At 60.0% G+C, this 57410-nt stretch carries 51 protein-coding genes and 2 pseudogenes (2 of these 53 only partly in view); 29 read left to right on the top strand and 24 right to left on the bottom strand.

The features are described 5' to 3' along the window. From trmD to ffh, 4 genes are all read right to left on the bottom strand, one after another. Positions 1-484, bottom strand: the 5' portion of a protein-coding gene (gene trmD / locus ACEN8Q_RS28635; RefSeq protein WP_057396740.1) for a tRNA (guanosine(37)-N1)-methyltransferase TrmD. The gene continues 269 nt to the left of window position 1, outside the view; only the first 484 of its 753 coding nucleotides appear in the window; its start codon is at positions 482-484; its stop codon lies beyond the left edge, outside the window. A 2-nt stretch (positions 485-486) separates the two neighbouring features. Beyond that, the gene (gene rimM / locus ACEN8Q_RS28630) at positions 487-1023 is read right to left on the bottom strand and encodes a ribosome maturation factor RimM (protein WP_413426069.1); all 537 of its coding nucleotides are present in this window, start codon (positions 1021-1023) and stop codon (positions 487-489) included. A 5-nt stretch (positions 1024-1028) separates the two neighbouring features. Then, positions 1029-1280: a 30S ribosomal protein S16 gene (rpsP, locus tag ACEN8Q_RS28625; RefSeq protein WP_007972721.1), complete on the bottom strand. Its 252-nt coding sequence runs from the start codon at positions 1278-1280 to the stop codon at positions 1029-1031. Positions 1281-1529: 249 nt separating this feature from the next. Then, positions 1530-2906 (bottom strand): signal recognition particle protein, encoded by a 1377-nt coding sequence (gene ffh, locus ACEN8Q_RS28620; RefSeq protein WP_413426067.1) that lies wholly within the window; start codon positions 2904-2906, stop codon positions 1530-1532. Between the two features lie 210 nt (positions 2907-3116). On the opposite strand from ffh, the gene ACEN8Q_RS28615 reads away from it, so the two are divergent. The 5 genes from ACEN8Q_RS28615 to rlmF all read left to right on the top strand — a co-directional run bounded on the left by ACEN8Q_RS28615 (position 3117) and on the right by rlmF (position 11017). Next, positions 3117-3929: an inner membrane protein YpjD gene (locus tag ACEN8Q_RS28615; protein ID WP_413426065.1), complete on the top strand. Its 813-nt coding sequence runs from the start codon at positions 3117-3119 to the stop codon at positions 3927-3929. Between the two features lie 12 nt (positions 3930-3941). After that, complete coding sequence (locus ACEN8Q_RS28610) at positions 3942-5174, top strand: transporter associated domain-containing protein (RefSeq protein ID WP_413426063.1); 1233 nt, start codon at positions 3942-3944, stop codon at positions 5172-5174. A 260-nt stretch (positions 5175-5434) separates the two neighbouring features. Beyond that, positions 5435-6751, top strand: coding sequence for an MFS transporter (locus tag ACEN8Q_RS28605; RefSeq protein ID WP_413704063.1), 1317 nt, complete (start codon positions 5435-5437; stop codon positions 6749-6751). A gap of 231 nt (positions 6752-6982) precedes the next feature. Then, positions 6983-9829, top strand: coding sequence for a valine--tRNA ligase (locus ACEN8Q_RS28600; protein ID WP_413704062.1), 2847 nt, complete (start codon positions 6983-6985; stop codon positions 9827-9829). A gap of 117 nt (positions 9830-9946) precedes the next feature. Further along, positions 9947-11017 (top strand): 23S rRNA (adenine(1618)-N(6))-methyltransferase RlmF, encoded by a 1071-nt coding sequence (gene rlmF, locus ACEN8Q_RS28595; RefSeq protein ID WP_413704061.1) that lies wholly within the window; start codon positions 9947-9949, stop codon positions 11015-11017. Between the two features lie 155 nt (positions 11018-11172). Here the strand turns inward: rlmF and ACEN8Q_RS28590 are convergent, their stop codons facing one another. Both ACEN8Q_RS28590 and ACEN8Q_RS28585 read right to left on the bottom strand, forming a co-directional pair. Next, positions 11173-11610, bottom strand: a complete 438-nt coding sequence (locus ACEN8Q_RS28590) for a DUF3757 domain-containing protein (RefSeq protein WP_413428698.1) — start codon at positions 11608-11610, stop codon at positions 11173-11175. A 305-nt stretch (positions 11611-11915) separates the two neighbouring features. Next, positions 11916-12197, bottom strand: a complete 282-nt coding sequence (locus ACEN8Q_RS28585; RefSeq protein WP_007905514.1) for an HU family DNA-binding protein — start codon at positions 12195-12197, stop codon at positions 11916-11918. A gap of 395 nt (positions 12198-12592) precedes the next feature. Here ACEN8Q_RS28585 and yejK point away from each other — a divergent pair, with 395 nt between their 5' ends. Continuing rightward, positions 12593-13597, top strand: coding sequence for a nucleoid-associated protein YejK (yejK, locus tag ACEN8Q_RS28580; RefSeq protein ID WP_057396732.1), 1005 nt, complete (start codon positions 12593-12595; stop codon positions 13595-13597). Beyond that, a complete protein-coding gene (locus ACEN8Q_RS28575) occupies positions 13597-13947 on the top strand; it encodes a glutaredoxin family protein (RefSeq protein ID WP_413428697.1) in 351 nt (116 codons plus the stop codon). Before yejK ends, ACEN8Q_RS28575 begins: the two co-directional genes overlap by 1 nt. 108 nt (positions 13948-14055) lie before the next feature. Here ACEN8Q_RS28575 and ACEN8Q_RS28570 read toward each other — a convergent pair whose 3' ends face one another. The 4 genes from ACEN8Q_RS28570 to ACEN8Q_RS28555 form a co-directional block, all read right to left on the bottom strand. Further along, positions 14056-14994: a glutathione S-transferase family protein gene (locus ACEN8Q_RS28570; protein ID WP_413704060.1), complete on the bottom strand. Its 939-nt coding sequence runs from the start codon at positions 14992-14994 to the stop codon at positions 14056-14058. Positions 14995-15082: 88 nt separating this feature from the next. After that, a complete protein-coding gene (locus ACEN8Q_RS28565) occupies positions 15083-15403 on the bottom strand; it encodes a GIY-YIG nuclease family protein (protein WP_413428695.1) in 321 nt (106 codons plus the stop codon). A 40-nt stretch (positions 15404-15443) separates the two neighbouring features. Then, positions 15444-15914 carry a nuclear transport factor 2 family protein gene (locus tag ACEN8Q_RS28560; RefSeq protein WP_413704059.1) on the bottom strand — a complete coding sequence of 157 codons (471 nt, stop codon included), beginning with the start codon at positions 15912-15914 and terminating at the stop codon, positions 15444-15446. A gap of 120 nt (positions 15915-16034) precedes the next feature. Beyond that, positions 16035-16661, bottom strand: coding sequence for a response regulator (locus ACEN8Q_RS28555; RefSeq protein WP_413428693.1), 627 nt, complete (start codon positions 16659-16661; stop codon positions 16035-16037). A gap of 476 nt (positions 16662-17137) precedes the next feature. On the opposite strand from ACEN8Q_RS28555, the gene ACEN8Q_RS28550 reads away from it, so the two are divergent. The 5 genes from ACEN8Q_RS28550 to ACEN8Q_RS28530 all read left to right on the top strand — a co-directional run bounded on the left by ACEN8Q_RS28550 (position 17138) and on the right by ACEN8Q_RS28530 (position 23061). Further along, positions 17138-17884, top strand: a complete 747-nt coding sequence (locus tag ACEN8Q_RS28550; protein WP_413428692.1) for a fimbria/pilus chaperone family protein — start codon at positions 17138-17140, stop codon at positions 17882-17884. A gap of 122 nt (positions 17885-18006) precedes the next feature. After that, positions 18007-20490, top strand: a complete 2484-nt coding sequence (locus ACEN8Q_RS28545; RefSeq protein WP_413704058.1) for a fimbria/pilus outer membrane usher protein — start codon at positions 18007-18009, stop codon at positions 20488-20490. Between the two features lie 10 nt (positions 20491-20500). Then, a complete protein-coding gene (locus tag ACEN8Q_RS28540; protein WP_413704057.1) occupies positions 20501-21643 on the top strand; it encodes a DUF1120 domain-containing protein in 1143 nt (380 codons plus the stop codon). A gap of 85 nt (positions 21644-21728) precedes the next feature. Continuing rightward, positions 21729-22343, top strand: a complete 615-nt coding sequence (locus tag ACEN8Q_RS28535) for a DUF1120 domain-containing protein (RefSeq protein WP_413704056.1) — start codon at positions 21729-21731, stop codon at positions 22341-22343. Positions 22344-22410: 67 nt separating this feature from the next. Next, entirely contained in the window at positions 22411-23061 is a 651-nt protein-coding gene (locus tag ACEN8Q_RS28530) for a DUF1120 domain-containing protein (RefSeq protein ID WP_413704055.1), read from the top strand. A gap of 124 nt (positions 23062-23185) precedes the next feature. Here the strand turns inward: ACEN8Q_RS28530 and ACEN8Q_RS28525 are convergent. Continuing rightward, positions 23186-23350 (bottom strand): annotated as a pseudogene (locus ACEN8Q_RS28525) (hypothetical protein); the annotation flags it as partial. A 58-nt stretch (positions 23351-23408) separates the two neighbouring features. Further along, positions 23409-24034: pseudogene (locus tag ACEN8Q_RS28520) on the bottom strand (response regulator). A gap of 377 nt (positions 24035-24411) precedes the next feature. Between ACEN8Q_RS28520 and ACEN8Q_RS28515 the strand changes: the two are divergent. From ACEN8Q_RS28515 to ACEN8Q_RS28495, 5 genes are all read left to right on the top strand, one after another. Then, complete coding sequence (locus ACEN8Q_RS28515) at positions 24412-25032, top strand: DUF1120 domain-containing protein (RefSeq protein ID WP_413704054.1); 621 nt, start codon at positions 24412-24414, stop codon at positions 25030-25032. Between the two features lie 182 nt (positions 25033-25214). Continuing rightward, a complete protein-coding gene (locus ACEN8Q_RS28510) occupies positions 25215-25928 on the top strand; it encodes a fimbria/pilus chaperone family protein (RefSeq protein ID WP_413704053.1) in 714 nt (237 codons plus the stop codon). Positions 25929-26060: 132 nt separating this feature from the next. Then, positions 26061-28538, top strand: coding sequence for a fimbria/pilus outer membrane usher protein (locus tag ACEN8Q_RS28505; protein ID WP_413425795.1), 2478 nt, complete (start codon positions 26061-26063; stop codon positions 28536-28538). A gap of 10 nt (positions 28539-28548) precedes the next feature. Further along, positions 28549-29691 (top strand): DUF1120 domain-containing protein, encoded by a 1143-nt coding sequence (locus ACEN8Q_RS28500; RefSeq protein ID WP_413704052.1) that lies wholly within the window; start codon positions 28549-28551, stop codon positions 29689-29691. Between the two features lie 73 nt (positions 29692-29764). Next, positions 29765-30385, top strand: a complete 621-nt coding sequence (locus ACEN8Q_RS28495) for a DUF1120 domain-containing protein (RefSeq protein ID WP_413704051.1) — start codon at positions 29765-29767, stop codon at positions 30383-30385. A gap of 110 nt (positions 30386-30495) precedes the next feature. Here ACEN8Q_RS28495 and ACEN8Q_RS28490 read toward each other — a convergent pair whose 3' ends face one another. The 6 genes from ACEN8Q_RS28490 to ACEN8Q_RS28465 all read right to left on the bottom strand — a co-directional run bounded on the left by ACEN8Q_RS28490 (position 30496) and on the right by ACEN8Q_RS28465 (position 36860). Beyond that, entirely contained in the window at positions 30496-31800 is a 1305-nt protein-coding gene (locus ACEN8Q_RS28490; protein WP_413704050.1) for a CynX/NimT family MFS transporter, read from the bottom strand. Then, positions 31790-32449: a FadR/GntR family transcriptional regulator gene (locus ACEN8Q_RS28485; RefSeq protein ID WP_413704049.1), complete on the bottom strand. Its 660-nt coding sequence runs from the start codon at positions 32447-32449 to the stop codon at positions 31790-31792. The genes ACEN8Q_RS28490 and ACEN8Q_RS28485 overlap by 11 nt, the downstream gene beginning before the upstream one ends. A gap of 229 nt (positions 32450-32678) precedes the next feature. Then, positions 32679-33443: an amino acid ABC transporter ATP-binding protein gene (locus ACEN8Q_RS28480; RefSeq protein WP_413704048.1), complete on the bottom strand. Its 765-nt coding sequence runs from the start codon at positions 33441-33443 to the stop codon at positions 32679-32681. Positions 33444-33473: 30 nt separating this feature from the next. Further along, positions 33474-34571 (bottom strand): amino acid ABC transporter permease, encoded by a 1098-nt coding sequence (locus ACEN8Q_RS28475; protein WP_413425805.1) that lies wholly within the window; start codon positions 34569-34571, stop codon positions 33474-33476. 10 nt (positions 34572-34581) lie between these two features. Next, positions 34582-35763, bottom strand: coding sequence for an amino acid ABC transporter permease (locus ACEN8Q_RS28470; RefSeq protein ID WP_413425807.1), 1182 nt, complete (start codon positions 35761-35763; stop codon positions 34582-34584). 65 nt (positions 35764-35828) lie between these two features. Beyond that, complete coding sequence (locus ACEN8Q_RS28465) at positions 35829-36860, bottom strand: amino acid ABC transporter substrate-binding protein (protein WP_085715874.1); 1032 nt, start codon at positions 36858-36860, stop codon at positions 35829-35831. Positions 36861-37327: 467 nt separating this feature from the next. Between ACEN8Q_RS28465 and ACEN8Q_RS28460 the strand changes: the two genes are divergently transcribed. From ACEN8Q_RS28460 to ACEN8Q_RS28440, 5 genes are all read left to right on the top strand, one after another. After that, entirely contained in the window at positions 37328-37984 is a 657-nt protein-coding gene (locus ACEN8Q_RS28460; protein WP_413425810.1) for an alpha/beta hydrolase, read from the top strand. Between the two features lie 98 nt (positions 37985-38082). Continuing rightward, positions 38083-39573 carry an ATP-dependent RNA helicase RhlB gene (rhlB, locus tag ACEN8Q_RS28455; protein WP_413425812.1) on the top strand — a complete coding sequence of 497 codons (1491 nt, stop codon included), beginning with the start codon at positions 38083-38085 and terminating at the stop codon, positions 39571-39573. Between the two features lie 136 nt (positions 39574-39709). Next, the gene (locus ACEN8Q_RS28450) at positions 39710-40654 is read left to right on the top strand and encodes an ornithine cyclodeaminase family protein (protein ID WP_413704047.1); all 945 of its coding nucleotides are present in this window, start codon (positions 39710-39712) and stop codon (positions 40652-40654) included. Positions 40655-40789: 135 nt separating this feature from the next. Further along, complete coding sequence (locus ACEN8Q_RS28445; protein ID WP_413425816.1) at positions 40790-41923, top strand: NAD(P)/FAD-dependent oxidoreductase; 1134 nt, start codon at positions 40790-40792, stop codon at positions 41921-41923. A gap of 83 nt (positions 41924-42006) precedes the next feature. Beyond that, positions 42007-42648 carry a transcriptional regulator gene (locus ACEN8Q_RS28440; RefSeq protein WP_413704046.1) on the top strand — a complete coding sequence of 214 codons (642 nt, stop codon included), beginning with the start codon at positions 42007-42009 and terminating at the stop codon, positions 42646-42648. Between the two features lie 106 nt (positions 42649-42754). Here ACEN8Q_RS28440 and ACEN8Q_RS28435 read toward each other — a convergent pair whose 3' ends face one another. The 6 genes from ACEN8Q_RS28435 to ACEN8Q_RS28410 all read right to left on the bottom strand — a co-directional run bounded on the left by ACEN8Q_RS28435 (position 42755) and on the right by ACEN8Q_RS28410 (position 48102). Next, positions 42755-43531, bottom strand: coding sequence for an ABC transporter substrate-binding protein (locus ACEN8Q_RS28435; RefSeq protein WP_413425820.1), 777 nt, complete (start codon positions 43529-43531; stop codon positions 42755-42757). A 310-nt stretch (positions 43532-43841) separates the two neighbouring features. Next, positions 43842-44294: a molybdopterin synthase catalytic subunit MoaE gene (gene moaE, locus ACEN8Q_RS28430; RefSeq protein ID WP_007989960.1), complete on the bottom strand. Its 453-nt coding sequence runs from the start codon at positions 44292-44294 to the stop codon at positions 43842-43844. Positions 44295-44297: 3 nt separating this feature from the next. Continuing rightward, positions 44298-44540, bottom strand: coding sequence for a molybdopterin converting factor subunit 1 (gene moaD, locus ACEN8Q_RS28425; RefSeq protein WP_008018597.1), 243 nt, complete (start codon positions 44538-44540; stop codon positions 44298-44300). Further along, positions 44537-45010 carry a cyclic pyranopterin monophosphate synthase MoaC gene (gene moaC, locus ACEN8Q_RS28420; RefSeq protein ID WP_007972660.1) on the bottom strand — a complete coding sequence of 158 codons (474 nt, stop codon included), beginning with the start codon at positions 45008-45010 and terminating at the stop codon, positions 44537-44539. The genes moaD and moaC overlap by 4 nt, the downstream gene beginning before the upstream one ends. Before the next feature lie 235 nt (positions 45011-45245). After that, entirely contained in the window at positions 45246-46640 is a 1395-nt protein-coding gene (locus tag ACEN8Q_RS28415) for a PhoH family protein (protein ID WP_322614769.1), read from the bottom strand. Between the two features lie 337 nt (positions 46641-46977). Next, positions 46978-48102 (bottom strand): polysaccharide deacetylase family protein, encoded by a 1125-nt coding sequence (locus ACEN8Q_RS28410; protein WP_413425823.1) that lies wholly within the window; start codon positions 48100-48102, stop codon positions 46978-46980. Between the two features lie 264 nt (positions 48103-48366). Here ACEN8Q_RS28410 and yaaA point away from each other — a divergent pair, with 264 nt between their 5' ends. The 7 genes from yaaA to algG form a co-directional block, all read left to right on the top strand. Continuing rightward, a complete protein-coding gene (gene yaaA, locus ACEN8Q_RS28405; RefSeq protein ID WP_413704045.1) occupies positions 48367-49146 on the top strand; it encodes a peroxide stress protein YaaA in 780 nt (259 codons plus the stop codon). Between the two features lie 810 nt (positions 49147-49956). Further along, positions 49957-51273: a nucleotide sugar dehydrogenase gene (locus ACEN8Q_RS28400; RefSeq protein WP_057395846.1), complete on the top strand. Its 1317-nt coding sequence runs from the start codon at positions 49957-49959 to the stop codon at positions 51271-51273. 95 nt (positions 51274-51368) lie between these two features. Next, complete coding sequence (gene alg8, locus ACEN8Q_RS28395) at positions 51369-52850, top strand: mannuronan synthase (RefSeq protein ID WP_413425827.1); 1482 nt, start codon at positions 51369-51371, stop codon at positions 52848-52850. 36 nt (positions 52851-52886) lie between these two features. Beyond that, the gene (locus ACEN8Q_RS28390) at positions 52887-54056 is read left to right on the top strand and encodes a PilZ domain-containing protein (RefSeq protein ID WP_413425829.1); all 1170 of its coding nucleotides are present in this window, start codon (positions 52887-52889) and stop codon (positions 54054-54056) included. Positions 54057-54065: 9 nt separating this feature from the next. Further along, positions 54066-55577, top strand: coding sequence for an alginate biosynthesis TPR repeat lipoprotein AlgK (algK, locus tag ACEN8Q_RS28385; RefSeq protein ID WP_413704044.1), 1512 nt, complete (start codon positions 54066-54068; stop codon positions 55575-55577). Next, positions 55574-57055 carry an alginate export family protein gene (locus ACEN8Q_RS28380; RefSeq protein ID WP_413704043.1) on the top strand — a complete coding sequence of 494 codons (1482 nt, stop codon included), beginning with the start codon at positions 55574-55576 and terminating at the stop codon, positions 57053-57055. Before algK ends, ACEN8Q_RS28380 begins: the two co-directional genes overlap by 4 nt. 26 nt (positions 57056-57081) lie before the next feature. Continuing rightward, positions 57082-57410 carry the 5' portion of a mannuronan 5-epimerase AlgG gene (gene algG / locus ACEN8Q_RS28375; RefSeq protein ID WP_413425835.1) on the top strand. The gene runs 1264 nt beyond the window's last position, so the window shows 329 of its 1593 coding nt (coding positions 1-329); its start codon is at positions 57082-57084; its stop codon lies beyond the right edge, outside the window.

Genomic DNA, 57410 nt, shown 5'->3' with positions numbered 1-57410 from the left:
CTCCAGGCAGCAGTCGTGTAACCGCATCGATCAGGACCATCGCCGGCAGCTCGCCGCCAGACAATACATAGTCGCCAATCGACCACTCTTCATCGACATGAGCATCAATAAAACGCTCGTCAATGCCTTCATAGCGGCCGGCAATCAGGATCAATGCATCCTCATTCGCCAACTCGCGTACCGCCGACTGAGTCAGTTGACGGCCTTGGGGGGACAGGTAAATTACCTTCGCCGCCTCCCCGGCTGCTGCCTTGGCCTGAACCAGAGCATCTTCCAGGGGCTTGATCTTCATCACCATGCCCGGACCACCGCCAAACGGGCGATCGTCCACAGTGTGATGTCGATCCGTCGTGTAGTCTCGCGGATTCCAACAGGTGAGCTGCAAGAGCCCCTGTTTCACCGCACGACTGGTGATGCCGTACTCGCTGATGGCAGAGAACATCTCGGGAAACAGACTGATCACTTCTACGCGCAAGTTAGCCACGCTTAGAAATCCGCGTCCCAATCCACCTTCATCTCGCCTGCGGCCAGGTCGACGGCCAACACGCATTGCTCCGTATAGGGCAACAGGCGTTCGCGATCATCCAGGCTGCCAGCGCAAGGCTTGACCACCATGACATCGTTCGAGCCGGTCTCCAGCAGGTGATCGATTTTCCCGAACAGTTGTCCGAGAGTGTCGATGACCTTGAGACCTTCCAGCTGGTACCAGTAGTACTCGCCGTCGGTCAGTTCAGGGAACAGGTTACGCGGCACGCAGATCTCATAACCGGCCAGAAGACGAGCTTCTTCGCGATCATCGAGACCCTTGAGCTTTGCGACCAGGAACTTGTCGTTCCCGCGTCCGCTGACCAGCTCTACCTGCCTTACATTGCCCTCACGCTTGAGCGTCCAGGTTTTGTAGTCCAGCAGGTTTTTAATCGGATCAGTAAAGGAGTACACCTTCACTTCGCCGCGAACGCCGTGAACAGAGTAAATCTTGCCGATAACGATCAAATCATCAGCAATGGCTGGCGTCGCGTTCATATTGCTCAGGCCGCAGCCTTAGCAGATTCCTTCAACAACTGAGCAACGCGCTCAGAAGGTTGTGCACCAACGCTCAGCCAGTAGGCTACGCGCTCTTGGTTCACGGACAGACGAACTTCCTGACCACGAGCAACAGGGTTGAAGTAGCCAACCTGTTCCTTGTGCGAACCGTCGCGCGGGTTGCGGCTGTCGGTTACGGTCAAGTGGTAAAACGGGCGCTTTTTGGAGCCGCCAAGGGCAAGACGGATTGTTAGCATGTGAACATCGTTCCTGTAGTCGGTGCTGCAAATCTAAATGCACAGCGGGCATGGGTGCCCGAAAGGCCGCATATTCTAAGGAATATCCGGACTTTTGCAAATGCCTTTTTCCGGCACCTGTCACCGTGCCATCCAGATTGGCTATAGAGCCGTCGTTGAAAACGGCCGATCAGCTCCCGCCAAGCGCGGGTTTGCTGGAGATCCCGCTTCCTTGCGGGACTGCGCCGGTACGACGACCGGCGAGTTCTTTCAGATCTTTGGCATGCCGCCGCCGGGCAACATTCCGCCCATGCCGCGCATCATCTTGGCCATTCCGCCTTTCGCAGAGAACTTCTTCATCATTTTCTGCATCTGCTTGTGCTGCTTGATCAAGCGGCCGATGTCCTGCACCTGGGTGCCGGAACCCATGGCGATCCGGCGCTTGCGCGAACCGCTGATCATCTCGGGGTCGCGGCGCTCGGCCGGGGTCATGGAGTTGATGATGGCTTCCATCTGCTTGAATTGCTTTTCTGCCGCGCCCTGGGCGTTGCCCATCTGCGCCAGATTCACGCCACCCATGTTCGGCAGCTTGTCCATGAGCCCGCCGAGGCCGCCCATGTTCTTCATTTGTTGCAGCTGATCGCGGAAGTCTTCGAGGTCGAAGCCCTTGCCCTTCTTCAACTTTTTAGCAAGCTTGTCGGCTTTGTCCTTGTCGAGCGTCGCTTCCGCCTGCTCGATCAGGCTGAGCACGTCACCCATGCCGAGGATGCGCGAGGCGATACGCTCAGGATGGAACGGATCGAGCGCTTCGCTCTTCTCGCCCATACCGATGAACTTGATCGGCTTGCCGGTGATGGCACGCACCGACAGAGCGGCACCGCCACGGGCGTCGCCGTCGACCTTGGTCAGGATCACACCGGTCAGCGGCAATGCATCGCCGAAGGCCTTGGCCGTGTTGGCGGCGTCCTGGCCGGTCATGGCGTCGACCACGAACAGGGTTTCGATCGGGTTGATCGCGGCATGCAGTGCCTTGATCTCGCCCATCATCTCTTCATCGATGTGCAGGCGACCGGCGGTATCGACGATGACCACGTCGATGAATTTGAGCCTTGCTTCTTTAATAGCCGCGTTGGCGATGTCGACCGGCTTCTGGCTCAGGTCCGACGGGAAGAAGGTCACGCCGATGTCGTTGGCCAGGGTTTCCAGCTGCTTGATCGCCGCTGGACGGTAAACGTCGGCGGACACAACCATGACCGACTTCTTCTTGCGCTCTTTAAGGAAGCGCGCGAGCTTGCCGGCGGTGGTGGTTTTACCCGCGCCCTGCAAACCGGCCATCAGGATGACGGCGGGTGGAACGGCGCTCAGGTTCAGGTCTTCGTTGGCCGCGCCCATCAGGCTTTCGAGCTCGGCCTGGACGATCTTCACGAAGGCCTGGCCCGGCGTCAGGCTGCGTGACACCTCGGTACCGACGGCACGTTCCTTGACCGAATTGACGAAGTCCTTGACCACCGGCAGGGCGACGTCGGCTTCGAGCAACGCCATGCGCACTTCGCGCAGGGTGTCTTTGATGTTGTCTTCAGTCAGCTTGGCCTTGCCGGTGACATGGCGCAGCGTCTGCGAGAGACGGTCGGTTAAGTTTTCAAACATTGCGCGATCCTTTCAGGCCCTGTGTAGACCGGGATAATGGCGGCCCGGACCGGACTAAACGTGTGCTCGGCGAGCCTGCGGCGTGGGCAGGTCGCGGATTATAGCGAAGACTGTGGCTGGCGGACACCTCGCTGTCGGGTTGCGCGGTCTTTCGTGCGGCGGGGGTTCTATGCCAAACTCAGCGACTTTCGGGCTTGCCTAACAGGATTTATGCTCCCCTTGTCACCCAGCTTGCTTACTACCCTCGCCGCCGCCTGCTTGTACGCCGCTGCGACCATATATCAGGGCACTCGCCTGGCTTCCGGCACCAAGGCCAACAAACGCCTGCTGGTCATGCTTGGCGTGCTCGCCGTATTGACCCACGGCGCCAGCCTGCTCACCCACCTGCTGACCCCAACCGGCCTGGGCCTGGACTTCTTCACTGCCGCCAGCCTGATTGCCGTGGCGGTCATCGCATTGACCCTGCTGGCCTGCTCGCGGATTCCGGTAGAGAACCTGCTGATACTGCTGTTCCCGCTGGGGGCCTTGACCGTGCTGCTGGCGCATTTCGCGCCGGCCGGTACGGTGCAGATCATCGATGAAGAGCCAGGCATCCTCGCCCACATCCTGCTCTCGATTCTTGCCTATGGCATGTTCACCATCGCGGTGTTCCAGGCCTTGCTGCTGCTGGTTCAAGACCACCAGCTCAAGCACAAGCACCCGTCCGGGCTGATCAAGAACTTCCCGCCGCTGCAAACCATGGAAAGCCTGCTGTTCGGCTTCCTCTGGGCCGGCTGGACGCTATTGTCGCTGTCGCTGATTTCCGGCTGGCTGTTCGTCGAAAACCTGTTCGCCCAGCATCTGGTGCACAAAACCCTGCTGGCCTGCCTGGCCTGGATCGTTTTCAGCGTGCTGCTGTGGGGGCGCAATCGCCTCGGCTGGCGCGGGCACAAAGCCATTCGCTGGACCCTGGCCGGTTTCTGCCTGCTGATGCTGGCGTATTTCGGCAGCAAACTGGTTCGTGAATACATCCTGCACATCTGACGGGCGGCATTAATGGACGACTTGCCCACAGGGCCGATGCTCGCGGTAGTGACCCTGCTGATTTTATGGTCGGGGCTGTTTACCGCCATTGAGGCCGCGCACCAGCATTTGCTGGCCCAGCGCACCGCAACGCGCTCCAGCGACAAACCGGTGGCGAAACTCAGCTTCCCGCTTGCCAGCCTGATATTTTGCAACACCCTGTGCCGTGCACTCGTGGTGGTCATCAGCACCTTGCTGGCCATTTTCACCTGGGCCGAGAACGGCCCGTGGGTTGCGTGTCTTGGGGCGGGCGCCATTTTGCTGGTGTTTTCCGACTATTTGCCACGGGCGCTCGCCATCCGTTATCCGGATGCGATCCTAGCCCAGGGTAACAATCTGCTGCGCATACCACTGAAAATCATCTATCCCGCGGCATGGCTGCTCAACAGCATCAGTCAGTTGCTGATGCGACCATTCGCCCGTAAAGCCAAAGTGGTGCAACAGAGTGAGGACGAAACGCTGACCGAACGGCACGCCCCTCTCGAAACCGTGAACCGCCCTCACCCGCTGCCAGGCATCCACGCACTGGACAACATCACGGTCAATGACATCCTGGTGCCGCGCAGTGACGTGGACGGCATCAACCTCGATGACCCCATCGAAGAAATCATCGAACAATTGCGCCACAACAAGCGCACTCGCCTGCCGGTGTTCCACAGTGATATCAACCAGGTCGAAGCCGTCCTCAACACCCGACACATCCTTCACTTGCTGCCCGATGCGAGCCTGACCAGGGAAGCGCTGCTGGCAGCCAGTCACGAGCCATACTTCGTGCCGGAAAGTACCCCTCTGCAGTTGCAACTGCTCAATTTCCACAAGCAGCAGCGGCGCCTGGGCATGGTGGTCGATGAATACGGCGAAGTGCTGGGCATCGTCACCCTGGAAGACATTCTTGAAGAAATCGTCGGCGAGTTCGAAAGCCAGCACAGCCTGGACAACCCGCACATTCATCCGCAAGCCGACGGACGCCTGGTGATCGACGGAGCTGCGTCCATTCGCGAGCTGAACAAGAGCCTCGGCTGGCACCTGCCCAGCGATGGCCCGAAAACCCTGAACGGTCTGGTCACCGAGGCGCTGGAAACCATTCCCGAAAGTGCGGTGTGCCTGAAGATCGGTCGGTATCGCCTGGAAATTCTCGAGACCGAGGACAACCGTGTCACGCGAGTGCTGATCTGGCAGACCAGCTCGATGCCTGTCGTTATCTAAAACCTGACACAAATCCCTGAGTTCGCCAGCCCTCTTGTTCGATCGTTAGCCACCTTCCTATAATCGAAGCGCTTACCCAAGCCTCGCCGGCCCCGTGCTTACCCCGCACTTCGCAGCTTCCGGCCTGTCCATCAGCAAAGCCCGCAGCAAACCGACGACTGTTCCTACCTTGAACAGCGACCGTGCCTCCACCCACATCCCTGGGTTCTCGACCATAATAATTCGCTCCACTGGAGCACATGACAGTCAGGGATAACCGCATGACGACCAGCACGACTTACAGCGACTCCACACCTGCGCAACCGACGAACTCCGCCACCCGCGTGGCCACCGCAAGCTTCATCGGCACCGCCATCGAGTTCTACGACTTCTATGTCTATGCCACCGCCGCCGCACTGGTGATCGGCCCGGTGTTCTTTCCGCAGACATCCGGCACCGCCCAGATGCTTTCGGCGTTTCTCACGTTCGGCATCGCCTTCCTTGCACGCCCTTTGGGTTCGGCGCTTTTCGGCCACTTTGGCGACCGTATCGGGCGCAAATCGACCCTGGTCGCCTCGCTGCTGCTGATGGGCGTGTGCACCACGCTGATCGGCGTGCTGCCGGGTTACGACAGCATTGGCGCCTGGGCACCGATCCTGCTTTGCGTCCTGCGCTTCGGCCAGGGCCTGGGGCTGGGCGGTGAATGGGGTGGCGCGGCATTGCTGGCCACGGAGAACGCGCCGAAAGGCAAACGCGCGTGGTTCGGCATGTTTCCGCAACTGGGTCCATCCATCGGCTTTCTGGCGGCCAACGGCCTGTTCCTGACATTGGCCGTAGTACTGGACGATGAACAGTTCCGCTCCTGGGGCTGGCGTATTCCGTTCCTGCTCAGCGCCGCACTGGTGATGGTCGGCCTGTACGTGCGCCTCAAGCTGCATGAAACCCCGGTGTTCGCCAACGCCGTGGCGCGCCAGGAGCGGGTGAAGATCCCGCTGTTCGAGCTGTTCGGTCAATACTGGGCCCCTGTGTTGCTGGGCGCCGGCGCGATGGTCGTGTGCTACGCGCTGTTCTATATCTCCACCGTGTTTTCCCTGAGTTACGGCGTGGCAACGCTTGGCTACAGCCGCGAAACCTTCCTCGGCCTGCTGTGCTTCGCGGTGCTGTTCATGGCTGCCGCCACCCCGCTGTCGGCCTGGGCCAGCGACCGTTACGGGCGCAAGCCGGTGCTGATCATCGGTGGCGTACTGGCGATCCTGTCCGGCTTTCTCATGGAGCCGCTGCTGACCCAAGGCTCGACCTGGAGTGTGGCGCTGTTCCTGTGCATCGAACTGTTTCTGATGGGCGTGACGTTTGCACCGATGGGTGCGTTGCTGCCGGAGCTGTTCCCGACCCACGTGCGTTATACCGGCGCCTCGGCGGCCTACAACCTGGGTGGTATCGTCGGGGCTTCAGCGGCGCCGTTTTTCGCGCAGAAGCTGGTGGCGATGGGCGGGTTGGGCTATGTCGGCGGGTATGTTTCCGGGGCGGCGGTGCTGAGCCTGATTGCGGTGCTGTGCCTGAAGGAAACGCGGCATAACGATTTGAATCAGGTTGCCTGACAGGCCGCCATCGCTGGCAAGCCCGCTCCCACAGGTTGAGTGTCGTTCACAAAATGCTGGTACGACACATACCCATGTGGGAGCGGGCTTGCCCGCGAAGGGGTCCTCACTGACAACTCACCCATCACAACTTTTCCCCCACCCATTGTCACCTCGCTCTACGCGCAAACGCTCATCCCCGCTATACTTCCCGGCTTTTCCTGAATAAATGCCAATAGGGTCCCGCCGCGCATGGATAAGACCTACCAGCCGCACGCCATTGAAACTTCCTGGTACAACACCTGGGAGTCAGAGAATTACTTCGCCCCGCAAGGCGCGGGCGAGTCCTACACCATCATGATCCCGCCGCCGAACGTCACCGGCAGCCTGCACATGGGGCATGGCTTCAACAACGCGATCATGGACGCCCTGATCCGTTTCCGCCGCATGCAGGGTCGCAACACCCTGTGGCAGCCGGGTACCGACCACGCCGGTATCGCCACGCAGATGCTGGTGGAACGTCAGCTCGAAGCCAAGGGCCAGAGCCGCCATGACCTGGGTCGCGAGAAGTTCCTCGAGAAAGTCTGGGAGTGGAAGGATGAGTCCGGCGGCAACATCAGCCGTCAGATCCGTCGCCTCGGCTCGTCCGTAGACTGGAGCCGCGAGCGCTTCACCATGGACGACGGCCTCTCGGAAGCCGTTAAAGAAGCCTTCGTCCGTTTGCACGAAGACGGCCTGATCTACCGCGGCAAGCGTCTGGTCAACTGGGACACCAAGCTGCACACGGCGATTTCCGACCTCGAAGTGGAAAACCACGACGAGAAAGGTTTCCTGTGGAACCTGAAATACCCGCTGGCCGACGGAGCCAAGACCGCTGAAGGCAACGATTTCCTGATCGTCGCGACCACTCGCCCGGAAACCATGCTCGGCGACTCCGCCGTGGCCGTGAACCCGAACGATGATCGCTACAAAGCCCTGATCGGCAAATTTGTCGAGCTGCCGCTGGTCGGCCGCCGCATCCCGATCATTGCCGACGATTACTGCGACCCTGAATTCGGTACCGGCTGCGTGAAGATCACCCCGGCCCACGATTTCAACGACTACGAAGTCGGCAAGCGTCACAACCTGCCGCTGCTGAACATCTTCGACAAAAACGCAACGGTCCTGCCGGCCTGCCAGGTGTTCAACCTCGACGGCACGCTGAACGAAACCATCGACGGCAAGATCCCGGCGGAATACGCCGGTCTCGACCGCTTCGAAGCCCGCAAGCAGATCGTGGCCGCGTTCGACGCTGCCGGCCTGTTGGTCAGCGTTGACGACCACGCCCTGAAAGTGCCGAAAGGCGACCGCTCCGGCACCGTCATCGAGCCATGGCTGACCGACCAGTGGTACGTGTCCACCAAGCCTTTGGCCGAGCCTGCGATTGCAGCCGTTGAAGACGGCCGTATCCAGTTCGTGCCAAAACAGTACGAAAACATGTACTTCTCGTGGATGCGCGACATCCAGGACTGGTGCATCAGCCGTCAACTGTGGTGGGGCCACCGGATTCCGGCCTGGTACGACGAGTCGGGCAAGGTCTACGTCGGTCGCGACGAAGCCGAAGTGCGGGCCAGGCACAACATCGGCCCGGACGTCGCGCTGCAACAGGACAACGATGTTCTCGACACCTGGTTCAGTTCGGGCCTGTGGACGTTCTCCACCCTCGGCTGGCCGGAAAAAACCGAATTCCTGAAGAAATTCCACTCCACCGACGTACTGGTGACCGGCTTCGACATCATTTTCTTCTGGGTTGCCCGGATGATCATGCTCACCATGCATTTGGTGAAGAACGAAGATGGCACGCCGCAGGTTCCGTTCAAGACCGTGTACGTGCATGGCCTGGTGCGTGACGGCCAGGGCCAGAAGATGTCCAAGTCCAAGGGCAACGTCCTGGACCCGCTGGACATCATCGACGGTATCGAGCTGGAAGAGCTGGTACAGAAGCGTACCTCCGGCATGATGCAGCCGAAACTGGCGAAGAAGATCGAGAAGCAGACCCGCGACGAGTTCGCCGAAGGCATCGCCAGCTACGGCACCGACGCCCTGCGCTTCACCTTCTGCTCGCTGGCATCCACCGGTCGTGACATCAAGTTCGACATGGGCCGCGTCGAAGGCTATCGCAACTTCTGCAACAAGATCTGGAACGCGGCGCGCTACGTGCTGGACAAGGGCGAAGACTGTGGCCAGAACGGTGAAGCCTATGAGCTGTCCCTGGCCGATCGCTGGATCATTTCGCAACTGCAACGCACCGAAGCCGAAGTGACCCGCCAGCTCGACCAGTTCCGTTTCGACCTGGCTGCGCAAGCCTTGTACGAGTTCATCTGGAACCAGTATTGCGACTGGTACCTGGAGCTGTCCAAGCCTGTGTTGTGGGACGAAAACGCACCGGTCGAACGCCAGCGCGGCACCCGTCGCACCCTGGTGCGCGTACTGGAAGTCGCCCTGCGTCTGGCGCACCCGTTCATGCCGTTCATCACCGAAGAAATCTGGCAGCGCATCGCGCCGCTGGCCGGTATCGAAGGCAAGACGATCATGCTGCAACCTTGGCCAGTGGCCAACGAAACACGCATCGATCAGGCGGCCGAAGATGACATTGAATGGCTCAAGGGCCTGATGCTCGGCACCCGTAACATCCGTGGCGAAATGAACATCGGCCCGGGCAAACCGCTGCCGTTGTTCCTGAAGAACGTCAGCGCCGAGGATCAGCGTCGCCTGACCGAAAATGAAGCCCTGCTGAAGAAGCTGGCGCGTCTGGAATCGATCACCGTGCTGGCTGCTGGCGAAGAAGCGCCGCTGTCCGCCACCGCGCTGGTCGGCGAGATGGAAGTGCTGGTGCCAATGGCCGGCTTGATCGACAAAGCTGCGGAACTGGCGCGTCTGGACAAGGAAATCCAGCGCCTGCAAGGTGAAGTGCAACGTGTCGGCGGCAAGCTGTCCAACGCCGGTTTCGTTGACAAGGCACCCGCCGAAGTCATCGACAAGGAACGCGCCAAACTCGCCGAGGCCGAACAGGCCCTGGGCAAGCTGGCCGAGCAGCATGCGCGGATTGCCAGCCTGTAACGGCAGATCGCACTGAAAGAGGGAGGCCCAAGCGGCCTCCCTTTTTTATGCCTGCCACTTTCTAACATCCAATGAAGCCCCCCCTGTGGGAGCGGTGTTGCCCATAGATGTGGGACAATGCCCGCCACTTTCAGCCATGCCCGAATCGACCACACCCATGACCGCCCCCCGCCCCCCAAGCCTGCGCGCCAAAAGCCTGCCCCGAAGACCCTGGCCACGGCCGTCGCCCCGAAGGAAAAGGCCAACCTGCACCCGCGCAATCGCCATCAGGGTCGCTACGACTTTCCGGCGCTGATCAAAAGCTCCCCGGAACTGCAGAAATTCGTGATCATCAATCCGTACGGCAAGGAAAGCATCGACTTCGCCAGCCCGGAAGCCGTGCGGGTGTTCAACCGGGCGTTGCTCAAGTCGTTCTATGGCATCGCTCACTGGGACATTCCGGCCGACTACCTGTGCCCTCCGGTGCCAGGCCGTGCCGATTACGTGCACTTCCTCGCCGACCTGCTGGCCAGTGGCAATGACGGCGTGATCCCCCGTGGCGCGGCCGTGAAGGTGCTGGATATCGGCATGGGCGCCAACTGCGTGTATCCGCTGATCGGTTACAGCGACTATCGCTGGCAGTTCCTTGGTTCCGATATCGATGCGACCGCCATCGCCGCGGCGAAGGCGATCATTCAATCCAATGGCCTGAACAAAGCGATCCAGGTACGCCAGCAGAGCAACCCCAAGCAGATCCTCACAGGCCTGCTGGAAAGCGCAGAGCGGTTCGACCTGACCATGTGCAATCCACCATTCCACGCCTCGCTGGACGAGGCCACACGGGGTAGCACGCGAAAATGGCGAGCCTTGGGCAAGGCCGATCCGAAACGCAAGCTGCCAGTGCTGAACTTCGGCGGGCAGGCGGCGGAATTGTGGTGTGAGGGCGGGGAAGTGCGTTTCGTCACGCAACTGGTCAGCGAAAGCGTGCAGGTGGCGCAACAAGTGCTGTGGTTCAGCACGCTGGTGTCGAAGGCGTCGAACCTGCCGGCGATCCAGGCGGCTCTGAGCAAGGCCGGCGCGCTGGACAGTCAGGTGGTGGAAATGGGTCAGGGACAGAAACAGAGCCGCTTCGTCGCCTGGACCTTCCAGACCAAAGCGCAGCAACAAGCCTGGCGTCAGGCACGATGGTCGAAGTCTACAGCCGAGTAAAAAGTCAAAAGTACAAAAAAGCCGTGTCAGGGTGACTCCTGTACACGGCTTTTTAACAAGCCTTAGCGGTTAACCGTGAAGCTCAGATCTGTAATCACAAACTGCCTGGACTTTGCGAGCAACTTCGACAACAGAAAAGTTCAGACATCTCCGTTTCATCGCTTTGTTGCTCGAACAATTTCTTTGAACGCACAGGTACGCGCTTCCTTGCTATCGCAGTAATACTGACCAAGCCATTCTTCCCACGGCCCATTGGTATCAATACTTACGATAGTTCCTTCTCGCTTGTATCTCATATCCAACTCACCTCCATGTTGCAACTTGTAACCACAACGCAGAATTTCACCGGCAACAGTGCCGCCTTCGGCCGCTATGCGAGGAGCGAATATCGCCAACTCGAACTCACCTGCCGGTCCACGCCCGGTTTGCGAAACACCGTACCATTCCCCGTCGCCACTTGCTGTCGGGGCTTTATAGGCACCGGCCGCCAACTCCTTGATGTCAGAAGGGCTTGGGCAGTACTCGGTAACATTGGCCAAGGCCTGGCCGGACACCAGAAACGATACGCACATCAACAACTGTTTAACTTTCATAATAACGTCCCTGTGACGAACAACTGAAGTTTGGTTTTGGCTTTTTTACGCAAAGCCCAGCGCTACGCCTTATTGATACTACCGACCCAAGGCGCACACTCAACTATCAGTTCTGTAGGAACGTTCGTTATATACAGAGAGAAAAGTATTATTCAGCGCAAACGGCTATCTCTGTCAGGCGCACGAGTAACAACTACTTCCCAACAAAGGGATTATTCCAAAAATTCACCTTGCGTAAACCGTTACAACGCGCACAAAAAAACCGTGCCCGGATCGCTCCGGTGCACGGTTTTTTTTAACAAGTCTTACTTGTTGACAGCGTCGGTCAGGCCTTTGGCCACAACCAGCTTGATCACTTTCTTGGCAGCGATTTCGATGGCAGCGCCAGTCGAAGGGTTACGGCCAGTACGGGCAGGGCGCTCAGTCACTTTCAGCTTGCCGATACCTGGCAGAGTGATTTCGCCGCCGTTTTCCAGCTGATCGGCAACGATTTGGCCCAGTTGGTCCAGAGCGTTACGCGCGGTGGTTTTCGGCGCGTCGATAGCTTCAGCGATGTCGGCGATCAGTTGGTCTTTAGTAAGAGCCATTTAGTGTTCCTTCCCTATCAAATTCATATGGATTGCAGAGTGCAATGTCAGCCATCGAGCCCGATCTTCTGGATCTGGCACCCTCGGCCAAATAACCTCGGGATCGGGGTTATAGATACCGAAATCAGGGTTTGGTTCGACCTGACAAATGCTGACTGCACGCTTAACGCAGTGACTTCGCGCAAGACCGGGCAAAGCTAGCACACAGCCGTGGAAATATCCGCCTCTAGCTACCCATTTGGTCAGCTTTATTGCGCTAAAACGGGAAAAAAACGCATAAGCGCCGTCGGTCGCCTGCCAATTGCCCTTCGCACCGCGCCAAAACCAGCGGTTGCGGTACACTGAGCGCTTTTTCGGGGAGCACGCCCTCCTCTCTTCATTCAGCCGAGAAGCCCATGCCGATCCGTCATTGCATCGTCCACCTGATCGACAAAAAACCCGACGGCACACCTGCAGTTCTCCACGCCCGTGACTCTGAACTGGCCGAGTCCGCGGCCATCGAGAACATGCTCGCCGACCTCAACGAAAGCTATAACGCCAAACAGGGTAAAGCCTGGGGCCTGTTCCATCCTGAATCCGGCGCGTTCCCGTTCAGCGGCTGGCTGAAGGAGTACCTCGATGGCGGCCAGGACTTCACTGCGTTCAGCCGCGTGGCGGTTGAGCATCTGCAAAAACTGATGGAAGAATCGAACCTGTCGGTCGGCGGCCATGTGCTGTTCGCACATTATCAGCAAGGCATGACCGACTACCTGGCCATCGCCCTGCTGCACCACAGCGAAGGTGTGGCCGTGACCGATGAACTGGACGTGACCCCGTCCCGTCACCTGGACCTGGGCCAATTGCACCTGGCGGCGCGGATCAACGTTTCCGAGTGGCAGAACAATAAACAGTCCAAGCAGTACATTTCGTTTATCAAAGGCAAGAACGGCAAAAAGGTTTCGGAGTATTTCCGCGACTTCATTGGCTGTCAGGAAGGCGTCGACGGCCCCGGTGAAACCCGCACCCTGCTCAAGGCCTTCAGTGATTTCGTCGAAAGCGAAGACCTGCCGGAAGACGACGCCCGCGAGAAGACCAAGACCCTGGTGGATTACGCCAGCAGCCAGGCCAAGCTCGGTGAGCCGATGGGCCTGGAAGAACTGTCGGGGCTGATCGACGAAGAACGCCCGAAGGCCTTCTACGATCACATCCGCAACAAGGATTACGGCCTCTCGCCGGAAATCCCGGCCGATAAACGCACCCTGAACCAGTTCCGCCGATTCACCGGCCGCGCCGAAGGCCTGTCGATCAGTTTCGAAGCACACCTGCTGGGCTCGAAGATCGAGTACGACGAAGAAGCCGGTACGTTGATAATCAAGGGCCTGCCCACTTCGCTCACCGATCAGCTGAAGCGTCGCAACTGATGCTCGGCGGCGTACTGAAGAAATTCCTGCTGATCCTGCTGGTGGTCGTGGCTTGCCAGAACTGGGGCAAGATCGAGCGGGCGCTCAACCCTTCGCAAGTCGTGCCTGCACAGACGCAGACCCAGGCCAACGTTGTGCTCTACGCCACCGAATGGTGTGGTTACTGCAAGCTGACCCGGCGCTTTCTCGATCAGAAAGGAATTCCGTACAAGGAGTTCGATATCGAGAAGGATGCCGTCGCGCGCGGAGACTATCAGGCGCTGGGCGGCGGCGGCATTCCAATTATCGATGTGAACGGAACCCTGATTCGCGGGTACGACCCGGATGCGATCCTGGCCGCCTTGAAGTAGCTCTGTAGGAGCGAGCTTGCTCGCGATGAATCCGAAAACACCTCGAAGAACCTGGCTCTCCGCGTCTTCGTTGACGACCATCGCGAGCAAGCTCGCTCCTACAAGAGATCATCTGACAGCTTCGATGCGGAAGCCCAAGCGCGGGAAGTGCACATGCACCACGCCGCCACGCTCGTCCTCGCGTCGTACAATCAGCTCTTCGCGACCGGAAAATAATAACTCCCCAGCTACCGGATCAACGCCGTAGTCCGTGGCCGCAATCACTACCTGTTGCCCCGCCGTGAACCCGTTGGGATCGACGAACTGCTCATCCGGCAATGCCGCTGGCGTGGACGCGCGCGCCACTGCCAGAGCCTCCTCGGAACTCATCTCGCTGGATGCACCATGACCGAAGCCCAGTACCCGCGCATGCCACGCGGCAACTGCCGGGTAAGCATCCACCAGCGGCGCAGTGACCGGCGTGGCCTTGAGAAACCAGAGGCTATGAGCCAGGGCAAAGTCGGCAATCGACGGCTCACCGAAAAGGAAATCTCCCTCTTCGCGCTGCAACTGCAACTCCAGCCGCGACATGATCGTTGGCCACTGGTGCTTTGCCTGCTCGGCGGCCAGCCTGGTCGCACTACCACCACTGAACAACCTGGCACGGTCGGCAATAAACGCCTTGATCGCTTCCGGCGACAACTTGCCAAAGCGCACCGCTATCGATTCCGGCTGGAACACCAGGCTGACCGCATGCTGGAACACCACTGAGTCGGCCCAGGCTGCAAACGTCGCGGTGATCATTTCCTGACCTTCCGGGAAAAACGCCGGCAAGGTTTTTTCCTGCTCCAGTCGTCGGGCAATCAATGCCGTATCGCAATAAATATCCGCACCAACCTGCAGCACCGGGGTCTTGCGGTAGCCACCGGTCAACGCCGTGAGATCCGGCTTGGGCATCACTGGCGAGATATTTACCGAACGCCATGACAAGCCCTTGAAGCCCAGCAGCAGGCGGGCCTTCTCGGCAAAGGGGGACGTCGGGTAATGATGCAGAATCAACTCGGACATGCTCGGCTCCGCCGCAAGGATCAGGAATCCGCAGCTTAGCGCGCAATCACCTGGCAGCCTACAGGTCCGCCTGATGGGAACTGATCAGTCAGAGTGATAAGTCAGAGGCGGCGCTCACTGCGCTCGCCACCAGGCATTCCTTGGCGCTCTTTTTGAGCTTTTTGATCAGCCGTTCCTGACGCAACGCATCGCTTTTGTCGCGACAGCGTTCGGTGTAGACCAGGGCCATGGCCGGGCTGGAAAGAAAGAATCGCGCACCCTTGCCGCTTTGATGCTTGGCGAAGCGACGCACGGGATCATCGCTGATCCCGCAATAGAGCGAACCGTTGGCCGCGCGAACGAGGTAGACGAACCAGGTTTTGTTCGCGGGGGTGTCGGCGTCGACACTGCTTTCGCTGAGGGTGGTCACGTAACGATCAGGGCTTGAAGGAAAACAGGCCGCGATCTTATCAGCGACTGGCCTGGAATGCCTTCAGGCCTTTCAATGCCTGCGTGCGGACAGCGTTTCTCACCAGCGGCGTCCAGCCCAACAGCAGGCCTTTGAAACCCAACGCCTGACGTGACCAGGTCCATAGATCGAAACTGTCGTGGTGCTCACAGATCTTGCCGTCACGGAAGACAAAACGCGCCTGGATATCGTTGACCACGGTGTTGCCGGTCTGGCTGAACAGATAGGTCGCGACCCAATGGGCACTACCGGTGCGCTCGTCGGCGCGAACATGATCGAAGGTCAGGGAAAAGTCCTTGGCCCGAGTGGTCAGCATGCGCCACATGTCACCGGCATCGCGACCGCGAAGCTCGCCGAACGCCGGGTCACTGAACACCACATCATCGGTGTAGCAGGCCGCCATGGCTTCGGCATCCAGGCGCTGGAAAGCCTGGTAGAAACGGGTGATCAAGGCGCTATGGGCTTCACTCATTTGCGGGCTCCCCTGGATTTGCATAATGGTGTCGAAAGTTTGCCTGCACGATAGTCTGCAAACGCATCGAACACTATCGGCATTCATGACGAAAATGACGCGATGACTATTCTCGTCATTTCAGTACGACATTCCGTTGTCCCGGGCGTAGGAAAAAAGATCGACGTCCGTGGAAATCCCCAAACGGTACATGGCCATGTTCTTTTGTTTACTGATGGTCGACACGCTTCGTTTGAAGTGAATGGCGATTTCGCTGACGGTCATGCCCCTGGCAAGCATTCGAACCACTTCGTGCTCCTTGGCTGACAGTGGCGATTCGTGCAACTGATGGCCGGCGTTGGTCAACAGCGCGCGCAGGGACTCGCTGAGGTAGCGATGCCCTTCCTGCACAGCATTGATTGCCAGAGGCAGATCAGTCGCCGATGCGGTTTTGGCCACGACGGCCATCACCCCTTGAGCCAGCGCAGCCCTCGCCGTCGCCACGCTGGTAAACATTGTCACCAGAATGATCGGCAAGGCCGGGTAATGGCGTTGAATCGTACTCAACATTTTCAAGCCATCGGCCTGCCGCCCTCCCGGCATGGAGAAGTCAGTGATCAGCAGGTCGCAGGACGTGCTTGAAAGCAGACTCATCAGGCTGTCGGTACCGTCGGCCTCGCCGACGATCACGCATCGTCGACTGGCGTTGATGAGTATGCGCAGCCCGACACGAACGACGGAATGGTCGTCAGCAATAACGACTCGCATTGTGGGATACCTCCTGCTTGTGGCGCAAAGGCGCGGAAAATAGCGCCGTTCATACCCCTTCCACAACGCCCCGAAAAAGCCTCTGACGTCGCATCCTCAATGTATTCAATGGGCTAACTCTTTGCCCATCCAACAAATAGATGATCCCTACATTGCAGCGCGATAAAGACTACGCAAGAGGACTACAACCAAAGAACTCCCTCCGTTAGAAAACGCTATGTAGTCCGCAACACTCTTTCATACACACCCCTCTCTCTTTTCGTATTTATTGCATTCCTCCCGCCTTATCTGCTCGCTAAGTTGTGGCCTGCCAAACAGTCCGTCGTCCCCGTACAGAACTGCGCTCACTCAGTGCCTGGCTATCGAATGCATGAACATGACACCAGTGCCCCCCTGCGTACTGCACTCCTGCTCACGGAAGCCTTGCGTTGTCTGCATTGCGAGCCATGCCAACGGTCTTTTATCCGGGAATTTTCATGAGAGACATCAATACATCATTTTTCAAGCAGGTGCGCCGCCTGACCCATACGGGTATCGGTGCGTGTGCGCTGTTATGGGCCGCACAGGTCCCCGCCGACGGCATGGTGCCCGACACGTCCGTGGTCATCGTCAATGAAGCCAGCGGGGAAACTGCTGTATCCGTGACCAACACTGACGCCAGCCTGGCGCTGCTACACGTCACCATTGAAGACATTCCCGAAGACACCGAGCCATTGGTGTTCGTGACACCACCCTTGGCACGTGTTGAAGCCTCCAGGACACAGCTGGTGCGCTTCATCCTGCAATCAGAAAAGCCCCTGCTCACCCAGCGTTTGAAGCGGGTGATTTTTGAAGGAGTCCCCCAAGGAAAATCTGCTCCCGAGGCCGGGCATGCCCGTGTGGGTGTGACGGTGCGCCAGAACCTGCCGGTCATCCTTCACCCCGCAGGCCTGGCGCCGAACCGCACACCATGGACCGACCTGAAATGGTCGCTGCAGGATGGTCAACTAAGCGTACGCAACGAAACACCTTATGTCGTACGCCTGGCTCAGGAGGTACAACTGCTGCCTTCCGGGAGCAGTGCCACGCTACCAAGGACCTACGTGCTGCCCGGTGACCACATCAGCGTTCCGGTCCCCACAAAGGCTGCCACCCAGGTTCGAATTCATCCCGCGACCGTCTATGGCTTTGCCGTGCCTCCCTATGACGCACTGCTCACCCCCCGGAACCGACACCTCCAATAGCGCCGCGCAGGGAAAAACAGGAGGCGACATTTCATCGTGACGGCCTGATTTGCCGTCGCTGCAAACGCAACGCAAACCGTCGTGGATCAAGCCGGCGCCGCGCCATAACCCAAGTGAAGCTCATGAACACCGTATTGAAATACCGTGATGGCGTAGCCATGCCTGCGATTCGGCCGGCCAGCATGCCCCCGCACCTGTCGCGAGTCCGGACCGGCATGGTGTTGCTGCTGAGCAACGTGCTGATCGGGCTCGAAGCCAATGCCGAAGACCTCAATGCTGCTTCGCTGCAGTCTTCGTTCGACCAGAAAATGCTCAGTCAACGCGGTATCGACCCGATTCTCGCAACCCTGCTGCTGGCCGCTCCGAGCTTCACCGCTGGCCGACATCCGATCACCCTCACGGTCAATGGCCTGCGTCGTGGCCGGGTGGACGTCACGTTCAACCAGGAGGGCAGCTTGTGCTTTGACCGTGTCCTGCTCGATGCGGCAAACCTGAGCGTGCCCCCGACTCCGGCCAACGACAAAGGCTGTTTCGACTTACTCGCCACCTGGCCGCAAACCGGAATCGAACAGGACCCGGCCAACCTCGGCCTGTCATTGATAGTACCCACCCAGGCGATACGTCCTGCGGTCCGGGATATCTCTGGCTACCAGACCGGTGGTGTCGCCGGGTTATTCAACTACGACATCAACAGCCTTCACAGCCAATACGGCAGTCAATCGAACCGCTACCTCTCAGCCAATACCGAAGTCGGCTTCAATGCCGGCGACTGGATTGTGCGCAGTCGTCAGGTGCAGACCTGGCAGAACGATGTGTCCAGCACCACTCACCTGGCGGCTTACGCCCAGCGCACCTTTGCCAGCCAGGAGACGGTGCTTCAAGCGGGTCAGATCAATCTCTACAACCCGGTACTGGCCGGCGCGCAGATCACCGGCGTTCAGGTCATGACCGAACAGGCGCTCCAGGTCGAAGGCCAAAGCAATCCCATCGAAGGGATCGCTCATGGCCAGGCTCAGGTCGAAATTCGCCAGAACGGTTCGCTGATCCACTCGACAGTGGTGCCGGCAGGACCGTTTTCCCTTGGCAACGTACGCCGGCTCGACAGTCGCTCCGATGTTGAAGTCACCGTAAAGGAGGCGGATGGCAGCGAGCAACGCTTCACGGTCCCCGCCGCCCTGCTCGGCGTTGGCCTGCCGGCTCCCGGCTTTTCGTTGGCCGCCGGCCAGGTACGCAGTCTCGGCGCGGCACAGAGCGGCGCGCCCTGGGTGATCAGCGGCGGCTGGAGCGGAGCACTCACCCCGAATGTCCTGCTCAGCACCGGCGCTACGGGCGCCGCCGACTACCGCGCGGCGGGCACAGGCCTGAGTGTGTTGCCAGCGGCCGACACACAGATCCAGACCACCCTGCAAGCGACCGACACCAGCACCCGCCAAGCCGCCAGAGGGCTTCAGGCCGACCTGAACATTTCGCAACGCATGAGTGAACAGTGGTCGATCAATGCCGGAACTTCGCACCGGACCTTCGGCTATCGCGAACTGTCGGAGGCCGTGTTCGATACTCAAGCGCAGCGCAGCCAGTCGCGCTACCGCGATCAGCAGAGCCTGTCGCTGGCCTGGTCACACCCCGGGCTTGGCGCGTTCAGCAGCGGCTTCAATCGTTCGACGACATTCGACAGCCAGAACAGCAGCCGCGCCCTGGCGTCCTGGGGCACCCGGATCGGCGGAGTGTCGGTGTCGGCCACGGCGCAATGGCAAGTCAGTGGCACCCAGCGCAGCGACGACAGCGTTTACCTGAGTTTCAGTATTCCTCTAGGTGAAAGTCGCCGGGCGCGCACCTGGGTACGCAGTTCCGCTGGCGAATACCACAGCGGTGTCGGCTTGAACGAACAGGTAAACGACCAGTTGAGTTACCGGGTCGGCGTTGAGCACGACACGCGAGACAAACAGGTGCAGTCCTCGGTGGGGGTTTCCTTGCTGCCGCGCTACAGCCAATTGGACCTGAGCTACACCCGCTCCGATGCCGAACACTCCAGCTACCAGATTGGCGCGCGCGGCGGCGCTGTGCTGCACGGCGACGGCTTGACGTTATCGCCATACCCCGTGCGGGACACCTTCGCGCTGCTCTCGGTAGGCGACGCAGGCGCCATCAAAGTCTCGACCCCCAGCGGTCCGGTCTGGACCGATTGGCAAGGTCACGCCGTGGTTCCTCACTTGAGCGCCTATGGTCGCAGCCGGGTAGAAGTCGACACCCGCTCGCTGCCACGCAACCTCGATATCAACAACGGACTGGCCGTGGTTTCCGCCGGGCGCGGGGCCGTCGACAAGGTCGAATTCGGTGTCACGTTGACCCGTCGTGCCTTGCTCAAAGTCACCACGGACAACGGTGCCCCCCTGCCCCGTGGCGCGACGGTCAGCAGCGCAAACGGTGAGTTCGTCACACTCGTTCAAGAAGGCGGATTGGTGTTTTTGCCCAACGCCCTGGACACCCGAGACCTGTGGATAACCGCACCGGGACTGGAGCGCTGCGAACTGCGTTTCGAACTGCCGGCCAAGGCCAATACCCAGGTGTATTACGAGACCGCCACCGCCCAGTGCCGAACACTTTAAGGATGCCCCCATGAAGCTGTCCCACCCTTTACGGTTAACACTCGGCACCCTGATGTTGAGCGGACTTGCGCCTCAGGCCTGGGCGCTCGCCGATGAATGCCTGCTCACCCTGAGTCAGCCGGTGCTCGATTACGGCTTGATGAATCGGGCAATACGCGGCGATGCCCCCGCAGAGCGAACCCTGGGCGAGCGCCGCCTGAGTCTGAACCTGAACTGCCCGCATTCCACCGACATGACCCTGTTCTACCGCGCCATGGCCGCGACCGCCGAGCGCTTCCGCTTTGCTGAACGCGGTAGCTATGCAGTGCGCATGGGTGACGCCGTACTCGATGGGCAACCGGTGGACCTGGGCCTGATTTCCGCCATCGACCAGGTACCCGAAGAAACCGCTTCGAGCCTGCTTTGGCGACCGCAGCAGGCAATCGTTCCGGTTCGGGGCGGCGTGGCGGTGCAAGGTCAAAGTCTTTCGGCGCAACTGAAACTGACAGCCTGGGCTCCGGAAAAAGCGTTGCAGGTACGCGATGCCATTGTCTGGGAAACCACCGGTCTGTTCGACGCAGTCGCTACGGGCCATTCAAGGGAGATAACCCTGCGCGCCAGCTTTGCGCCCGCCGCGTGCAAGGTGGAACTGTCCAATGGCGGCCTGGTGGATTTCGGTCGGTTATCGATAAACGACCTCAACCCCGACAAAGGCACCCGATTGCCTCCCAGGGATTTGACCCTGCAGGTTGGCTGCGACGCCCCGACGCAATTTGCCCTGGTCATGCATGACAACCGCTCAGGCACGGCGACGGTCAACAGCGAGATTTACTACGGGCTGGGTGTGGATAACCGCAGCAACAAGATTGGCCTGTACTCACTGAATGTCGACCCCGCCAATGCCAGTGCGGACAGCTTTGCCCGCGTGTATCGAACCGACTCCACCACCCAGGGCGTGGCCTGGAGCACCTCCAGCTCGAACCCCATACCGATCGCCCGGAAAAGCTACCTGGGCTTCACCAACAATGCCGGCAGCAGCGCAGGGCCGGCCTCGATCCAGAATCTCACGACCACAGTGACGGTCGATGCCGTCATTGCTCCCACCGCGAGCCTGGACCTGAGCGGCGCCGTTCACCTCGATGGCTCGGCGACGATCGAAATGCTTTACCCGTAACACCCACCCTGCCTTGTTGAACCCGAGGTGCAATGACGTGCCCCGGGGCATTCAAGGTCAACAACAGTAGCAAGGAGTTTCACCCATGAAAAAGTACTTCGCAGCACTCGCCACAACGGCACTGATCAGCGCGGCTCCTTTTGCGCTCGCAGTGTCGAGCACTGACCTGACGGTTACAGGCCTCATCACGCCAGTCGCTTGCACGCCGACCCTCTCCAGCGGTGGTGTCATTGATCTGGGCAAAATCTCGGCAGGAGACCTTTTACCGGATCAGAACACCCTGGTCAGCACTGATCCACTTCAATTGACCGTGACCTGCGATGCAGCAACGAAGTTCGCAGTGAATCCAATTGACAATAATCCCAATACGGGCCTTACCGGTTCGTTCGGCCTTGGCTTGGGAAATGAAGGCGAAGAGCTGGGCTTCTATCACCCCAGGGTCATTACGGTCATGGACGGTGCAACCGAGCTGGACCCGATCGAGTCAGCCGACGATGGAACAACCTGGGCGAAAGCAGATTCGGCAAAACCTGGTTACCTCTTGTCCGTGGCAGCACTCGGCGAAACGGACCCGGCCAATGCACAGAACGTCACTATCGACTTCGCGATCGATTCCTACATCGCCCGCGCTGATTCGCTTGACCTGACCGACGAAATCGACATCGACGGTTCCGCGACCCTTGAAGTGAAGTACCTGTAAGGAACAAGGTGCTGGACCGTCCGCGGTTCAGCACCATTACGGCCCACTGAAAAAAAGGATTTTATCGTTGAAGCCTATCCCCATCAACCTGGCAACGGCGCTGTTGTTGAGTACGACAATTTGCGCCCATGCGGCGTCAGTCGTTGAGCTGACGATCAACGGCACCCTGACGCCAATCGCTTGCACCCCGTCATTTTCCAACAACGGCCTTGTCGATTTCGGAAAAATCTCCCGGCAGGAGCTGAACGTCGACAAACGCACGCAACTTCGCGACGAGACACTCGACTTCAGCATTCACTGCAATTTGCCTGCGCGTTTTGCATTGATCATGCGGGACAATCGAGAAGGCTCGGCCATCACCAACAGTGAAATCTATTACGGTCTGAAGTTCGACGGCAGCGGCAACAGGATTGGCTTGTATTCGCTGCGTTTCGATCCCGTCAACACCGTAGTGGACGCTCTGCCTCAAGTGTATCGAACCGACTCCACCACCGGAGGGCGGGCATGGAGTGCATCCCGGTCAACCCCCATACCGATCGCTGCGCGAAGTTATCTGGGTTTCACCGATGTACCCGCCAGCACCGCAGGGCCCATTGCAATCCGGAACTTGTCCAGCCGGATCACCCTGCAAGCGGTCATCGCACCGACCTCGACGCTGGACTTGAGTGAAGACGTGTTCATTGATGGCTCGGCAACCCTGGAACTTGTCTATTTATAGATTCCAATCATGGCTGGATTTTCTCACTGCTGACCTGCACACACAGCGCCCGCCCGGCACCGAGGCCGGCGATGATCGCACCCAGGCCAATGACGCCGAAGATCCAGCCCCACAAGCTACAAGGTCACTTGCCAGGCCAGCGGGTCAGGCAGCAAGCCGCGATCTTATCAGCGGCTGGCGTCCACCCCGGCAACAGGCCTTTGAAACCCAGCGCCTGACGCGACCACTTCCACAGATTGAAACTGTCGCTATGCTCGCCAATCTTGCCGTTACGGAAGACGCAATGCGCTACATGTCACCGGCATCGAGACGTTAAAACGCTTGGTAGAACCGGGTGATCAATGCGGTTAGTGGGCCATACCGCTGTCGCGGGCATAGGCAAAAAGCTCGACGTCAGTACTGATGCCCAGGCGGAGCATGGCCATGTTTTTCTGTTTACTGATAGTCGACACACTGCGTTTAACCTGGTGGGCGATTTCGCTGACGGTCATGCCGTTGGCCAACATTCTGACACCTCCAATTCCTTGACCGACAGTGGCGATTCCTCCAGCTGACGGTCCGCGTTGTCCAGCAGTTCGCGCAGGGGCTCACTGATGTATCGCCGCCCCAGCCCCACCGCATTGATTGCCGCCGGCAGCTCGGACACCGAGGTGTTTTTCGCGACAATGCCCATCGCCCCTTGAGCCAGCGCCGCCCTCGCGGTGGCCACGCTGGTAAACATTGTCAGCAGAATCACCGGCATTGCCGGGTATAGACGGCGCAGGGTATTCAACATTGTCAGGCCATCGACCTGCTGCCCGCCCGGCATGGAAAAATCGGTGATCAACAGATCACAGGGGGTGTTTGAAAGCACATTCATCAGGTCGTCTACGCCATCGGCCTCTCCGACAATTTCGCATTGTCTGCTGGCATTGATGAGCATCCGCATTCCTACGCGAACAACAGAATGATCGTCAGCAATTACGACTCGCATTGAGGGACTTTTCCTACATGACTGCATGCCATGAAAGTAGCCCTGTTTTATAGCCACCACAACTCCCAGAAACAACCCTTGCTCCAAGCAGTTTCAGAGCCTTCAAGCCCCCAGGGCATTACTCCGAAAACAAAAAGATTAGTCCCACAGAGCAAAACAAATAGCCCTACGAAATCAGGGAAATTTCATGCCTGAATAGCCAAAAGCTTACGTAGCCCACAACACTTATTCGTACGCCAACCGACGCTTTCGTATTTGTTGCATTTCTTATCCTCACCTCGATGGATACATTGCGTCGCCCTTGAGCAGCCCGATACCCAACATCCCGCAGCCTTGGCCATCAACCTGAAAACGCTCATCGAGAGGAGCACACGACCATGAACAAACAACTGACGATACTGGGTACTGCCTTGTTGCTTGGCGCTGCCACTTCCGCCTTCGCCGCCTCCAGCACTGACCTGACCGTCACCGGCACCATCACCCCTGCTGCCTGCACGCCGAGTCTTGCCGGCGGTGGCGTGTTTGATTACGGGAAAATAGCTGCCAAGGACCTGAAGCCAGATGCTGCCACCCCACTCGGGCAAAAAACTCTTCAACTTACCGTGAATTGCGATGCGGAAACCCTGTTTGCGATTATGCCAGTTGATAACAGGGCGGAGTCCTCGACCTCTCCCGTCCGCTACGGGCTGGGTTTTATCAACGGAGATGAGAGGCTCGGGGAGTACGTCTTGAATTTTATGAACGTTATTGCAGACACTCCATCGGCAATACTGCAATCGAGCGATGGCGGGGTGTCATGGACTGATGGAAACACCGCTATTTATCCGGGCTATTTGGTTGCCTTTGGCGACAGCACCGGAATCAGAGTTCCCCACCCCCTGCAGGATGTCAGAGTGGATCTGCGCGTTTCCCCTTTCATTGCCCCAACCCAAAACCTCACCCTGACCGACGAAGCACAAATCGACGGCTCGGCCACCCTGCAAATCGTCTACCTGTAACTCAACTCAATACCGGGCAACGAACCTGCCGTTAGTTGCCCAATAAACCATTAAGAAAAGCCCAGTGAACATTCACCACCCTGCCCTCGCGACAGCGCTGCTGATCGCCTGCGCCCCCCTGTTTCCACCGCTCAGCGCACATGCCTGGCGGTCAACGGCTTGATCAATCAACGAGACACGTCATGAAGAAGATTTTCAAGTTTGCACATCATTTGATCTACATCGGCTTTGGCGGCTTTGTGCTGCTGATTGCCGCCCAGGCCCAGGCTGACGGCATGGTCCCCGACACCTCCGTGGTGATCGTCAACGAGGCCGACGGCGAAGCCTCCGTGACCGTGACCAACACCGATGCCAACCTGGCCCTGTTGCACATCACCCTGGAAGACATCCCCGAAGACACCGAGCAACTGGTGTTCGTGACCCCGCCGCTGGCCCGGGTCGAAGCCTCGAAAAGCCAGTTGATCCGTTTCATCCTGCAATCGGAAAAGCCCCTGGTGACCCAGCGCCTGAAGAGGGTGATCTTTGAAGGCATCCCTCAAGGCAAAGCCGGCGCCGAAGCCGGGAGCGCCCGCGTGGGTGTGACGGTGCGCCAGAACCTGCCGGTGATTCTGCACCCCAAGGGCCTCAAGCCCAATCGCACGCCATGGACCGACCTGCAATGGTCGTTGAACAACGGCCAACTGACCGTCAGCAACGATACGCCTTACGTCGTACGGCTGGCCCAGGAGGTACAACTGCTGCCTTCGGGCAATGCGATGTTGCCAAAGGCCTACGTGTTGCCGGGCGAGAAGCTCAGCGTCGCGGTATCGACCCAGACCGCCAAACAGGTGCGCATCCAGCCGGCCACGGTGTATGGCTTCGCAGCGCCGCCGTTCGAGGCACCGCTCAAGCCCTGAACCACCGTAGAACCAGCGCCCCCAGGGAAGAGTGGGCGTGAACTTTCGGGATGACGGTCGTTACCGTCCCCGACGCAAGCCAGCGGCGGCAGTGGATCAAGCCAGCACAGCGGCAATGACTCAGTGAACTCCATGAACACCGTATCCAAATACCGTGATGGCGAAGCCATGCCTGAAAAGCAGGCTGTAAACGCTCGTCTGTCGACGCTACGCGCCAGTACCGTGGCGCTGCTGAGTAACGCGCTGCTGTTGCTCGATGCCCGTGCCGAAGACCTCAGCGGCGCGGCATTGCTGACCTCGTTCGACCAGAAAATGTTGACGCAACGCGGCATCGACCCGGCTTTGGCAACCTCATTGCTGCAGGCTCCGCGCTTCAGCGCCGGCAAGCACCCGATCACCCTCATCGTTAACGGCCAGCCCCGTGGACGGGTGGATGCGGCGTTCAACCACGAAGGTGAGCTGTGCTTTGACCGTGCCCTGCTCGACGCCGCCAACCTGGTTGAACCGGCTGCACCGGCCGACGGCCAGCGCTGTTTCGATGCGCTCGGCACCTGGCCGCAGATGACCATCGAACAGGACCCGGCAAACCTCAGTGTTAAGCTGATCGCCCCTACCGACGCCATACGGCCGACGGCCCGGGACTTCACGGGTTATCAAACCGGTGGCTTCGCCGCCTTGCTCAATTACGACGTCAACAGCCTGTTCAGCGATAACGCTGGCCAGTCGAGTCGCTACCTGTCGGCCAACACCGAGCTGGGCTTCAACGCCGGGGACTGGATCGTGCGCAGCCGCCAGGTGCAGACCTGGCAAAACGACGTGTCGACCACCACACATCTGGCGGCCTACGCCCAGCGGACGTTTGCCAGCCAGGAAACGGTGCTGCAGGCAGGCCAGATCAGCCTCTATAACCCGGTACTGGCCGGGGCGCAGATCACTGGCGTGCAGTTGATGACCGAACAGGCATTGCAAAGCGAAGGCCAAGGCTCGCCCATCGAAGGCATTGCCAGGAGCCAGGCTCAGGTGGAAGTCCGCCAGAACGGCTCGTTGATCCACTCGACGGTGGTACCGGCCGGCCCGTTCTCATTAAACGACGTGCGCCGTCTCGACAATCGTTCCGACGTTGAAGTCACGGTCAAGGAAACCGATGGCAGCGAGCAGCGCTTTACCATCCCCGCGGCCCTGCTCGGGGTCGGCTTGCCCGCCCCCGGTTTTTCCCTGGCCGCCGGCCAGGTACGCAACACCGGCGACACCCAGGGCAACGACCCTTGGGTGGTCAGCGGTGGCTGGACCGGCGCACTGAGCCCGCTGATGCAATTGAGTGCCGGCGCCACTGGTGCCACCGACTACCTCGCCGCGGGTGCCGGCCTGGGCTTGCAGCCCGGCAAGAACACGCAGATCCAGACCACCCTGCAAGCCTCCGATATCCGCGCCGGGAAACCTGCAAAAGGTGTTCAGGCGGATCTGGGCATATCGCAACGCGTGGGTGAACAGTGGTCGGTGAATGCCAGCACCTCGCACCGCACGTTCGGATACAGCGATCTGTCGGAAGCCGTGGCCGCAATCGAGTCCGAGCGCAGCCACTCCCGTAATCGCGACCAGCAAACGCTGGGGCTGAGCTGGTCCCCGCCGGGGCTGGGCGCTTTCAGCGGCAGTGTCAGCCGTTCGACCTCGTTCGACGGGCAAAGCAGCAACCGCGCGCTGCTCTCGTGGGGCACCAATATCGGCGGCGTCTCGGTTTCGGCCTCGGCGCAATGGCAAGTCAGCGGTACCCAGAGCAGTGATGACAGCGTGTATCTGAACCTGAGCATTCCGCTGGGTGAAACCCGCCGGGCGCGCACCTGGGTGCGCAATGCCGGCGGTGAATACCGCAGCGGCGTCGGCCTGAGCGAACAGGTCAACGATCAACTGAGCTACCGGGTCGGCGTCGAACACGACACGCGTGACAAGCAAGTGCAGACCTCCGCCGGTGTTTCGCTGTTGCCGCGCTACAGCCAGCTGGACCTGAACTACACCCGCTCCGATGCCGAGCGTTCGAGTTATCAGGCGGGCGCGCGCGGGGGTGCCGTGTTGCACGGTGACGGCGTGACGTTCACGCCCTACCCAGTGCGCGAAACCTTTGCACTGGTGTCGGTCGGCGATGCCGATTCGATCAAGGTCTCGACCCCGAGTGGTCCGGTCTGGACCGACAGCAAAGGCAACGCGGTGGTGTCACAACTGACGGCCTATGGTCGCAGCGCAGTGGAAGTCGACACCCGTTCGCTGCCGCGCAACCTCGATATCAACAATGGGCTGGCGGTGGTCTCCGCCGGGCGCGGCGCCGTCGACAAAATCGACTTCGGCATCACCCAGACCCGCCGTGCGTTGCTCAAGGTCACCACCGCCAACGGTGCGCCACTGCCCCGTGGCGCCACGGTGAATACCGAAGACGGCGAGTTCGTCACGCTCGCCCAGGAAGGCGGCGTGGTGTTCCTGCCGAACGTACTGGACAGCCCGACCCTGTGGATCACTGCACCGGGCATGGACCGCTGCCAATTGAGCTTCGAGCTGCCGGCCAAAGCCGATACCGACGCGTACTACGAAACCGCCGCCGCCCAGTGCCGAGCGCTTTGAGGATGACCGCATGAACCTGTCCCGCCCCTTGTTTCTGACCCTTGGCGCTCTGTCGCTGAGCACAATGGCACCGCACGCCTGGGCCTTCGCCAACGACTGTCAGCTCAGCGTGAGCCAGCCGGTACTCGATTACGGCTTGATGAACCGTGCGATCCGCGCCGACAGCCTGCCTGAACGTACGCTGGGCGAACGCCGCGTGAGCCTGACCCTGAGCTGCTCACAACCCACTGACATGACCGTGTTCTATCGCGCCATGGCCGCGACCGCCGAACGTTTTCGCCTGGCCGACCGGGGCAGCTACGCTGTGCGCGCAAGCCATGCGGTACTCGATGGGCAGTCAGTCGACCTGGGGCTGATCTCCGCCACCGGTCAGACGCCGGAAGCCACAGCGTCGAGCCTGCTGTGGCGGCCGGAGCAGGCAATCGTCCCGGTGCGAGCCGGTGCAGTTGCCAAGGGGCAGAGCTTTTCGGCACAGCTTGAATTGACGGCCTGGGCCCAAGAGCAGGCATCACAAGTGCGCGACGCGGTGGTCTGGGAGGCCACGGGTCTGCTCGATGCGGTCGCCGCCGGACGCTCCAGGGAAATCGCCCTGCGTGCCAGCTTCGCCCCTGGGGCATGCAACGTGAACCTGTCAAACGGTGGCCTGGTGGATTTTGGCCGAATGTCCAAAAACGATCTGAACACCGATAAAAGCACCCGCCTGCCGCCCAAGGGGTTGAACCTGCAGGTCGGCTGCGATGCACCGACGCATTTCGCCCTGCGCATGCACGACAACCGCACCGGTTCGGCGACGGTGAACAGCGAAATTTACTACGGCCTGGACGTGGACGGCCGCAACAACAAAATCGGCCTGTATTCGCTGACCCTCGACCCGGGCAGCGCCAGCGCCGACAGCTATGCGCGGCTGTTTCGAACCGACTCCACCACCGGTGGCACGGCCTGGAGCACGGCCAGCACGAGCCCGATTCCACTCGCCCAAAACAGCTACCTGGGGTTCACCGACCTCGCCGGCAGCACCTCGGGCCCTGTCGCGATCCAGAACCTCAGCGCCGCCGTCACGGTCGAGGCGGTCATCGCCCCCACCGAAAACCTGGATCTGAGCAGCGCCGTCCACCTCGACGGCTCGGGCACGATCGAAATCGTTTACCTGTAACACCCACCCCTGACGAACTGGAGGCCATCACGTGCCCGGGTACAACCAGGGAAAACCCCGAAAAAGGAAAAGAATGAAACATTACTTCACAGCACTCTCCGCAACCGCTCTGATCAGCCTCGCGCCTTATGCCCTTGCGTCTTCGACTGACCTGACTGTTACCGGCACCATCACCCCGCAAGCCTGCACTCCTGGTTTTTCCGGCGGCGGTGTAGTGGACTACGGCAAGCTCCTGGTCAAAAATCTGAACACCACTGAGCCCACTGAATTAGCAGATCGCGACCTTCAATTGAACCTCACATGTGGGGCGCCGAGACTGGTCGCACTGAGGGTCATCGACAATCATCCCTATCTGGATATTGCGAATTACACCTACTTTGGAATGAGATTGACGCCCGCAGGTGAAAAACCGGGGTATTTTTTCCTGAATATCACCCAAACACTGGCGGATGGGGCGAGCGCCCAAGCGATCTACTCAATGGATGAGGGGAGAACCTGGAAGAGCGCCTCAGAAATTTTCCGTGATGAACTGTGGTCGGTCAGCTCCACCACTGACCACACCAAACCGATCATGGTGAACAACGCGACGATGGATCTGCGGATAAAAACCGTGATCCATCCTACCGACAGCCTCACCCTGATCGACGACTTCACCCTCGATGGTTCGGTAACCTTCGAAGTGGTATACCTGTAGGCCTGCAACGCCGAACCCTTCGGTGCGACTGCGACCGAAGGGTTCGGCATCTACCGGTTCCGGATGTCACGACGCTGTCCCGGACCGTGAGGGATGGATGCCCTTCACCCTCATGCCTTTTCGCTTTCGACCTGCACATACAGCGCCCGCCCGGCACCGAGGCCGGCGATGATCGCACCCAGGCCGATGACGCCGAAGATCCAGCCCACAGCCGTCCAGCCACCGGTCCAGTCATGCACGATGCCGACCGCGAACGGCCCCATGGACGCCAGGGTGTAACCGAAGCCCTGGGCCATGCTCGACAGGTTCGCGGCGACGTGGGAATCCCGCGAGCGCAGCACGATCAGCGTCAATGCCAGGCTGAACGTGGCGCCCTGCCCCAGCCCCAGCACAATTGCCCAGCCCCACAAGCCATCGGTCGGCGCATACAGGCAGCCGAACAGGCCGCCGAGGGTCAGCACCATCACGATCACAATTGCCAGCCGCTGGTCCTTGCCACGGGTCGCCAGCCAGGGGGCCGCGAGCGAGCTGACCAGTTGCACGATCACCGAGCCCGACAGCACCAGCCCGGCCTGGGTCGGGGTCAGGCCGCGCCCGATCAGAATCGATGGCAACCAGCCGAACACGATGTAGGCCAGGGACGATTGCAGGCCCATGTACAAGGTCACTTGCCAGGCCAGCGGGTCACGCAGCAAACCGCGAACGCGATAGGCGACGTTGTGCGCGCCGTGTTTCTGGCCGACTTGCGGCAGCCAGAACACGGCCGCCGCCAACGCGGGGATAACCCAAAAACCAAGACCCAGCGCCCAGCTCTTGTCGAAATGCTCACTGAGGGGCACGGTCGCACCCGCCGCCATCGCCGCCCCCAGGCACAGGGCCATGGTGTAGACGCCGGTCATGGTCCCGGCCTGTTTCGGGAAATCGCGCTTGACGATGCCTGGCAACAACACGCCGATCACGCCGATGCTGGCACCGGCGAGCACGCTTCCGGCAAACAGGCCGATCTCGCCGAACGAACTGCGCAGGATGATCCCGCCAGCCAGGGTCAGAAGAATACCCAACACGACCCGCTCGGCACCGAAGCGACGCGCCAGCAGCGGCGCCAGTGGCGCAAACAGGCCAAGGCAAAGCACCGGCAGCGTGGTCAGCAATCCCGCCGTGGACGCCGACAAGCCGAGGGCCTTCGAGACCTCGCTGAGCATCGGCGCCATGCTCGACAGCGCCGGGCGCAGGTTCAGCGCCACCAGAATCAGGCCCAGTAGCAACAGCCACGGCCGACGCAGGACCGGGTGAGCTTGCTGGGCCTGTTCGTCATCGGCCTCGGCGTCGATCAGCAGCTCTTCCAGCTCTGCCGAACGTTTTTGGGCTGTGGATAAATCACCACGATGCATGGACTTCTCGGTTTCAAGGTTCATTGATCAACTGCCTCGACAGGGCTTTGGCCCGTTCCGGGTCGCGTTGTTCGACGGCATCGAGCAACTCGATGTGCAGGTCGAACACTTCCTGGCGGCGCGGGGCGATGCTCAGGGTCTGGCGCAACTGCGCGCCGACGATGCTGGAGAAATAGCGATACAGCTCGCTGAGGGTTGGGTTATGCGCGGCGTCCACCAATCGACGGTGAAACACCAGGTCGCAGGCGATGTAGGTATCGAGATCGCCGTGGTAGTGGCTGCCGCTGACACCCAGCGCCTCGCGCAATGCCACCAGGTCTTCATCGGTGCGGCGCATGGCTGCCAGGCCGATAGCCTCGACTTCAAGGATGTGCCGGGTTTCCCGGGCCTGCTCAGGGGAGCAGCGGGACAGCGCCTTCAAGGTATCGAGCGGATCGACCACCGCCCGCAGGTAACTGCCGTCGCCCTGGCGGATCTCGATCAACCCGGAAAACGCCAACACGCGCATGGCTTCGCGCACAGTGTTGCGGCTGATGCCCAGCTCGGCGGACAACTCAGGTTCGGTGGGCAAACGCTGGCCCACAGCCCAAACGCCCTGGTTGATCCGCAGGCGCAGCTGGTCCAGAGCCTGATCGACCAGGGATCGTTTTACCAATGGAGAGATTTCTGACACGGAATTCGCCCTCTCATCCAATCATAGGATGAATTTTCTGACATGGTAGTCAACATGTTCCACGAGGGCAATGCCTCTGTAGGAGCGAGCTTGCTCGCGATGGACTCGAGAGCACCGCGGGGTACCTGCCAACCAGCGTTATCGTTGACGTCCATCGCGAGCCAGCTCGCTCCTACAGGCAAAAAAAAACCCGGAACATGTCCGGGTTTATTTCAGTGCCTGGGTTCGATCAATGCAGGATCTGGCTCAGGAACAACTTGGTGCGCTCATTCTGCGGATGGTCGAAGAAGTCGTTCGGCGCGGCCTGTTCGACGATTTCGCCCTTGTCCATGAAGATCACGCGGTTGGCCACGGTGCGAGCGAAGCCCATTTCGTGGGTTACGCAAAGCATGGTCATGCCGTCTTCGGCCAGGCCGATCATGGTGTCGAGCACTTCCTTCACCATCTCCGGGTCGAGTGCCGAGGTCGGTTCGTCGAACAGCATGATTTTCGGTTTCATGCACAGCGCGCGGGCAATCGCCACACGCTGTTGCTGACCGCCGGACAGTTGCCCCGGGTATTTATGCGCCTGCTCCGGAATGCGTACGCGCTCCAGGTAGTGCATGGCGATTTCCTCTGCCTTGCGCTTGGGCATCTTGCGCACCCACATCGGCGCCAGGGTGCAGTTCTGCAAAATGGTCAGGTGCGGGAACAGGTTGAAGTGCTGGAACACCATGCCGACTTCACGGCGGATCGCTTCGATCTGCTTGAGGTCGTTGGTCAGTTCCGTGCCATCGACCACGATGCGGCCCTGCTGGTGTTCTTCCAGGCGGTTGAGGCAGCGGATGGTGGTGGATTTGCCCGAACCCGACGGCCCGCACAGGACAATACGCTCGCCCTGCCTGACGTTGAGGTTGATGTCTTTCAACACGTGGAACTGGCCGTACCACTTGTTCACGCCCTGCATCTGAATAATGCCTTCAGGGCCCACAGGCTGTTTGATTGCTTCGCTCATAAAAGAACTTCCTAAATTAGGTACGGCGCTTCAGCGCTTGTGGCCAGTGTCGAGCTTGCGTTCCAGATGCATGGAATAGCGCGACATACCAAAACAGAAAATCCAGAACACCAGGGCGGCGAACACATAGCCTTCGGTGGCCATGCCCAGCCATTTCGGGTCGGCGGCGGCTTGCTTGACGCTGTTGAGCAGGTCGAACAGGCCGATGATGATCACCAGGCTGGTGTCCTTGAACAGCGCGATGAAGGTGTTGACGATGCCGGGGATCACCAGCTTCAAGGCTTGCGGCAGAATCACCAGGCCCATGCTGCGCCAGTAGCCCAGGCCCATCGCCGCGGCCGCTTCGTACTGCCCCTTGGGAATCGCTTGCAGACCACCACGCACCACTTCGGCCACATAGGCCGACTGGAACAGGATCACGCCGATCAGGGCCCGCAGCAGTTTGTCGAAGTTCATGCCTTCAGGCAGGAACAGCGGCAGCATCACCGAGGACATGAACAGCACCGTGATCAACGGCACGCCGCGCCAGAACTCGATGAAGGTCACGCAGACCACGCGAATCGCCGGCAAGTTCGAACGACGGCCCAGGGCCAGGACAATCCCCAACGGCAGCGCACCGGCGATGCCGACGGTCGCGATCACCAGGGTCAGCATCAGGCCACCCCATTGGCTGGTCGCGATGTTGGTCAGGCCGAAGATGCCGCCATGCAACAGGAAGTAGGCAAAGATCGGGTACAGCACCAGGAAGCCCAGCCCGTACACCGCTTTATGGTGAAAGCGCGAGATGAACAACGGCGCCACGCCGACAATCGCCAACCACACCGTCAGGTCCACGCGCCAGCGCAGTTCCGGCGGGTAATAGCCGTACATGAACTGGCCGAAACGCTGCTGGATGAACACCCAGCAGGCGCCCTCCTTGGTGCAGTCGGCGCGGGTCGTGCCCACCCAGTTGGCGTCGAGGATGGCCCAGTGCAGGATCGGCGGCACCACCAGGTAGATGAGGTAGAACGCAAACAGGGTCAGCAGGGTGTTGAGCCAGCTGGAGAACATGTTTGCGCGCATCCACGCCACCACACCGATGCTGCTGTGAGGAGGTGGCATGTCAGGTTTGAAAGTATGAGTACTCATGCGCTTTTCCTTACCGCTCGATCAGCGCAATGCGCTTGTTGTACCAGTTCATCAGCAGGGAAATGCTGATACTGATCGCCAGGTACACGCTCATGGTGATGGCAATCACCTCGATCGCCTGGCCGGTCTGGTTGAGCACGGTGCCGGCGAACAGCGAGACCATTTCCGGATAACCGATACCGGCCGCCAGCGAGGAGTTCTTCGCCAGGTTCAGGTATTGGCTGGTCAGCGGTGGAATGATCACGCGCAGGGCTTGCGGGATGATCACCTTGCGCAGAGTCGGACCGTTGCGCAGGCCGAGGGAATGCGCCGCCTCGGTCTGGCCATGGCTGACCGACTTGATGCCCGAACGCACGATCTCGGCGATGAACGCGGCGGTGTACACCGTCAGCGCCAGGGTCAAGGCCAGCAGTTCCGGGATCAGTACCCAGCCACCGACGAAGTTGAAGCCTTGCAGCTTTGGCATTTCCCAATGCAAGGGTGCGCCGAAGATCAGCGCGCACAAGGCCGGGATCACCAGGAACAGCGCCAGGCCGACCCAGAACTTGTGGAACGGTACACCCGTCTCTTCGAAGCGCTTGGTGGCCCAGCGGCTCATCAGCACGATGGCGACGATGGCCACCACGACGCTGGCCACGAACGGCCAGAAACCATCGGCCATCAGCGCAGCGGGCATGTTCAGGCCGCGGGCGCTGACGAAGAAGGTGTCGCCGAAGTTATGGCTGTTGCGCGGCCCCGGCATGGTCAGGAACACCGCGAAGTACCAGAACAGGATCTGCAGCAATGGCGGAATGTTGCGGAAGACTTCCACGTACACCGTCGCCAGCTTGGCGATGATCCAATTCTTCGACAGCCGCGCCACACCGACGATGAAGCCGAGGATCGTCGCCAGGATCACGCCGATGAAGGTCACCAGCAAGGTGTTGAGCAGGCCGATGACAAACACCCGGGCGTAAGTGTCCGCTTCGGTGTAGTCGATCAGGTGCTGAGCGATGCCGAAACCGGCACTGCGCTCCAGAAAGTCGAAACCGGAGGTAATGCCCCGGTGCTGAAGGTTGGTTTGCGTGTTGTCGAACAGAAACCAGCCTAACGAGACCACCCCGATAATCGTGATGATCTGGAATACCCACGCACGCACTCGTGGATCGCTGAGGCTGAGCCTCTGCTTTGGTGCGCCGATTGAATTTTGCATGAAGTGCCCCGGAAATAATGGAACAGAACATCACCCGGCGGTTGGCCCACCGGGTGATAGAACCATCAGCGCACTGGTGGTGCGTATTGAATGCCGCCAGCGTTCCACAGAGCGTTCAGCCCGCGGTCGATTTCCAGCGGAGTGCTCTTGCCGAGGTTTTTCTCGAACACTTCGCCGTAGTTACCCACTTGCTTGATGATCTGCACGACCCAGTCTTTCTTCACTTTCAGGTCTTTGCCGTATTCACCGTCGGTACCCAGCAGACGGGCAACGTCAGGATTCTTGGTGGCCTTGGCTTCGGCTTCGACGTTCTTCGAAGTGATGCCGGCTTCTTCAGCGTTGAGCATCGCGTAGCCAGTCCAGCGCACGATGGCCAGCCACTCGTCGTCGCCATTACGCACGACCGGGCCCAGAGGTTCCTTGGAAATGGTTTCCGGCAGAACCACGTAGTCCTTCGGCGAAGCCAGCTTGCTGCGCTGGGCGAACAGCTGGGACTTGTCGGAGGTCAGTACGTCGCAACGACCGGATTCCAGCGACTTGGCGCTTTCGTCGGAGGTGTCGAAGGTGATCGGAGTGTACTTCAGGCCGTTGCCGCGGAAGTAGTCGGAAACGTTCAGCTCGGTAGTGGTACCGGCCTGGATGCAGATGGTTGCACCGTCAAGTTCTTTAGCGCTTTTCACGCCGAGCTTGTTGTTTACCAGGAAGCCGATGCCGTCGTAGTAGGTGATGAAGCCTGGAAACTTCAGGCCCATGCCCGCGTCACGGGAGCTGGTCATGGTGGTGTTGCGCGACAGGATGTCGATTTCGCCGGATTGCAGCGCGGTGAAGCGCTCCTTGGCGTTCAACTGGCTGAACTTGACCTTGGTCGCGTCGCCGAAGACAGCAGCCGCTACTGCGCGGCAGTAGTCAGCATCGATACCCACGATCTTGCCGGTGGAATCCGGAACCGAGAAGCCTGGCAGGCCATCGCTGACGCCACACTGCACGAAACCTTTCTTCATCACTGCATCCAGGGTTGCGCCCGCCTGGGCAAACCCGCTGACACCGAGTACCGCGGCTGCAGTCACGATAGCCAGGGTGGATTTCAACATCTTCATTCAAACCTCCAGTTTTGCTCTTGTTGTGTCGGAGCGTGAGTCCAGTCGCACCCTTTTGAGGCGTAGTCGACCCGTGTTGGCTTGTTTTGGGGTCAACCGACGTAAGACGTTAGCTATGAGTCTAGTAGGAGAAAATCCACATAATGGAAAGCTCACTCTCACCAGTCGGCCGAACGGGCTGTAGCCCTTTCACGTTCGCGAAGCCCGTAGCGGCCTTTGGCGAACATCCATCACCGGATTCTTTTCAATCCCACTAACAACCTTGGCCTGATAGTGTTACCGACAGGCGTAGGATTTTTCATACAAGCTTCGCCATAGCAAAGCCCGTACCACACCGCCCGCGGAAGCGGTTCAGCTGCAGGTCAATAGCAAAACTTGTAACCTTGCGACACTTTCTTAACGGATCAACCCGACGCGCACTTGGATCACGCACTTAATGAGCGCGCACGCACAACATTGGAGCAGCCATGACCAACCCCTTGATTCTAGAACCCGTCAAGACCGCAGACGCCTGCGTCATCTGGCTGCATGGCCTGGGCGCCGACCGCTATGACTTCCTGCCGGTGGCCGAAGCGCTACAGGAAAGCCTGCTGAGCACCCGCTTCGTTTTGCCCCAGGCACCGAGCCGCGCCGTGACCATCAATGGCGGTTACGAAATGCCGAGCTGGTACGACATATTGGCCATGAGCCCGGCGCGCGCGATCAATCGCGAACAACTCGAAGAGTCGGCCAACTGGATCATCGAACTGGTTGAAACGCAGCGAGCCGGCGGAATAGACGCCTCGCGGATTTTCCTGGCAGGTTTTTCCCAAGGCGGCGCCGTGGTGTTCCACACCGCTTTTCTGAAATGGCAGGGACCACTGGGTGGCGTAGTTGCCCTCTCTACTTATGCCCCCACCTTCAGCGACGAACTGGAATTGTCGGCAAGCCAGCAACGCATCCCGGTGCTATCACTGCATGGTCAGTACGATGACGTGGTGCAAAATTCGATGGGACGTACCGCTTACGAGTATCTGAAGCAGCATGGTGTCACCGTGACATGGCAGGAATACCCAATGGGTCACGAAGTGTTACCCGAAGAAATTCGCGACATCGGCGTCTGGCTCACCGAGCGCTTGCGTTAAGCATTTCTGTTTAAAAGCGCCCTTTGATCCATCCCACTACGCCGCGCCCGATTCTTGCATTACACTGGCCGGCGTACATTCCTTAACCAATTGATGAGATGACCGTGCTCAAAGCACTCAAGAAAATGTTCGGTAAAAGCGAGACTGAGCAACTCGCGCCAGTTCCCAGCCCTGCGTCTCACGCTCCCGGCCACCGCACCGACGGTATTCAGTCTGAACGAGCCACCGCCACGGCGGCACCCAAGCATGATCCGAAGACCGCAACAGCTGACCAGCCTGCGGCGATAACAGCCCCGGAGCAGCCGCTCAGCGAAACGCCGAAACCCGCCAGACCGCGCCGTGAACCCAAGCCCAAGGCGCCCGTCATCCCATGGAAACTCGAAGACTTCGTCGTCGAACCCCAGGAAGGCAAAACCCGCTTCCACGATTTCAAGCTCGCCCCTGAACTGATGCATGCCATCCAGGACCTGGGCTTCCCGTATTGCACGCCGATCCAGGCACAGGTGCTGGGCTTCACCCTCGCGGGCAAAGACGCCATCGGCCGCGCCCAGACCGGTACCGGCAAAACCGCTGCGTTCCTGATCTCGATCATCACCCAGTTGCTGCAGACCCCGCCGCCGAAAGAGCGCTACATGGGCGAGCCACGGGCGCTGATCATCGCGCCGACCCGCGAACTGGTGGTGCAGATCGCCAAGGACGCCGCCGACCTGACCAAGTACACCGGCCTCAACGTCATGACGTTCGTCGGCGGCATGGACTTCGACAAGCAGCTCAAGCACCTCGAAGCCCGCCACTGCGACATCCTCGTGGCCACGCCGGGCCGCCTGCTGGACTTCAACCAGCGCGGCGACGTGCATCTGGACATGGTCGAAGTGATGGTACTGGACGAAGCCGACCGCATGCTCGACATGGGCTTCATCCCGCAAGTGCGCCAGATCATTCGCCAGACGCCACCGAAGTCCGAGCGTCAGACGCTGCTGTTCTCCGCGACCTTCACCGAAGACGTGATGAACCTGGCCAAGCAATGGACCACCGACCCGTCGATCGTCGAGATCGAGTCGCAGAACGTGGCCAACGAAAACGTCGAGCAGCACATCTACGCGGTGGCCGCTGCCGACAAATACAAACTGCTCTACAACCTGGTCAACGACAACGGTTGGGAGCGGGTCATCGTCTTCGCCAACCGCAAGGATGAAGTGCGACGCATCGAAGAACGCCTGGTGCGCGACGGCATCAACGCCGCGCAACTGTCCGGCGACGTGCCGCAGCACAAGCGCATCAAGACCCTGGAAGGTTTCCGCGAAGGCAAGATCCGCGTGCTGGTCGCCACCGACGTGGCCGGTCGCGGCATCCACATCGACGGCATCAGCCACGTGATCAACTTCACCCTGCCGGAAGTGCCGGACGACTACGTGCACCGCATCGGTCGTACCGGGCGTGCCGGCGCCGACGGCGTGTCCATCAGCTTTGCCGGTGAAGACGACTCCTACCAGCTACCGTCCATCGAGGAAAAGCTGGGGCGCAAGATCAGCTGTGAAACACCACCGACGCATCTGTTGCGGGCGGTTGAGCGTAAGCGTCCTCATTAAGCGACGCTGAAAAGACAAGCGCAGCCGGAAACGGACTGCGCTTTTTTTTCGCCCGTTTTTTTCAACAGGAGCTTGCCCAAGAGAACTAAAAGTCCATAATGGACAAATTAGTTTAACTCGAATCCCGGAGCCGACCATGTCCAGCACGCCCCAAGTGATCACCCAAGCCCAGGCCCGCGAGTATCTGGCGCGAGTCGATGTGCCGCAGATCCTGCGCAAGCTGTTCCGCGACCTGGCCTCAGGGCAAGCGGTGCAACCGGCGCAGCAACTGGTGGAATTCCCGCACGGTGCCGGCGACTTCATCAACTACCTGGGCGTGCTGGCCGAAGACGGCGTGTACGGGATCAAGACTTCGCCATACATCGTCCGTGAACAGGGGCCATTGGTGACGGCGTGGACGCTGCTGATGTCGATGCAAACCGGGCAGCCGCTGTTGCTTTGCGATGCCGGAGAACTGACCACCGCACGCACTGCGGCCACCACTGCCGTAGCTGTCGACGCCCTCGCGCCGCTCACAGCCAATCGTCTGGCCATCATCGGCAGCGGCAAAGTGGCCCAGGCGCACCTGCATTACGTGAAAGGCCTGCGCGACTGGCAGAGCATCAGCCTGTACTCGCCGAGCCTGAGCGAAGATGCCGAAACCGTGAGCCTGCTGAAAAACATCGAGCCACGCCTGAACATCGTCGACAGCCGCGAAGCTGCCGTTCAGGACGCTGACGTGATCATGCTCTGCACCTCGTCCGCCGGTCCGGTGATCGATCCGTCGAGCTTGCGCAAGCCGGCACTGATCACCTCCATCAGCACCAACGCACCGCGTGCCCACGAAGTGCCACCGCAGAGCCTCAACGACATGCAGGTGTTTTGCGACTATCGCCTGACCACCCCGGGCTCGGCCGGTGAAATGCTTATAGCCGCCGAACAGCACGGCTGGGACAGGAACGCGATTGTCGGCGACCTGCCTGATCTGCTCAGCGAGAAGGTGCAGCGCCCCGAATACGACCGTCACGTGTTCTTCCGTTCCATCGGCCTGGGCCTGGAAGACATTGCGCTGGCCAATGCGATCTACCGCCTGCAGCACTAACCCCCCGCCCTGTAGGAGCGAGCTTGCTCGCGATGGTGGATCAGGCACCACTGTGTCGACTGACACACCATCGCGAGCAAGCTCGCTCCTACAAGGTACCGAACCATTGGCATCGCGCGTTATCAGGAGACGTTCATGAGCCAGGCAGATTTCATCATCATCGGCGGCGGGATTGCCGGTGCTTCAACGGGTTTCTGGCTGTCGCAGCACGGCCGCGTGATCGTGCTCGAACGCGAATCCCATCCGGCCTATCACTCCACCGGCCGTTCGGCCGCGCTGTACACCGCAGCCTATGGCACCCCACAAGTGCGGGCGCTGACCCTGGCCAGCCGGGACTTTTTCGACAACCCGCCCAGCGGTTTCTGCGAACACCCGCTGCTGACCCCGCGCGGCGAAATGACCGTGGACCTCACCGGTGACCCGGACGAATTGAACCGGCAGTACCAGAGCGCCAGAACCACGGTGCCGGAAATGCAATTGCTCGGCGTCGACGAAGCCTGCGCGCTGGTGCCGATCCTGCGACGGGAAAAGGTCCACGGTGCCATCTACGACCCGACCGCCAGCGACATCGACACCGATGCCCTGCATCAGGGATACCTGCGCGGCATTCGTCGCAACCAGGGCGAAGTGCATACCGACAGCGAAGTCGTCAGCCTGAGCCGTGACGGCCAAGGTGTATGGCAGGTCCAGACCGGCACCCAGACGTTCAGCGCCCCGGTCATCATCAACGCCGCCGGCGCCTGGGCCGACAAGATTGGCGAACTGGCCGGTGCGCAGCCGCTGGGCCTGCAACCGAAACGCCGTGCCGCGTTCATCTTCGCCGGCCCGGAGGGCGTGGACATCCACCATTGGCCGATGCTGGTCAGCCTCGACGAATCCTTCTACATGAAACCCGACGCCGGGATGTTTCTCGGCTCGCCGGCCAACGCCGACCCGGTCGACCCCCACGATGTGCAGCCCGAAGAGCTGGACATCGCCATGGGCATCTACCAGATCGAAGAGGCCACGACCCTGACCATTCGCCGCCCGACCCGGACCTGGGCCGGCCTGCGCAGCTTCGTCAGCGACGGCGACCTGCTGTCCGGTTTCGATCCACAGGTGCCGGGGCTGTTCTGGGTCGCGGCACAAGGTGGTTATGGCATCCAGACTTCGCCGGCCATGGGCCAGGCCAGCGCGGCACTGGTGCGCGGTGCGGCGCTGCCCGAATCGCTCGGCCGTTTCGGCCTGAACGCCGAAATGCTCTCCCCCGCCCGCCTCGGCCGATCCTGATCCTCAGGTGACGCGCCCACACGATTACGGCACACTTTCAACGCCCCTTTGATGGGGCGTTGACGCTGCCTGGAGTTCCACCAATGAACGCCCCCGAAAAAGACTCGGCCCTGGACGACACGTCCCTGGATAACTTCCACGCGATCGCCGACGCCATCGCCACGTTGTTTTTCCCCCACGCCGAAGTGGTGCTGCACGACCTGCGCACGCAAAAGGTCGACTACATCGCCAACAACCTGTCCAAACGGGAAATCGGCGACGACTCGGCGCTGGAAGACATGCTCAGCGACGATGTCAACGAACGAAACATCGGGCCGTACGAAAAGCTCAATTGGGATGGTCAGAAGATTCGCAGCCTCAGCACCGTCCTGCGCGACAGCGAGGGGCATCCGCTGGCCGTGCTGTGCATCAACCTGAATATTTCGCTGTTCGAGAATGCCAAGGCGGCCCTGGATCTGTTCCTGTCGCCGACCAAGCTGATCCCGCAACCGGATGCACTGTTCCGCGATGACTGGCAGGAGCGGATCAACACCTTCCTCCACGCCTGGCTGCGAGAGCGCCAACTGAGCCTGAACCTGCTGACCCGCGATCACAAACGTGAGCTGGTGCTGGCGTTGCACGCCGAAGGCGCGTTCAAGGGCAAAAGCGCCTCGAACTACGTGGCCAATGTGCTGAACATGGGCCGGGCGACGGTGTACAAGCATTTGAAGGAATTGAAGGGCTGAAAGCTGTATTGCCTGACAGGGCCCCTTCGCGAGCAAGCCCGCTCCCACATTAGAACTGCGGACACAGAACCAGTGTGGGAGCGGGCTTGCTCGCGAAAGCGGACTATCAATCGCCGTAGATGTCGGACTTGAAGTACTTCTCGGAAATCTTCTGGTACTCGCCACTGGCACGAATGCCATCAATGGCCGTATTCAGCTCGCTGACCAGTTCGGTGTTGCCCTTGCGCACGGCAATCCCGGCCCCCTCGCCCACGTATTTCGGATCTTTCAGCTCCGGCCCGACAAAGGCATAACCCTGGCCACGCGGCATCGACAGAAAGTCATTGAGCGGAATGGTGTCGGCAAAAATCGCGTCGAGGCGACCGGCCGCCAGGTCCATGTAGATTTCTTCGTTGTTGCTGTAGCGCTTGACGTTGATGCCCTTGGGCTCGAACACCTCGGTGGCGTAACGGTCGGTGGTGGTAGCGCGCTGCACGCCGACGGTCTTGCCCTTGAGGCTGGCGTACTGGTCATCCACCACCGCGCCGTCCTTCATGACCAGGCGCGACGAGGTGAAATAGTACTTGTGGGTGAAGTCCACCGACTTCTTGCGGTCTTCGTTGATGGTCATGGACGACAGCGCCATGTCGATTTTCTTCACCTTCAGGGAAGGAATCAGACCGTCGAACTCGCCCTCGACCCACACACACTTGGCCTTCATCTGCGCGCACAGGGCGTTGCCGATGTCATAGTCGAAACCGACGATTTCGCCCTTGTCGGTTTTCGAGGCGAACGGTGGATACGCGGCTTCGATGCCGATACGCAGGGTTTTCTCGGCGGCGAACACAGAGCTGCACGCCAACAGGCTCAGAGCCAGACCGGTGATGAGGGGGAACTTCTTCATGTTCGTTTTCTCGCGGTTATTGTTGGTTTGGCAAGACAGAAGAAAAAGCTGAAACGGGTGGAAACCTTTTTTTGTACTTATAATTCCATCTTGGACTTTTATGTATGAGCCGTCAATCAGGCAAACGGGGTTGCGCGCATCCGACGGTCGGATGGCGAGTCAGGTAGGGGTTGGGTGTATTTGATGGCCCCTTCGCGAGCAAGCCCGCTCCCACAGTTAACCGAGTTCTTTCAGGAAGAACACGGTCGAATGTGGGAGCGGGCTTGCTCGCGAAGGGGCCGGTAAGACTCGCCGAGAATCAACAGGCTATTTACTGCTTCCAGCGATCCGCCGCCGCATGATCGCTGTCACGGCCCTCGACCCAACGCGGCCCGTCGCTGGTGTTTTCTTTCTTCCAGAACGGTGCGCGGGTTTTCAGGTAATCCATGACAAAGGCGCAGGCGTCGAATGCCGCCTGACGATGAGCGCTGGCGGCGCCGACGAAGACGATCGGTTCGCCCGGTTCCAGGGCGCCGATGCGGTGCAACACTTCCAGCTTGAGCAGCGGCCAGCGTTGTTCGGCCTCGATGGCGATCTTGCCAAGGGCTTTTTCGGTCATGCCCGGATAGTGTTCGAGGAACATCCCGGCCACGTCGAGGCCGTCATTGAAGTCGCGCACGTAGCCGACAAAACTCACCACCGCGCCGACGCCAACATTGGCATCGTGCATGGCGTTGACTTCGGCCCCCGGATCGAACGCGGTGGACTGCACGCGAATCGCCATGGATCAGCCCCCGGTCACGGTCGGAAAGAACGCCACTTCATCGCCATCGCTCACCGGCTCGTCTAGCTGGCAGAGGTCTTCGTTGCGGGCGCACATCAGGTTTTGCTCGCTCAATACCTCGGCACCGTCACGCTGGGCCAGCAGTGCGCGGACGTCGTCGACGGTGGCGAAATCGCCTTGGACCTTCACCGAGTCCAGCCCCAGCGCTTCACGATAACGGGCGAAAAACTTCACGGTCACGTTCATGGCTGCTCCGCCTGGAAATGTCCGCTCTTGCCGCCGACCTTCTCCAGCAGACGCACGCTTTCGATGGTCATGCCGCGATCCACGGCCTTACACATGTCGTAGATGGTCAGCGCGGCAACGCTGGCAGCGGTCAGGGCTTCCATTTCGACGCCGGTCTGCCCGGACAGCTTGCAGCGCGCCACGATACGCACCGAGTCATCGCCTTCGGCACTGAGCTCGACTTTGACGCCGGTCAGCATCAGCGGATGGCACAGGGGAATCAGATCGCTGGTTTTCTTCGCCGCCTGGATGCCGGCAATGCGCGCCACGGCAAACACATCACCCTTGGGGTGACCGCCGCTGACGATCATCTGCAGGGTCTCGGGCAGCATGCGTACCAGCGCTTGGGCCGTCGCCTCACGGAACGTCACGGCTTTTTCAGTGACGTCGACCATATTGGCGCGACCTTGGGAATCGAGATGAGTCAGCACGGGATTACTCCTGATCAGGAGCATCGATTGTAAACCTGCGGGTCAATTTTCCGCACGCCTGATTATCAGGTCACCACCATCCCCTAAATGTAGGAGCGAGCTTGCTCGCGATGGAGTGTCATTCACCGCTGTGTCGACTGACACACCATCGCGAGCAGGCTCGCTCCTACAAGGGAGATTGTGTCGGGCACAAAAAAACCGGGCGGCTGTGAAGCCGCCCGGTTCCGGTGGAAAGTTACAGATGCGATTCGGCGTATTCGGCCAGGATCGAGCGCGGCACCCCTTGCAGGGTGATGTGCACCCCGTTCGGGAAGTCTTTGAAGCGTTCAGTGAGGTAGGTCAGCCCGGAGCTGGTCGCGGACAGGTAAGGGGTATCGATCTGCGCCAGGTTGCCCAGGCACACCACTTTGGAACCGGCGCCGGCACGGGTGATGATGGTTTTCATCTGGTGCGGCGTAAGGTTCTGGCATTCGTCGATCAAAATCAGGCTCTGCTGGAAGCTGCGACCCCGGATGTAGTTGAGGGATTTGAACTGCAACGGCACTTTGCTGAGGATGTAGTCGACGCTGCCATGGGTGCTTTCGTCATCCATGTGCAAGGCTTCGAGGTTGTCGGTGATGGCGCCCAGCCAAGGCTCCATTTTTTCTGCTTCGGTGCCGGGCAGAAAGCCGATTTCCTGGTCCAGGCCCTGCACGCTACGGGTGGCAATGATGCGGCGATAGCGTTTGCTGACCATGGTCTGCTCAATCGCAGCGGCCAGCGCCAGGATGGTTTTACCCGAGCCTGCGGCACCCGAGAGGTTGACCAGGTGGATGTCCGGATCGAGCAAGGCGTACAACGCCAGGCTCTGATAGATATCACGCGGCTTCAGGCCCCAGGCCTCCTGGTGCAGCAGCGGTTCCTGGTGCAAGTCGAGAATCAGCAAACGGTCTTCTTCAATCTCCTTGATCCAGCCGACAAAGCCCTGCTCATCAATGATGAATTCGTTGATGTGCACCGCCGGCAGGTTGTCGATCAACTGCACTTGATGCCAGGTGCGGCCGTGGTCCTGACGGGTTTCGACCTTGCTTACGCGGTCCCAGAATGAGCCGGTCATGTTGTGGTAGCCATTGGGCAGCAAGGACACGTCGTCGACCAGTTGGTCGGTGCTGTAGTCCTCGGCCTCGATCCCGCAGGCGCGCGCCTTGAGGCGCATGTTGATGTCTTTGGTGACCAGCACCACGGGCTTCTTCGGGTCGCGCGCGTGCAGGTCGATCAGTTGGTTGATGATTTTGTTGTCATTGAGGTGCTCGGGCAGAATCAGGTTCGGCTCGGCATTCCTGATCATCAGAATTGACAGCAAACCCTTGGGTCCGCTTTTGCCACGCTGGATCGGAACACCCTGCTCGACATCCTCGGGTGAGGCATCGCCCAGTGTCTTGTCGATCAGCCGGATGGCTTGGCGGCATTCTGCGGCAACGCTGTGAGGCCCGCTCTTGAGCTTGTCGAGCTCTTCAAGCACGGTCATCGGGATCGCGACGTGGTGTTCTTCGAAGTTGAGCAGCGCGTTTGGATCGTGAATCAATACGTTGGTATCGAGTACATAAAGGATTGGCTGGTTGGAAGAAGAGCTACGTCCGTGATCATCCATACTCGGTCACCTTTGTGGGAGCCAGTCGACGCAATACCTTGACGGTGCTGCGCCTCGAAGGGCCGCCGAACTTCACCTGCGGGGACTCAAGTGAACTGCATACAAAGCTGGGTCTTGGGAGACGCCACCTGTGTTGCAGGTTTCGGCGGTCTGTCTTCGTAATACTCCAAAACGTGTGACAGAAAAAAGTACTTTGACGCTTTTTTGAAGTTTATTTTTCAGAGTGACCAATAACACTTGGCGGACTGCCATCACCCGTTTAAAGTCGGAAGTCCACCTGCAACGAATCCCCTTCCAAAATCGCCATAAACCCAATGTTTACTGGCTTTCGCCGCTTTCAGCGAAATGCATCCTGGCAATCTTCCCAGCCGATCCCGACAGGCGCCGTTTGCGTGACCAGCCACGGCAAAGCCGTTTTCACGCCATCCTGCTTCGCATTGAAATTGATCACCCCATGCCGCCACAGCAGCATCAAGGTCAGCACCCGTTGCGCGCTCTGGTTGCCCTTGAGTTTGCCGGCGCCGTCCTGGGCGTCGATGTCCCATAGCGCTACCTGCAAACCCTGAGCCTTGAAGAAGCCTTCGGCATCGGAACGGCGCTGACCATCGGGCGGACGGAACAGTGGCACGTAGTTCTCCGGCAGTTTGCTCTTGACCAGTTCGGCGCTGCGGCGCACCGAGTCCTGCCAGTCCTGCCAGTGGCTGTGGGAACGGAACTCCCAGCCTTGCACGCCGATGCACTGGGTCGAGTAGGTCGACTGCAGGTTACTCACCGAATGCTCTGCCAAACGGGCCTGGATGTCCTTGCCGAGAACGAAGAACGTGCCGTTCATGTTCGACTTGCGCAGGTACTCGGTGACCCAGGCCGTATTGTCCGGCGCGGCGTTGGCGGCGCTGTCGAAGGTCAGCAGAAACAGCCGGTCATGCATCTCGTCGCCGGTGCGCTCATAGTCGCCAAAACGATCGACTTCGCTGCTGGTTTGCGGGAACAGCGCAGCCTTGCGCAACTGTTCGTCCAGGTACTGGGTGTGGAACGCACGGCTCGGCTCGGCCCACTTGATGTAATAGCTGTCTGCACTGACCTGGAACTTGCTGGCCTGTTCGCGCAGGGTAGGCATGTCCTCGACCAGAAAACAGAAAGAGGCATCCTGGTCGCAACTCTGTTGGGCGTAGTTGTAGTTGTCCAGCAGCCGTTGCCACATGCGCTGGCGAACCCGGTTGACCGACTCCAGATTGATCGTGCGCAGCCCCAGGTGCTGTGCCAGGGCGGGCTCATCCAGCGACTCGCTGGCCAGCAATACGCTGGAAAACATGAGGATCTCGGCCCTCGACGCCACATCGAACAGTGTCGGGTTGCCAAGCTTTTCCGGCCAGGTGCTGCGATCGAGCGTCGCCACATCGCCCGGTGCCGCGATGGCGCCGAAGCTCAGTAGCCAGATCGAGATGAGAAAAGCGATACGCAATGGGATGTCTCCATAACAAAACCCGCGCGGCACTATAGCTGATCCACTCCCAATTCCCGCAGCAACACAGAACCACTGTGGGAGCGGGCTTGCTCGCGAATGCGGTGGATCAGTCGATATATGTGGTGACTGAAATACCGCTTTCGCGAGCAAGCCCGCTCCCACAAGGTTTGTGGTGAACCATTGATCACCTATGACCCCGATAGCTGGAGTCAGAGAGGACAACCCCCTAGAATCGCCGCCACGATTAAAGGAGACGACTTCATGCTGATGGTGATTTCACCCGCCAAGACCCTCGACTATGAAACACCGCCGGCGACCCAGCGCTTCACCCAGCCGCAGTACCTCGACCATTCCCAGGAGCTGATCCTGCAATTGCGCGAGTTGTCCCCGGCGCAGATCAGCGAATTGATGCACGTTTCCGACAAGATCGGCGGGCTCAACGCCGCGCGCTTCGGCAGCTGGACGCCCGCGTTCACCCCGGAAAACGCCAAGCAGGCGCTGCTGGCCTTCAAGGGCGACGTGTACACCGGCCTGGATGCGCAAACCTTCAGCGAAGCCGATTTCGACTATGCCCAGCGGCATTTGCGCATGTTGTCCGGACTGTACGGACTACTGCGCCCGCTGGACCTGATGCAACCCTATCGCCTGGAAATGGGTACCAAACTGGCCAACGCCCGGGGCAAGGACTTGTATGCTTTCTGGGGCACACGCATCAGCGAATGGCTGAACGAAGCCCTGGTTGATCAAGGCGATGACGTACTGCTCAACCTGGCGTCCAACGAGTACTTCTCGGCGGTCAAACGCAACGCCTTGAACGCACGAATCATCAATACCGAATTCAAGGACCTGAAGAACGGCCAGTACAAGATCATCAGCTTCTACGCGAAAAAGGCCCGCGGCATGATGAGCCGCTTCGTCATCGAAGAACGCATCAACGATCCGGCGACCCTCAAGCAATTCGACGTTCAAGGCTATCGCTACAGCGCCGAACAATCCAAACCGGACAATCTGGTGTTCCTGCGCGATCACGCACCAGAGTGATGCATCCAGTCGGCGCACGACCTCCACAACTTTCGTGCGCCGACCCTTGATTAACTTCAGCCTTCCCCCGCCATTTCGCCATTTTTATGGCGCCAAAAATTCACCACTCAGTTTCCTAACTTTAGTTTCACTCGACTTCAATGATTTTTTTGCGTAGTGGCACTGACTTTTTTTAACAGTAGTGGCAAATAACTATCCACCCCAATTATCCGCCTATATATAAAGGGCGAAACGGCAAGTGCTATCAATTTGAGAGCAGTGCCATCTTTCTCAATATTTCAAAAAATTTCAGATTTCATGATGAGTGGACTGGAACTATGTCCAAACGCGCCGCTCATACCACCGGTAACGATTCTCGCCGAGCGTGTACGAGATAACTTACGCAGATAAGCGATTCGTGTAGCGAAGTTGTAATAATAACTTGTGCCGACTAATCACTGATTTGGACAACAGCGAGCGGACAGGAGATAACGCGATATGACTATCCCCTACAAGGCCAAGGCAGCGCCCCTACAAACGTGCTCACCCGAGCACCAGACCGCTTGATCCACGGGCTTTCGGCCTGAGATCAGGCGTGCAAGACCTTTGCACCTGGATCTTTTGAAAAGAGGATCGGCTGCATAACAGGGCAATTCATAACAACAAGGCCTAGTTGCGCACACCTTGAGTGCATTTATTTAGACACTCGTAACTTATATGCCAGCACACGGCATCGTTGCGCCTGCACGGCGTACTTGCGAGTGCACTATCACCGCTGAACACCATTAACTCCGGCCATCTAATGGCTTGATCAATACAGAGGTAATTGCGATGCGCATCAGCATTTTCGGTTTGGGTTACGTCGGCGCAGTATGTGCCGGTTGCCTGTCTGCACGGGGTCATGACGTCGTTGGCGTCGATGTGGCCAAAGACAAGATCGACATGATCAATGCCGGCAAATCGCCGATTGTTGAACCTGGCCTGGGCGAACTTCTGGCCCAGGGTATCCAGACCGGTCGCCTGCGTGGCACCACCAACTTCGCCGAGGCGATTCGCGACACCGACCTGTCGATGATCTGCGTGGGCACGCCGAGCAAAAAGAACGGCGACCTGGAGCTGAACTACATCGAGGCAGTGTGCCGCGAAATCGGTTTCGTCCTGCGTGACAAGACCACCCGCCACACCATCGTGGTGCGCAGCACCGTGCTGCCGGGTACCGTGGCCAACGTGGTCATCCCGATTCTCGAAGACTGCTCCGGCAAGAAAGCCGGCGTTGATTTCGGCGTGGCCGTGAACCCTGAGTTCCTGCGTGAAAGCACCGCCATCGCCGACTACGACCAGCCGCCAATGACCGTCATCGGCGAATTCGACAAAGCGTCCGGCGACGTTCTGCAATCGCTGTACGAAGAGCTCGACGCACCGATCATCCGCAAGGACATCGCGGTCGCCGAGATGATCAAGTACACCTGCAACGTGTGGCACGCCACCAAGGTCACCTTCGCCAACGAAATCGGCAACATCGCCAAGGCAGTCGGCGTCGACGGTCGCGAAGTGATGGACGTGGTCTGCCAGGACAAGACCCTCAACCTGTCCCAGTACTACATGCGCCCGGGCTTCGCCTTCGGCGGTTCGTGCCTGCCCAAAGACGTGCGTGCCCTGACCTACCGCGCCGGTTCCCTGGACGTGGAAGCCCCGTTGCTCAACTCGCTGATGCGCAGCAACGAATCCCAGGTGCAGAACGCTTTCGACATCGTTTCCAGCCATGACAAACGCAAAGTCGCCCTGCTGGGTCTGAGCTTCAAAGCCGGCACCGACGACCTGCGCGAAAGCCCGCTGGTTGACCTGGCGGAAATGCTGATCGGCAAGGGTTATGACCTGAGCATCTACGACAGCAACGTCGAGTACGCCCGCGTTCACGGCGCCAACAAGGACTACATCGAGTCGAAGATCCCTCACGTCTCATCCTTGCTCAACTCCGACTTCGACGCGGTGATCAACAACTCCGACGTGATCATCCTCGGCAACCGCGACGAGAAATTCCGCGCGCTGGTGCAGGAAGTTCCACAGGGCAAGCAAGTGATCGACCTGGTCGGCTTCATGTCCAAGGCCACCAGCACCACTGGCCGCGCCGAAGGTATCTGCTGGTAAAGCAGCCGCAAGCTTCAAGCTCCAAGCCGCAAGTTCAAAGCTCCTCGCTTGGGGCTTGAAGCTTGGGGCTTGCAACTGACTTTAGGATTCCGATTATGCACAGGCTAAAACACGGCCTACTCCAGGCCGCCGGTTGGCTGTTCTACCTGAGTTTACTGATGGGCCTCGCCATGGCGTTGCCCGTGTCCACGTTCGACTCCGAGTCGAAGGACTTCATTTTCCTGATTGGCGCCGTGGGCATCTGGCGCTACTCGATGGGTGCCACCCACTTTGTGCGCGGCATGATTTTTCTATACATCGTCTACCCGTACCTGCGGCGCAAAGTGCGCAAGCTGGGCAAAGCGGCTGACCCGTCCCACGTGTTTCTGATGGTCACCAGTTTCCGCATCGACGCCCTGACCACTGCGCAGGTCTACAGCTCGGTGATCCGCGAAGCCATCGACTGCGGCCTGCCGACCACCGTGGTCTGTTCCATCGTGGAAATGTCCGATGAACTGCTGGTGAAAAGCCTGTGGAACCGGATGAACCCGCCGTCCCGGGTCAAGCTCGACTTCGTGCGCATTCCCGGCACCGGCAAACGCGATGGCCTGGCCTACGGCTTCCGCGCCATCTCCCGGCACCTGCCGGATGATCGCGCCGTGGTCGCGGTGATCGATGGCGACACCGTGCTGGCCGAGGGCGTGGTGCTCAAGACTGTGCCGTGGTTCCAGCTGTTCGGCAATGTCGGCGGCCTGACCACCAACGAGTTCTGCGAAGTGCGCGGCGGCTACATCATGAGCGAATGGCACAAGCTGCGTTTCGCCCAGCGCCACATCAACATGTGCTCGATGGCCCTGTCCAAGCGCGTGCTGACCATGACTGGCCGCATGTCGGTGTTCCGCGCCACCGTGGTCACCAACCCGGACTTCATCGCCGATGTGGAAAGCGACTCGCTGCAACATTGGCGCCTGGGTCGCTTCAAGTTCCTTACCGGCGATGACAAGTCGAGCTGGTTCAGCCTGATGCGCCTGGGCTACGACACGTTCTACGTGCCCGACGCGGCGATCAACACCGTTGAACACCCGCCGGAAAAGAGCTTCATCAAGGCCAGCCGCAAACTGATGTTCCGCTGGTACGGCAACAATCTGCGGCAGAACTCCCGTGCCCTGGGCCTGGGGATCAAACGCCTCGGCGTGTTCACTTCGGTGGTGCTGTTCGACCAGCGCGTGTCGATGTGGACCTCGCTGCTGGGCCTGACTGTGGCACTGATCGCCAGCTTCAAGTACGGCACCGCGTTCATCCTGGTGTACCTGCTGTGGATCGGCATCACCCGCCTGATCCTGACCGTGCTGCTGTCGTGCTCCGGCCACCGGATCGGCCCGGCCTACCCGGCGATTCTCTATTACAACCAGATCGTCGGTGCACTGGTGAAGATCTACGTGTTCTTCCGCCTCGACAAACAGTCCTGGACTCGCCAGCCCACTTCTCTGACCCGTGATCTCGCCAGCTTTCAACGTTGGTTCAACACCTGGTCGTCTCGGACCATGACCTTCTCTGCCGGCAGCATCTTTGTCGCCGTGCTGCTGTTGATGGTCTGACCGCCCCCTTATTGAATTAACCAGGAAATCGCCTTTATGAATACCGCCGTCAACGCCAACGTAGTGCACGAATCCGAAGCCCAGCGCCAACACGCCCGAGTGAAAATCCCGGCCAAGTTGCGTTTCTTCGGCCCTGACCGGACACCGGTCGAAGCCCGGGTGATCGACCTGTCCGCCGGTGGCCTGGCGTTCAACGCCGGTCAATTGCCGCTGAAAATGGGTGACGTGTACAAGGCCCGCCTGCAATTCGTCATCGACAACCTCGGCCTGGCCATGGACGTCGAGTTGCAGGTCCGCTCCTTCGATCGCGAGACCGGACGCGCCGGCTGCCAGTTCCAGAACCTGGAACCACGGGACATCTCGACCCTGCGCCACCTGATCACTTCGCACCTGGCCGGCGACATCGTCAGCGTGGGTGAAATGCTCGCGACCCTGCAGCGCGACAACTTCACCAAGGCGCGCAAGGTCAAGGACGGCGGCCATGGCATGACTGCGTTCGGACGCATGAAAGCCGTGACCTTCAGCCTCGGGGTCTTCGTGGTTGGCCTGGCCGCGTTCGGTTTTGTTTTCAAATCGGTGTACGGCATGTACTTCGTCAGCCACGCCCAGGCCGGCCTGGTCAGCGTGCCTGGCGTGAACATCACCATGCCTCGCGACGGTACCGTGCAGAGCCTGGTGAAGCCCGACGGCGTAGCCGCCAAAGGTGCACCGCTGGCGACCTTCAGCACCAGCATGCTCGACGTGCTCAAGGGCCATCTGGACGAAGACCAACTGCAACCGGCCAAGGTTGAAGAACTGTTCGGCAAACAAATGACCGGCACGCTGACCTCGCCTTGCGACTGCACCGTGGCCCAGCAAATGGTCGCCAACGGTCAGTACGCCAGCAAGGGTGACGTGATCTTCCAGCTGGTCCCGCGGGGCGGCGAAGCCAACGTAGAAGCGCGCTTCTCCTATCGCCAGTTCAGCGACGTGCGCCCGGGTACTTCGGTGCGCTTCCAGATCGCCGGCGAAGACCACACCCGCACCGGCAAGATCGTCAGCAGCACCAGCCTGAAAAGTGCCGACCTGTCCTCCGACATCCGCGTGCTGATCCAGCCGGACGAAACCCTGGACAGCTCCCTCGCCGGTCGTCCGGTGGAAGTGAACAGCGACCGTGGCCCGAACCTGAACTGGCTGATCGACAAAGCCATGGCTGTTGGTCTGTAACCGGAGGACATGCCTGTGACGACTCCACCTATCCTGAATACACCGCAGCCCCTGTGGGAGCGGGCTTGCTCGCGAATGCGTTCTGACATTCAACATCAGTGCCGACTGACGCACCGCTTTCGCGAGCAAGCCCGCTCCCACATGGGGTCTCTGTGTGCCGTTGCATTGGCGGTGAGCCTTGCCGGTTGCGCCGGCCTGCCCGACCAGCGCCTGGCCAACGAAGCGCTCAAGCGCGGTGACACCGTCACCGCGGCGCAGAATTACCGGCAACTGGCAGACCTGGGCTACAGCGAAGCCCAGGTCGGTCTGGCCGACATTCAGGTCGACAGCCGTGACCCGGCGCAGATGAAACAGGCCGAGGCGACTTACCGCGCCGCGGCCAGCGTTTCGCCGCGCGCCCAGGCACGCCTCGGTCGTCTGCTGGTGGCCAAGCCCGGCTCCACCGAAGCCGAGCAGCACGAAGCCGAAACCCTGTTGAAAAAAGCCGCCGCCGCGGGCGAAGGCAACACGCTGATCCCGCTCGCAATGCTGTACCTGCAATACCCGCACAGCTTTCCCAACGTGAATGCGCAGCAGCAAATCAGCCAATGGCGTGCCGAGAACAAACCGGAAGCCGGTCTGGCGCAAGTGCTGCTCTATCGCACCCAGGGCACCTATGACCAGCATCTGAATGATGTGGAAAAAATCTGCAAGGCCGCGCTCAACACCAACGACATCTGCTACGTCGAGCTGGCCACGGTCTATCAGAAACAGGCCAGGCCAGAGCAACAGGCCGAGCTGATCAAACAGCTGCAAGCGGCTCACGCTCGCGGCACCGTTTCGGCGCAGCGCGTCGACAGCGTCGCCCGCGTGCTCGCCGATTCGTCCCTGGGCAAGACCGACGAGAAAACCGCACAGTCGCTGCTCGAACCGATCGCACCGGGCTACCCGGCCTCGTGGGTCTCCCTTGCGCAACTGCTCTACGACTTCCCCGAACTGGGCGACGTCGACCAGATGATGAAGTACCTGGACAACGGTCGCGCCGCCGACCAGCCCCGCGCCGAACTGTTGCTGGGCAAGCTCTACTACGAAGGCAAACTGGTGCCGGCCGACGCCAAGGTCGCCGAAGCGCACTTCCAGAAAGCCGTCGGCCGCGAAGTCGCCGCCGATTACTACCTGGGGCAGATCTATCGCCGTGGCTACCTGGGCAAGGTCTATCCGCAGAAAGCGCTCGACCATCTGTTGACCGCTGCGCGCAACGGCCAGAACAGCGCCGACTTCGCCATCGCCCAACTGTTTTCCCAAGGCAAGGGCACCAAGCCTGATCCGCTCAATGCCTATGTCTTCAGCCAACTGGCCCTGACCCAGAACACTCCGCAAGCCACCGAGCTTGCGCAAACAATCCAAACGCAACTGCCACCCGACCGGCTGGCCGAAGCCCAACGCCTGTTGAAACAAGAACAGGCCGTGCGCGGTGCCCTGAGCCCGAACACGCCGGAGCTGAACGCCCTGCAAGAAGAAGCCAGCGAGGAATCCAAATGAAATTGAATCCATTCATGAAGGCCGGCATCGGCCTGACATTCGCGCTGATCTGGTCCTGCCCGACGCTTGCTGCGATCACTGAAACCAAGAACTTTGGCCTCGAAGTGAAAATCACCGGTCAGTCCGAAGACGACCGCGATCTCGGCACCGCCCCGGGTGGCGACGTCAATGGCGTCGGTCTCGACCTGCGCCCTTGGGTCTACGGCGAAAGCGGCGCGTGGAGTGCCTACGCCATGGGTCAGGCGGTGACGTCCACCGACATCATCGAGACCGACACCCTGCAACAGTCCGATGGTGCCCAGACCACCGACAACGGTGATCGCGAGACCAAGAAAAACTACCTGGCCATGCGCGAGTTCTGGGTCGGCTACAGCGGCTTCACGCCCTACCCCGGCGAGATCCTCAAGCTCGGTCGCCAACGCCTGCGCAATGACGACGGCCAATGGCGCGACACCAACATCGAAGCCCTGAACTGGACTTTCGATACCACCCTGCTGCGCGCCAACGTCGGTATCGCCGAACGCTTCAGCGAGTACCGCACCGACCTCAAGGAACTGGCACCGAAAGACAAGGATCGCCTGCACGCCTACGCCGATGCCGCGTATCAGTGGACGCCCGGCAACTGGGTCGGCATTCGCGGTCATCACACCCATGACAACGGCAAGCTCGACTTCCCGGAGCCAGGTGTGCCGGCCGATTCGCTGGACAAGAAACAGAACGGCGACATCAGCTGGATCGGCCTGACCGCCGACAGTGATGCCTACAACTGGCGCAACACCAACACGGTCAACTACTGGGGCAGCATCACCGGCATGCGCGGTGATACCGACACGGTCAACCCGCTGAATGCCGATGGCACACGCCCGACCGAAGCCAAGCACGGTGATGACCTTAACGGTTGGGCCACCGATGTCGGCGTGCGTTTGCGCCTGGACCCGCAATGGCAAGTCGGTGCCGCCTATGCCCGCGCCAGCGCCGAGTACCAACAGAACGGCCTGGAAAGCAATCGCTCGAACTACACCGGCACCCGCTCGCGGGTACACCGTTTCGGCGAAGCCTTCCGTGGCGAAATGAACAACATGCAGACCGCCACCCTGTTCGGCTCGTGGATGCTCAACGATGAATACGACGCCAGCCTGATCTACCACAAGTTCTGGCGCGTCGACGGCAACAAGCCGGTCGGCAGCAATGGCATCAACGCCGTCGAGAACAACACCGACGACGTAACTGGCGCAATCCTCTCCAGCACTTCGCTGCCGCTGAACGATGGCGAGAAAGACCTCGGTCAGGAGATGGACCTGGTGGTCACCAAGTACTTCAAGCAAGGCCTGTTGCCAGCGGCGTTGAGCCAGTCCATCGATGAGCCTTCGGCCCTGGTGCGCTTCCGTGGCGGTGTGTTCAAGCCGGGCGATGCCTACGGCAAGGAAGTCGATTCGTATATGCACCGCGCGTTCATCGACGTGATCTGGCGCTTCTGATGCAAGCCGCGAAGGGAGTGCCCGACATGAACAATTCGAAGCGAGGTTCGCTCACCTTGTTGGCCGGCGCGATGCTGCTGGCAAGCTCGGCCGGCTTCGCCAATGTAGAGCCGGCCAATGTAGAGCCGGCCAAACCGGCACACGCGGCCACCATCGCCAAGGAACTGCAACAGGCCAAGACCTATACCGTCAGCAGCGCACCGACCGCGCCGCTGGAACTGGCCACGCCGAAACTGCCGGATGTCTCGGGCTACACCGCCGAAGCCATCGCCGCGAAAATCGTACGCAGCAAGGCCGGTAAAATCAGCGTGCGCCGGATGATGCAGGAAGACGCCCTGAAGGACTTCATCGGCGG

The organism is Pseudomonas sp. Pseusp16, from assembly GCF_047324915.1.
In the GTDB taxonomy this organism is placed as follows: Bacteria; Pseudomonadota; Gammaproteobacteria; order Pseudomonadales; family Pseudomonadaceae; genus Aquipseudomonas; species Aquipseudomonas fluorescens_CD.
The sequence above is the reverse complement of the archived record's forward strand: the minus strand, read 5'-3'. Positions and strand labels throughout refer to the sequence as shown.

What these genes read in the sequence shown, in the direction of transcription:
- rpsP (WP_007972721.1), bottom strand. Translation starts at nt 1,280, where the DNA reads ATGCTAACAATCCGTCTTGCCCTTGGCGGCTCCAAAAAGCGCCCGTTT.
- ACEN8Q_RS28490 (WP_413704050.1), bottom strand. Translation starts at nt 31,800, where the DNA reads ATGAACCTTGAAACCGAGAAGTCCATGCATCGTGGTGATTTATCCACA.
- ACEN8Q_RS28400 (WP_057395846.1), top strand. Translation starts at nt 49,957, where the DNA reads ATGCGCATCAGCATTTTCGGTTTGGGTTACGTCGGCGCAGTATGTGCC.
- ACEN8Q_RS28570 (WP_413704060.1), bottom strand. Translation starts at nt 14,994, where the DNA reads ATGTCCGAGTTGATTCTGCATCATTACCCGACGTCCCCCTTTGCCGAG.
- ACEN8Q_RS28470 (WP_413425807.1), bottom strand. Translation starts at nt 35,763, where the DNA reads ATGCAAAATTCAATCGGCGCACCAAAGCAGAGGCTCAGCCTCAGCGAT.
- ACEN8Q_RS28390 (WP_413425829.1), top strand. Translation starts at nt 52,887, where the DNA reads ATGAATACCGCCGTCAACGCCAACGTAGTGCACGAATCCGAAGCCCAG.
- ACEN8Q_RS28505 (WP_413425795.1), top strand. Translation starts at nt 26,061, where the DNA reads ATGAACACCGTATCCAAATACCGTGATGGCGAAGCCATGCCTGAAAAG.
- ACEN8Q_RS28610 (WP_413426063.1), top strand. Translation starts at nt 3,942, where the DNA reads ATGGACGACTTGCCCACAGGGCCGATGCTCGCGGTAGTGACCCTGCTG.
- ACEN8Q_RS28435 (WP_413425820.1), bottom strand. Translation starts at nt 43,531, where the DNA reads ATGAAGAAGTTCCCCCTCATCACCGGTCTGGCTCTGAGCCTGTTGGCG.
- ACEN8Q_RS28540 (WP_413704057.1), top strand. Translation starts at nt 20,501, where the DNA reads ATGAAGCTGTCCCACCCTTTACGGTTAACACTCGGCACCCTGATGTTG.
- yaaA (WP_413704045.1), top strand. Translation starts at nt 48,367, where the DNA reads ATGCTGATGGTGATTTCACCCGCCAAGACCCTCGACTATGAAACACCG.
- ACEN8Q_RS28545 (WP_413704058.1), top strand. Translation starts at nt 18,007, where the DNA reads ATGAACACCGTATTGAAATACCGTGATGGCGTAGCCATGCCTGCGATT.
- ACEN8Q_RS28585 (WP_007905514.1), bottom strand. Translation starts at nt 12,197, where the DNA reads ATGGCTCTTACTAAAGACCAACTGATCGCCGACATCGCTGAAGCTATC.
- ACEN8Q_RS28590 (WP_413428698.1), bottom strand. Translation starts at nt 11,610, where the DNA reads ATGAAAGTTAAACAGTTGTTGATGTGCGTATCGTTTCTGGTGTCCGGC.
- moaD (WP_008018597.1), bottom strand. Translation starts at nt 44,540, where the DNA reads ATGAACGTGACCGTGAAGTTTTTCGCCCGTTATCGTGAAGCGCTGGGG.
- rlmF (WP_413704061.1), top strand. Translation starts at nt 9,947, where the DNA reads ATGCCCGCCACTTTCAGCCATGCCCGAATCGACCACACCCATGACCGC.
- ACEN8Q_RS28460 (WP_413425810.1), top strand. Translation starts at nt 37,328, where the DNA reads ATGACCAACCCCTTGATTCTAGAACCCGTCAAGACCGCAGACGCCTGC.
- ACEN8Q_RS28500 (WP_413704052.1), top strand. Translation starts at nt 28,549, where the DNA reads ATGAACCTGTCCCGCCCCTTGTTTCTGACCCTTGGCGCTCTGTCGCTG.
- rimM (WP_413426069.1), bottom strand. Translation starts at nt 1,023, where the DNA reads ATGAACGCGACGCCAGCCATTGCTGATGATTTGATCGTTATCGGCAAG.
- ACEN8Q_RS28550 (WP_413428692.1), top strand. Translation starts at nt 17,138, where the DNA reads ATGAGAGACATCAATACATCATTTTTCAAGCAGGTGCGCCGCCTGACC.
- ACEN8Q_RS28605 (WP_413704063.1), top strand. Translation starts at nt 5,435, where the DNA reads ATGACGACCAGCACGACTTACAGCGACTCCACACCTGCGCAACCGACG.
- algK (WP_413704044.1), top strand. Translation starts at nt 54,066, where the DNA reads ATGCCTGTGACGACTCCACCTATCCTGAATACACCGCAGCCCCTGTGG.
- ACEN8Q_RS28510 (WP_413704053.1), top strand. Translation starts at nt 25,215, where the DNA reads ATGAAGAAGATTTTCAAGTTTGCACATCATTTGATCTACATCGGCTTT.
- ACEN8Q_RS28535 (WP_413704056.1), top strand. Translation starts at nt 21,729, where the DNA reads ATGAAAAAGTACTTCGCAGCACTCGCCACAACGGCACTGATCAGCGCG.
- ACEN8Q_RS28415 (WP_322614769.1), bottom strand. Translation starts at nt 46,640, where the DNA reads ATGGATGATCACGGACGTAGCTCTTCTTCCAACCAGCCAATCCTTTAT.
- ACEN8Q_RS28480 (WP_413704048.1), bottom strand. Translation starts at nt 33,443, where the DNA reads ATGAGCGAAGCAATCAAACAGCCTGTGGGCCCTGAAGGCATTATTCAG.
- ACEN8Q_RS28380 (WP_413704043.1), top strand. Translation starts at nt 55,574, where the DNA reads ATGAAATTGAATCCATTCATGAAGGCCGGCATCGGCCTGACATTCGCG.
- ACEN8Q_RS28515 (WP_413704054.1), top strand. Translation starts at nt 24,412, where the DNA reads ATGAACAAACAACTGACGATACTGGGTACTGCCTTGTTGCTTGGCGCT.
- ACEN8Q_RS28575 (WP_413428697.1), top strand. Translation starts at nt 13,597, where the DNA reads ATGCTCGGCGGCGTACTGAAGAAATTCCTGCTGATCCTGCTGGTGGTC.
- ACEN8Q_RS28450 (WP_413704047.1), top strand. Translation starts at nt 39,710, where the DNA reads ATGTCCAGCACGCCCCAAGTGATCACCCAAGCCCAGGCCCGCGAGTAT.
- ACEN8Q_RS28465 (WP_085715874.1), bottom strand. Translation starts at nt 36,860, where the DNA reads ATGAAGATGTTGAAATCCACCCTGGCTATCGTGACTGCAGCCGCGGTA.
- ACEN8Q_RS28445 (WP_413425816.1), top strand. Translation starts at nt 40,790, where the DNA reads ATGAGCCAGGCAGATTTCATCATCATCGGCGGCGGGATTGCCGGTGCT.
- ACEN8Q_RS28560 (WP_413704059.1), bottom strand. Translation starts at nt 15,914, where the DNA reads ATGAGTGAAGCCCATAGCGCCTTGATCACCCGTTTCTACCAGGCTTTC.
- ACEN8Q_RS28600 (WP_413704062.1), top strand. Translation starts at nt 6,983, where the DNA reads ATGGATAAGACCTACCAGCCGCACGCCATTGAAACTTCCTGGTACAAC.
- ACEN8Q_RS28440 (WP_413704046.1), top strand. Translation starts at nt 42,007, where the DNA reads ATGAACGCCCCCGAAAAAGACTCGGCCCTGGACGACACGTCCCTGGAT.
- ACEN8Q_RS28495 (WP_413704051.1), top strand. Translation starts at nt 29,765, where the DNA reads ATGAAACATTACTTCACAGCACTCTCCGCAACCGCTCTGATCAGCCTC.
- yejK (WP_057396732.1), top strand. Translation starts at nt 12,593, where the DNA reads ATGCCGATCCGTCATTGCATCGTCCACCTGATCGACAAAAAACCCGAC.
- moaE (WP_007989960.1), bottom strand. Translation starts at nt 44,294, where the DNA reads ATGGCGATTCGCGTGCAGTCCACCGCGTTCGATCCGGGGGCCGAAGTC.
- ACEN8Q_RS28475 (WP_413425805.1), bottom strand. Translation starts at nt 34,571, where the DNA reads ATGAGTACTCATACTTTCAAACCTGACATGCCACCTCCTCACAGCAGC.
- ACEN8Q_RS28555 (WP_413428693.1), bottom strand. Translation starts at nt 16,661, where the DNA reads ATGCGAGTCGTTATTGCTGACGACCATTCCGTCGTTCGTGTCGGGCTG.
- rhlB (WP_413425812.1), top strand. Translation starts at nt 38,083, where the DNA reads ATGACCGTGCTCAAAGCACTCAAGAAAATGTTCGGTAAAAGCGAGACT.
- ffh (WP_413426067.1), bottom strand. Translation starts at nt 2,906, where the DNA reads ATGTTTGAAAACTTAACCGACCGTCTCTCGCAGACGCTGCGCCATGTC.
- ACEN8Q_RS28615 (WP_413426065.1), top strand. Translation starts at nt 3,117, where the DNA reads ATGCTCCCCTTGTCACCCAGCTTGCTTACTACCCTCGCCGCCGCCTGC.
- alg8 (WP_413425827.1), top strand. Translation starts at nt 51,369, where the DNA reads ATGCACAGGCTAAAACACGGCCTACTCCAGGCCGCCGGTTGGCTGTTC.